Raw genomic sequence first — 53,100 nt, forward strand, 5'->3', positions numbered from 1 at the left:
TCCGCGATCCGCGATCCGCGATCCGCGATCCGCGATCCGCGATCCGCGATCCGCGATCCGCGATCCGCGATCCGCGATCCGCGACGGTGAATCGGGCGTCGGGCACGTAGTTTTCCGGGGTGGCCATGCACACCACCCCGCCTAGCCCGGCCGGCCCGGCCGGCGCCGGCGCCGAAGCCGCCTCCGACCGCTGGGCCACGTTCCACGCCGACCGCACCCTGGTCGTCGCCGCCCGCACGGTCACTTCGACCGTCCGCGTCCTGGAATGCCTGCCCGCCCTCGTCCGCGACGACGGCCGGATCTCCGTGGTGTTCGCCCACGACCCCACCTCCGCCTTCGGCGAAGGGGTCCTCGACCTCCTCCACGACGCCGGCTGCCGTGTGATCCCCTGGGACCGGATCTCCGAAGCCTCCCCCGACCTGATCCTCTCCGCCAGCGAGAACATCGAGGTCCCGGCGGGCGACTGCCCCGTCCTCGTCCTCCCGCACGGCGTCGGCTTCCAGAAGCTGGTCCCCGATTCCCGCGCCGCCCGCGTCCGCCTGTCCGGACTCGTCCCGGACGCGCTCCTCGAAGCCGGCCGGGCCTGGCTCGCCGTCTCCCACCCCGGCCAGGAGGAACAGCTCCTCGCCGCGCATCCCAAGACCGCCGGCCACACCCTGCTCGTCGGCGACCCCTGCTTCGACGAGCTCCTCGCCGCCCTGGCCCACCGCCCCGCCCACCGGCGGGCCCTCGGGGTGCCGGACGACCGCCGGCTCGTCGTGGTCAGCTCCACCTGGGCCCGGTCCTCCCTCATCGGCCAGGACCCGAAGCTGCCCGCGCGGCTGCTCGCCGCCCTGCCGTACGACGAGTACCGGGTCGCCCTGATCCTCCACCCGAACGTCTGGTCCCGGCACGGCGCCTGGCAGCTCCGCACCTCCCAGCTGGCCTCCGCCCTCGCCGCCGGTCTGATCCTGGTCCCGCCCGTCCACGACTGGCGGTCCGCCCTCGTCGCCGCCGACCTGGTGATCGGCGACCACGGCTCCGTGACCCTGTACGGAGCCGCCCTCGGCGCGCCCGTCCTGCTCGGCGCCTTCGGCGAGGAGTCCGTCCCCGGCACCGCCGCCGCCTCGCTCGCCGGGCTCGCGCCCCGGCTGGAGCCCGGCGCGCAGGGTACGGAGCTGGCGGCGCGGGTCGCAGCCGCCGTCGACGGGTACGAGCCCGGGCGCTACGCCCCCGTCGCCCGCGAGGCCTTCGCCGAGCCGGGGCGGGCCCATGCCCGGCTGCGCGGCGCCCTGTACCGGCTGCTCCGGCTGGCCGAGCCGGACTCCGCCCCGCCGTACGCGCCGGCCCTCCCGCTCCCCGAGCCACCCCGGGCCACACCCTGCACCGCCTGGTGGGTGACCACCGGGGCGGGCTCCGGTGCCACCGGGCCCGGCACCGGGCCGATCGCGGTACGCCGCTTCCCGGCGGCGGCCGGGGAACCGGCCGCCGGGGACGGCTCCGGGGACGGTTCCGGGGACGGCTTCACCCATCTCGCCTGCGAGGACACCGAGCCGGACCGGCGCCTGACCGAGAGTGCGTCCGTCGTGCTCGGCCGCGCGGCGGGGGACCCGGCGGGGTGGGTCGCGGACACCCTGGCGGCCTGGCCCGGCGCCGTGTTGGCGGCGGTCACGGTGGAGGCGTGCGGGGGCACCGGCACGGGCGGCGGAGCCGCCGGGTCCGGTGTCGTGCTCGTCGGACTGCGCGACGGCCGGACCCTGGCCGTCGAAGGCTCCGGCGACCCGGGGCTCGCCGCGGCCGCCGTGTACGCCTGCCTGCGCTCGGGCCGGCCCCTCGCCGACGCGGAGGTCACCCTGCGGCTGGGGACGGCCCCGGCGCAGGGCTTCGTACGACTGCGCCTACGGCTCCAGGGCGCGCAGCCGCTCCCGTAGCGATTCCGCGAGCGGGCTGCCGCCCGCCTCGTGGATCTCCAGCGCCCGTGCCAGGTCCGCCGCGAGGTCCGCCCGGTCGCCGCCCGGCCGCTCCGCGATGTCCGCGAGGACCAGGCGCGCCTCGGCCTCGTAGTGCGCGGCCCCCTGATCCGCCAGCGCCCGTACCGCCCGGCGCAGGACGGCCACCGCCCGCGAGGTCTCCCCGAGCCGGTCGTGGGCGCGGCCCAGGGCGACGGCCGCCCGGGCCGCCATCCGCCGGTCCGGTTCCGCTCCGGCGAGGAACGCCTCCTGCGCCCGGGTCAGGGTTCCGAGCGCACGGGCCGGATCCCCCGCGGCGTCCTGGGCGCAGCCGAGGAAGAGCAGGGCGATGGCCGCGCCCCGGGCCTCGCCCGCCTCGGTGTTCAGCGCCAGCGAGCGCTCGTACGCCTCGATGGCGCGGGCCGGCTCGACGCGGTCCAGGTACCGGCCGAGGAACTCCATGACGGAGGCCCGCAGCACGGTCCGGCCGGCGACTTCGGCGCAGGCCACGGCCTTGTCCAGCTCGGTGCGGGCCTGCCCGAGCTCGCCCAGGTCCATCAGCGGCCGCGACAGCATGCTGCGCAGCCGCGCCTCGGCGGCCGGTACGAGGTCCCCGGCGGCGGCCGCGGCGCCCAGTTCGAGGGATTCCCGCCAGTCCCCCAGGTGGCGGCGGTACAGGAACAGCGCCGTGAAACCCTCCGCGAGCTGCCACACGGGCGTGCGCAGCCCGAGCCCTGAGGCCTCGCGGAGCAGGGCGAGGACGCCGGCCCGCTCCGCCTCCAGCCACTCCAGCGCCCGCGCCCGGCCCTCCGCCCCGCCGGGGAAGGGGCTCGGCTGCGGCCCGGGGTCGAAGTCCGCGATCCGCAGCCGCTCGGCGCGCACGGCCCGGTCGGCGTGCCCGACGCGGACGACGTAGTGGCGCGCGACCCGCTCCACGAGGTCCCGGTGGCCCCCGGGCCCCTCCTCGGCCGCTGCGCGCTCGCGCGCGTGCAGCCGTACGAGATCGTGCAGGTGGTAGCGGCTCTGCCCGACCGGCCCGTACTCCAGGAGGCGCGCGTCCTGGAGTACGTCGAGCAGTGCCTCGGTCTCCTCCACGCCGAGCTCCGCGGCGGCGGCCGCCGCGGAGGCGTCGAAGGTCCGGCCGGGCAGCAGGCCCAGCAGCCGGTACAGCCGGGCTACCGCGGGGTCCAGTTGGCGGTAGGCGGAATCGAAGACGGCGGAGACGGACACCGTGCGCTCCCCTCGGAGGGACATCGCGGTCAGCCGGCGGGAGTCGTCGGCCAGTTCCCCGGCGAGACCCGCCAGGGTCAGCCGGCGGGTGGTCAGCAGCCGGGCCGCCACGATGTGCAGGGCGACGGGCAGCCCGCCGCACAGCGCGACGAGCCGCTCGGCCGCCTCGGGCTCGGCGGCGATCACCCGCTCCCCGCAGCGGTCGGCGAGGATCAGCAGCGCGCTCCGGGTGTCCAGCGGCTCCAGGTCCAGCGGTACGGCCCCGTCGGCGAACAGCTCCGTGAGCCGGGCGCTGCTGCTCGTGACCAGCAGGGCGCTGCCCGCGCCCTGTGGCATCAGGGCCCTGACCTGCGCGGGGTCGCTGACGTCGTCGAGCATGAGCAGCATCCGGCGGCCTTGGGAGCGCTTCTGGTACAGCCGCGTGCGCTCGGCCAGGGAGTGCGGGAGGTACTCCTCCCCGACCCCCAGGGACCGCAGGCACATCCCGACGGCGGCGGAGACGTCCGCGCCGCCGGAGGGGCCGCGCAGGGCGGCGAAGTCCACGTAGAGCTGCCCGTCCGGGAACCGGGGCCGCGACCGGTGCGCCCAGCGGGTCGCCGTCGCGGTCTTGCCGACGCCGGGCGTGCCGCCGAGCAGGAGCACGCCGACGTGGTCGGCGCCTTCGGGGATCAGCCCGTCGATGGCGGCCAGTTCGCCGGTGCGGTTGTGGAACCGGGTGCGCAGCGCGGGGATCTCGTCGGGCACCTCGGCGGCTTCCGGCGCCGTCACGTGGTAGTTCACGCCGCCGTTGATCACGGCGCCCTGGTACACGCCGTACTGCGCACCGGAGTTGACCACGAGGGCCGGCTGACCGCCCAGTTCGCCGAGCTGGCCGAGTTCGGCGAGGAGTGCGCGCAGTTCGGCTTCGGCGCCGGGCCGTTCCAGGAGTACGCGCAGCAGTCCGTCGCGCCATGCGTCCCGGCCGCCCTCGGCGAGCTCGGTGACGAGGGCGACCTCCGCCGCCCCATCGACCTCCGCCGCCCCATCGGCCTCCGCCGCCCCATCGGCCACCGCTTCGGCGCCCCCGGCTGCCGCGTCCGGCGCCTCCGCGCCCCGCCGGCCGAAGAAGCCCGCCAGCCGTCCCTTGGCCGACTCCCAGCCGTCGGAGACCGCCAGTCCCACGAACTGCGCGGCCGCCGCCGCGGCCAGCGCCGCCAACTCCTCCACAGAGCCCCCCTCACGCGTCGCCATCGGCTGCCCCTACGGTAAGGAGATCGCCCGGCCCCGCCCCTGCATAGCCCACCGCCGGGCGCGCCGCCCCGGTTTCGGGCTCAATTGGCCCGATAGGCCCGCAGGAAGGCGCCCACGCCGCCCGCGATCAGGTGGTCGGTCCGCTCCTTGGGCAGGGGGACCACCCCGTAGTGCGAGAGCTGCGAGATGGAGTGCGAGGTCAGCGCCATGAAGTGGGCGCCCGCCAGCATCGCGTCACCGCGCACGTCGATCAGCCCGGCGGCGTCGAGGCCCGCCAGCGCGTCCGCGAGCGCGCGGGAGACCGGTCCGGGGCCTGCGTTCACCCAGGCCTCCAGCACCTCCGGCGGCACGTGGTCGGCCTCGGCGTGGATGTGGCGGACGAGCGCGAAGTGGTCGGCGTAGTCGGTCATGAGCCCGATGACCCGGTGGGCGAAGTCGACCAGGTCCCGCTCCAGATCCTCGGGGCGGGGCGGGCGTTCAGGGTTGAGGGCGGCTTCGATCTGGGCGATCTGGGCGTCGCGCACCTGTCCCGAGGTCCAGGTGACGACGGCGGCGAAGAGCATCGCCTTGCCGCCCGGGAAGTGGTTGTAGAGCGTGCGGGTCGAGATGCCGGCCGCGGCGGCGAGCCCGTCGACCGTGGCCCGGGCGTAGCCCTCACGGCCGAAGAGCCCGCAGGTCGCGCTCGCGATGGCGGCCTGCTTCTCCAGCTTCCTGGCATGGGCGTTGGCGCCGGTGCTCACTTCGCCTCCGAACAAGAAGTACAACGACCGTTGCACTTTTCACAACGGTCGTTGTAGTTTAGCGGAGGAGCGATCGCAAAGAGCGGTCGCCCCACCGACGAGGGGACCGCCATGACCGCCGCCCACGCTTCCACCCCCGCCTCCGCCCCCGGCGAGGACGCGCCGCTGCGCGTCGCCGTCATCCTCGGCAGCGTCCGCGAGGGCCGTCAGGGCCGCGCCGTCGCCGACTGGTTCCTCGGCGCCGCGACCGCCCTCGGCGGCCTCGACCTCGACCTCATCGACCTCGCCGACGTCGACCTGCCGCTCGTCATGCCCGGCTGGGGCGGCTCCCCGGACCCTCAGACGGCCGCCGCCCTCGCGGAGGTCAGCCCGCGGCTGGCGGCCGCCGAGGCCTTCATCATCGTCACGCCCGAGTACAACCACAGCTTCCCGGCCGTACTGAAGAACCTCATCGACTGGCACGGCGAGGAGTGGCGCGCCAAGCCGGCCGGCTTCGTCTCCTACGGCGGCCTCGGCGGCGGCCTGCGTGCCGTCGAGCAGCTCCGGCTGGTCTTCGCCGAGCTGCACTCCGTGACCGTGCGCGACTCCGTCAGCCTGCACGGGCCCTGGTCCGGGCTCGGCCAGGACGGCGTACCGCGCGACATCGCCGTGGCCGAGGGCGCGGTCAAGGGCATGGTCGGCCAGCTGGCCTGGTGGGGCCGCGCGCTGCGCGACGCCCGCGCGAGCCGCCCGTACCAGGGCTGAGGGCGGCAGGAGGATGCGTACGCCCCGGAACCCCCGAGGCGCGACCCCGCCGGCAACGCCTCCCGCGGACACCATGCCCCTCCCTGTCTCCCCCGGTCCGACCGTCACGACCGGCCGCACGCACTCCGCCGGCCCCGTGGACCCGGCGGACCCGGCGGACCCGGCGGATCCGTCGGGCCTTACGGACCTGACGGACCTGACTGACCCGGCGGGCCTGACAGACCCCACGGACCCGACTGACCCGGCGGACCCCACAGACCCGTCGAACCCGACTGACCCGGCGCACCCCGCGACCCGCGCCGGCCGGGCGGCCGGGCCGGAGCCCGCCTCATCGGCGCGGGGCGGGCCGGACCCCACCCCGTCGGCGCGTCAGCTCCACCGCACCGTCGGAGTCGTCATCGTCGGCTCGGTCATGTCGGTGCTCGACATGACGATCGTCAACGTCGCCCTGCACCGCCTCTCCGAAGCCTTCCAGGCGCCACTCGCGACGATCCAGTGGGCGGCTAGCGCGTACACGCTCGCGCTGGCCGCCGTCATCCCGGCCTCGGCCTGGGCGATGGGCCGCTTCGGCGCCAAACGCACCTACCTCGGCGCCCTCGCCCTGTTCTCGCTCGGATCGCTGCTCGCCGCGTGCGCCTGGAGCGCCGGGAGCCTGATCGCCTTCCGCGCGGTACAGGGCCTGGGCGGTGGGCTGCTCCTGCCCGTCGGCATGGCCATGGTGATGCGCACGGCCGACCCGGCACGGCTCGGGCGGGTGATGGCCCTGCTCGGGCTGCCCATCATCGTCGGGCCGGTGGCCGGGCCGGTGCTGGGCGGCTGGCTGGTCGACTCGGCGTCCTGGCAGTGGATCTTCCTGGTCAACCTGCCGGTCGGGGCGGTGGCGCTGATCCTCGCCGCGAAGCTGCTGCGCTCCGACGCCCCGAGCGCCCCGGCCGCCCCGCCCCGGCTGGACGTACCCGGCCTGCTGATGCTGTCCCCGGGCCTCGCCCTGCTCCTCTACGGCCTGGCCCGCGGCGGGGAAGGCGGCACCTTCACCGCACCCGGCGCCCTGCTCCCCACCCTGGCCGGCGCCACGCTCGTCGTCGCCTTCGCCCGCAGGGCCCTGACCGCCCGCGAGCCCCTCCTCGACCTGAAACTGCTCCGCGACCGCACCTTCCGGGCGGGCATCGCCACGCTCGCCCTCTTCACCTGCGGCTACTTCGGATCCATGCTGCTCGCACCGATGTACTGGCAGCAGGGCCGCGGCATGAGTGCGACGGCGGCCGGGCTGCTGGGCGCGCCGACCGGGCTCACCGTCGGCCTGGTCATGCAGATCGCCTCGCGCCGCGTCGACAAGGTCTCCCCGCGCCGGCTGATCCGAGCCGGCATCGCGGTGGGAGCGCTGGGCATGGCCCTGACCGCCCTCCAGGCCGGCTCGCCGGACGTGGCGCCCTGGCGGTTCGTCACCGCTTCGATGGTCATGGGCATCGGCTCCGGCATGGTCATGATGCCGACGATGACCACCGCGAGCCGGGACCTTCCCGGGCCCCGCCTGACCGCGGCGAGCACCATCATCAGCATCAACGCCCAGATCGGCGCCTCGATCGGCACGGCCCTCCTCTCGGTGACCCTGAGCACGGCGGGCACGACCCCGACGGGCTTCCGCACCACGTACGCGATCGCGGCCCTCCTCCTCGCCCTGGCCCTCCTCCCGTCCTCCCGCCTCCCCAACCACCACCCCTGACCGGCGGGGGGCGTGAGGACGGCGCGACCTGTGCCACCCCGTGATGCGGCTACGCCCGCCGGCCGGTGGAGCCCGAGGGGAGCGGCTCGTAGTACTCGGTGAACAGCTTGCCCACCAGTTCGCCGCGGCTGGACACGCCGAGCTTCTCGAATATCGCCTTGATGTGGTCGCGCACGGTGTGCGGCGACAGGCGGAGTTCCTCGGAGATCCCGCTGGTGGACAGGCCGCGCGCCACGCACTCCGTGACCTCCAGCTCCCGTTCGGACAGCTCGTAGGCCTGCACGATGAGCGGCGTGACGTCGGAGATCGGAGCCCGTTCGATGATCACCGCGGAGACACCCGGCCGTCCGTCGGCTCCCCGCAGGCACGAGGCGTGGCAGAGCAGCCAGCGGCCGGTCCGGCTGCGCATCCTGATCCGTGCGGTGTCGCCCCCGTGGTTCTCCGCGGTCGCTCTGGCCCGCATCGCGGTGCCGTGCACCCACAGCGGTATGCGGATGCCCATGGCGGTGACCGAGGTGGGGCCGTCGGGCATCTCCTCCAGGAAACGCCGCGCGTCGTCGTTGGCCGAGATGAGGGTGCCATGGGTGTCGAAGAGCAGGAGCCCGGTACCGGTCTGACCGCCTGCGGAGGTTTCGGGACGGTGTTTGGCGTACGACCTCAGCTGGCGGGCGATGGGCGTGCCCAGTTCCTCGATGAACCGGCGCTCCACCCTGTTGAAGGGGGGCCTGCCCTTCTCGCGGAACAGGCTGACGTACCCGTGCGGCCGGCCGTCCACCCGCAGGACGGCCCTCAGCTCGTCCACTACCCCGCGCGGCGCCAGGAAGCCCCGGTAGACAGCGCTCCGGTCCGGCTCGCCACCGGTGCTCTCCCACAGGCTCGCCACCGGCACCGGCGCCAACGCGAGGTCGCGGAACACATTGATCTTTTCCGTGAACAGTTCGTACTGCCAGTAAACGGCGCAGCTGTGACCCTCGATGTTCTCGGCGAGGATCGGTGACGTGATCATCCCGGTCTCGGGATCCGTGGCCCGCCAGACGGCTGCGTCGTAGGGGACCACCCTGCGTAACTGTGTTGCGAGCGTGCTGAACATCGTTTGTGGGCTGTCGGCACGGCCGACACGTGAGATGAGTTCTTCGCGGCCGATCACAGTGGGCATGCTCCGGCACTCCGTTCCGGGGTCGTCTGACGACGAGGAAGCGAGCCTTGTCTCCTCACAACAGCCTCCACCGTACGTCACTTGGCGGATCCGGCCCCGTGAAGACCACCACCGTCGGCCGTCACCACACCTCGTCCGGCAGCCACTGCGCGTGCCGCCGCATTCCGACCAGGACGGGCCCGTCCTGGAGGAGGTCCACCACCGGCATTTCCGGTCCGACGTAGTGCGGGTCGGTCCGGACGTCCTCTATCCCCAGCGGCCGGAGCAGCGCCAGGAGAGCGGGCCGGGACAACCGGATCCACCGCTGGCCGGAGCCCAGCGCCGCGTGGAGCCGGTCCTCGCCGGTGAAGGCGAGGCCGACCCGCTCCTGCCCGGCGCCCGACCGGGCCGTGCGGACGGCGGCGAACGCACCGCCGAGGGCGCTGACCCGTACCGGGACGAACAGGAGCGCATCCACTACGTCACGACTCGAGGCAGAACTCGTCGAGCGGGTAGCCCACGTGCCGGTCCTCCGTCGGCAGGAAGCCGAGAACCTTGTCGCCGGGCTTGAGTTCGGTGCTGTTGAGCACCGCGCCGCCCGGGCCGAGCACCCGCACGTGCCAGTCGTCCTGCAGGATCAGGTTGACCTCTCGGCCGTCCTGGGAGACGGCGTTCACCGAGATCAGCGGCCTGGTCTCGATCTTGACCCGGCCGACGGTGACGAGCCGGGTACGGCCCTCGACGTCGGAGGCCACGATCTTGCTGCCCGCCTTCAGCTCGCTGAGGTAGTTGGTGCGCCCGTCCTTGGACAGCGTGTAGGAGTGGATGGCGCCCGCGTTCACCCGGAACGGACGGGTCGGCATGTACGGCAGCGGATGCGTCTCGCTGACGCACAGGATCATGCCCTTGGAGTGCGACCCGACCAGAATGCCCTCGTCCTTGCGGAAGTAGGTGCAGGTGTCGACGCAGGCCCGCTCGCCCATGCCGACGTGTTCGGTGCTGACGACCTCGAGTTCGACCAGAGCCAGGTCCGGGGTATCGGCGTTCACCACGCTCTTCAGTGCCGTCGCGTCGCCGACCGCGCGCGGCGCCATCATGACGCCGTCGGAGCCGTGTTCGAGCACCCCGAAGATGATCTCGGCTTCCTCCACGTCGGCCGCCACCGTGATCAGGCTGCCACGGGACGCGGCGGACGCCGCGATGACGATCTCCAGCGGAATCTTGGTGGGGTCGCGGAACAGCAGCAGGCTCCACCGCTCGGTGCGCGCCGACTGGCAGGCATCCTCGAGCGACTCCGCGTCGATGATCTCCACGAACCGGCCGAACTCCACACCCGGGTGTTCGAGCGCCAGCTCGGCGGGGGTCGTTCCGTGGTGAGCGGGGTCCACGATGACCACGGTGGCCTCGCCGAAGTCCTCCGGGAGGGCCTTGCCGCGGGGGAACAGCACCTTGGTAATGGTCGGGGGCAGGCCCTCGAGCTCTTCCGGGTCCGCGGCGACGATGCCGTCGAGCCGCTGGTGCAGCGCCTCCTGGACGATGGCGTTCCTGGCCCCGGTGAGGTCTCGGATGTCCAGCCAACTGAGCTTCATTGCGTAAGGCTCCTAGAGGTCAATCACTATGGATAAGGTCGGCCAATTTCGAGGCCATGACGCCGGGGTCGGGTGCCTCGAAGACGTTTCGGCCCATGGCCACGCCCGCGACGCCCGCACTCAGCGCTTCGGCGACGTAGGACAGGACTTCGCCCTCGTCGTCGTTGCGCGGACCACCGACGGTGATGATCGGGATGGGCGCGCCGGCGATGATCTCTTTCATCTCCGCGACCGAGCCCACGTACGGGGTCTTGACCAGGTCGGCGCCGAGATCGGCGGCCAGTGTCACCGCGTGCGCCACCAGCGCCGGGTCGCGCGGATCGCGGATCTTGGGACCGCGGGGGTACATCATCGCCAGCAGCGGCACGTTCCACCGGTCGCAGGCGTCGGCGACCGCGGCCAGATCGGAGATCTGCTGCTGTTCGCCGTCCGACCCCAGGTTGACGTGCACGCTCACCGCGTCCGCGCCCAGCCGCAGGCTCTCCTCGACGCCGGCCACGAGGTACTTGGCGTCCGGGTCGGGGGCGTGCACGGTGCTGGCGCTCAGGTGGACGATGAGCGCGGTGCTGCCGAACCAGGCGGGATCGACGTGCCGGAGGCTGCCCTTGTGCAGGACGATCCCGTCTACCCGGTTGCTGGCCAACTGGCCCACGAGCGCGTCGAGTCCTTCGCCGCCGGTGATCGGTCCCATGCTCACCGAATGGTCCAGCGGCACGATCAGTAGCCGTTCGGAATCGTTTCGGTAGAGGCGCCGCAGGCGGAGTTGCCTGCCGAACGCGCCAGTGGAGATCATAGGGATTCCTCTTTCTCCGTGCCGGTCTTGAATCAACCCTGAAGAGGGCGGGTATCTTCGGGATCTCATCCGGATATCACGCACCGCGCGTTCGGATATCGACGGGGAACATCGGCCGTCAAGACTCATGGGCAACCGGGTGAGAAAGGTGTCCACAAGTGACGACCATGAAGATTGACGGGCACGACCTGAGCATTGGTCAGGCCGTTGCTGCCGCGTCCCGCGAAGGTTCGGAATTCTCCATCTCCGAGGACGCATTGCAGGCGATGAACGCTTCACGGAACCTGAAGCTGGAGATCCTGCAGACCGGAAAGCCCATTTACGGAGTGACGACGGGTTTCGGTGACAGCGTCAACCGGCAGATTTCGCCGGAGAAGACCGCGCGACTGCAGAACGAACTGATCCGATACCACCTGAACGGAACCGGCCCGCTGGCCTCCGACGAGGTCGTTCGAGCCACCTTGCTGATCCGCGCCAATTGCCTCGCCCGAGGCAACTCCGGTGTCAGCCTCCCCGTCGTGGAACGGCTTCTCGACTTCCTCCGATACGACGTCCTGCCCACCATCCCCGAGCGTGGTTCGGTCGGCGCCAGCGGAGACCTCGTCCCGCTCTGCTACCTCGCCTACGCACTGACGGGCCAGGGAAAGGTGCGCTACCGCGGAGAGATACGCGAGGCCGCGGACGTGATGTCCGAGCTGGGGCTGGAGCCCGTGATGCTGGAGGCCAAGGACGGGCTCGCCCTGATCAACGGCACCTCCTTCAGCTCCGCGTTCGCCGTCCTGAACACCGAGGCGGCGGCCGAACTCGCCGAGGTGGCCGACATCTGCACCGCGCTGGCCAGTGAGGGCATGCTCGGAAACCGGGGCCACTACGCGCCGTTCATCCACAACGAGAAGCCGCACTCCGGCCAGGGCGCCAGCGCCGCGCTCATCCACGACCTGCTCGAGGGTTCCTCCCTCGCGATGACGTACGACCAGGTCGTCGACCTCAACGGCCCCCTGGACGGCCGGCACTACCAGAAGCTCACGCGCAGCATCCAGGACCGCTACTCGCTGCGCTGCGCCCCGCACGTCACCGGAGTCCTGCGGGACATGCTCGACTGGGTCCGCACGTGGATGACGGTGGAGATCAACTCCTCCAGCGACAACCCGCTCTTCGATCCGTCCACGGGCGCCGTGTACAGCGGTGGCAACTTCTACGGCGGGCACGTCGTCACCGCGATGGACTCGCTGAAGACCGCCGTCGCCGGGATCGCCGACCTGCTCGACCGTCAGCTCGCGCTCCTGGTCGACGAGAAGTTCAACAACGGCCTCACGCCGAATCTGATCGCCCGCGTGGACGACGACGACCTCGAGGCCGGGCTCCAGCACGGTTTCAAGGGGATGCAGATCGCGAGCTCGGCACTCACCGCGGAGGCCCTCAAGCACGCCGGCCCGGCCAGCACCTTCTCCCGCTCGACCGAGGCGCACAACCAGGACAAGGTCAGCATGGCCCCGATCGCGGCGCGCGACGCCCGCAACGTCATCGAGCTGACCCGTGAGGTCGCGGCCATCCACCTCCTCGCCGCCTGCCAGGCCGTCGAACTGCGCGGCATCGACGAGATGAGCCCCCGTACCAAGGCCGTGTACACGCGCATCCGCAAGGAGGTGCCCTTCGCCGCCAAGGACCGGCAGATGGACGGCGACATCACCGCGGTCGTCGAAATGATCACATCGGGCGAGCTCACCGAGGCCGCACGGGCCGGAGGCGGCCTGTGACCGTCTCGCTGAGCACCGAGCCGGCCGACTCCGCGCCGGCCGGCTCGGTGCCGACCGGCAGCGGGCTGCCGGCCATCGGTGACTGGACGACCTTCGACGAACTGCGGGCGCTCCAGAACGAACGGATCGCACCGACGCTCCACCACGCCCGCAACTCGCCCTTCTACGCGAACCGCCCCGAGCCCGGGCAGACCCTGTCCGGACTCAAGACGGTCGGCCTCACCGGGAAGTCGGACCTGCGCGACAGCTACCCCTTCGGCATGCTCGCCGTGCCCAAAGAGCGCCTGGCCAGCTACCACGAGTCCAGCGGCAGCACCGGCAACCCCACCCCCGCCTACTTCACCGAGGCGGAGTGGACCGATCTGGCCGACCGGTTCGTCCGCAAGACCGTCCCGATCGGTCCCCAGGACACCATGCTCGTGCGCATCCCCTACGGGCTGGTGCTCGCCGGGCACATGGCCCACTGGGCCGCCATGCGCAGCGGCGCGACCGTAGTTCCCGGCGACTGCCGCTCACTCGCGGTTCCCTACTCGCGGGTGGTGCGCCTGCTGCGCGATCTCGAGGTGACGCTGACCTGGTCCACGCCGAGCGAGAGCCTGCTCTGGGTCGCGGCGGCCAAGGCCGCCGGCTACCCCGCCGGCTCCTTTCCCGCGCTGCGGGCGCTGTACGTGGCGGGCGAGCCGATCAGCAGCGCGCGCCGCCGCCGCATCGAGGAGATCTGGGGCGCCCCGGTCATCGAGGAGTACGGCTGCACCGAGGTCGGACCGCTGGGCAGCGACTGCCCGTACGGCCGGATGCACTTCTGGGCCGACCGGGTGCTCCCCGAGATCTACGACCCGCAGACCGGCGCCATCACCGCCGAGGGCACCGGGCAACTGGTCATCACCCCGCTGTACCGCGAGGCGATGCCGCTGCTGCGCTACAACCTCGAGGATCTGGTGGACCTGCGGTACGAGGACTGCGCGTGCGGCTGGAACCTTCCGACCGTGCGGGTCCTGGGCCGGCTCGGCCAGGGGTACACGGTCGGCGGGAAACGCCTCGGGCAGATCCAGGTGGAGGAGCTCGTGTACCGGCTTCCGGCGATGTGGGGCGTGCTGTTCTGGCGGGCCAGGGCCGAGCAGGACCGACTGGTCGTCGAGATCGAGGTGCCCGGCCGGGACGGCGGGGACGCCGCCGCGTTGCTCGCCACGTCCATCGAGGCGGAACTGGGGGTGCGCTGCGCGGTGAGCGCGGTCCCCGAAGGCACGCTCGTGCCGAGCGCGCTGCTGGCGCAGCAGCTGGACGCCATGAAGCCGCGCAAGCTCTTCGGCCCCGACGAAGACTGGGGGCAGGCCATTGTCCGGGGGTGAAGCATGGTGATCGTGATGTCGCCGCAGGCTACGGCGTCGGACCTCGCCGGCGTCGTCGCGCTGGTCGAGACGGCAGGCGGCGAGGCGTTCGTCAGCCGCGGCATGAGCCGTACCGTCGTCGGGCTGGTCGGCGATCTCGACCAGTTCGACACGCTGAACCTCGGCGCCATGCGCGGGGTCGCCCAGGTGGTGCGCATCTCGGTGCCGTACAAGCTGATCAGCAAGCAGGGCCACCTGGACCGCTCGACCGTCCGGGTGGGCGGGGCGTCCATCGGCCCCGGCACCACGACGCTGATCGCGGGGCCTTGTGCGGTGGAGACACCGGATCAGACGCTGCGGGCGGCACAGATGGCCCTGGCGGCGGGCGCGACCCTCCTGCGGGGAGGCGCCTACAAACCCAGGACCTCTCCTTACGCCTTCCAGGGCTTGGGAGAGGCGGGGCTGAAGATCCTCGCCGACGTGCGCAGCGAGACCGGGCTCCCCATCGTCACCGAGGTGGTCGACGCCCACGACGTCGAACTGGTCGCCTCCTACGCCGACATGTTGCAGATCGGCACCCGCAACGCGCAGAACTTCGCGCTGCTGCAGGCCGTCGGAGACGTGGGCAAGCCCGTCATGCTCAAGCGGGGGATGTCCGGGACGATCGAGGAGTGGCTCATGGCCGCCGAATACGTCGCGCAGCGCGGCAACCTCGACATCGTGCTGTGCGAACGCGGGATCAGGACGTTCGAGACCGCCACGCGCAACACCCTGGACATCGCCGCCGTGCCCATCGTCCAAGGGCTGTCGCACCTGCCCGTCATCGTCGACCCGTCCCACTCGGGCGGGCGGCGCGACCTCGTACTGCCCCTGACCCGGGCAGCGCTGGCCGTCGGTGCCGACGGGGTGATCATCGACGTGCATCCCGACCCGAGGACGGCTCTGTGCGACGGCCCCCAGGCGCTCGTCCACGAGGACATGGCAGAACTCGAGGCGGTGATGCGCGACAACTCGGTGCGGCGGAGACGGATCCTCGACGGCTTCGTCCCCTCTTCCTGACGGAGCCCACCGCGAAAGCAGTCTCTTGCGCGGCCGCGTACGCGGCCGACCGGAACGCCGGCGTGCACCCCCGAGCCGCGGCGTCCGGTGACCGCCCGGCAGGGCCCGGCGGGGCAGGCGTGGAGCACCAGTGCCCACGGCCGGCCCCGCCGGGCCCTGACCGCACCCGCTACGCGGTCTTCCGACCCCCCGCCCGGAGGCGTGCGTGCGGGGTCCCCCCATGCCCCATGTGCGCCCCGAGCCCGTCCGCCCGGTCGCGACATCCGCCTCAAACGGGGGATGTGCTGCGGCGCCGGCCGTTGGCAGAGTCCCTCACATCCCGACAAACAACCGGGTCCGGGAGGACTGAAGATGACGACAGGCAAGAGCATCGCGAGGATGGCCGCGGCCGAACTCTCCGACCGGTTCCAAGGACGGATCCTGCGACCGGGAGACGAGGACTTCAACCTGGAGCTGGAGGGGTTCAATCCGATCACCGAACACGACCCGGATCTGATCGCGGTCGTGACCGGAGCCGCGGACGTGCGCGAGGCCGTCGCCTTCGCTGCCGGCAGGCAGCTGCCGATCTCGATCCAGGCCACCGGCCACGGCCCGTCCACCGCCGCGGACGGCGGGTTGCTGATCAGCACCCGCCGGCTGCGGGGTGTGAGCATCGACCCCGTCACGAGGATCGCCAGGGTCGAGGGCGGCACCCAGTGGTACGAGGTGATCCAGGCGGCCGCGGCGTACGGCCTCGCCCCGCTCAGCGGATCCTCCCCGCTCACCGGGGTGATCGGATACACCCTCGGGGGCGGGCTCGGGCTGATGGCTCGCAAGTACGGCTACGCCGCGGACCGGGTCACCGCTCTGGAGATCGTCACGGCCGACGGGCAGTCTCACCGGGCCACCGCGGACCACGACACCGACCTGTTCTGGGCCGCGCGCGGCGGCAAGGGCAACTTCGGCGTCGTCACCGCCGTCGAGTTCGAGCTGGTACCGGTGTCGTGGCTCTACGGGGGCGGGCTGTTCTTCGCGGGCGAGGCGTCCGCGGACGTGCTGCACGCCTGGCGCGAGTGGACCGCGTCCGTGCCGGAGGAACTGACCTCCTCTCTGGCGCTGCTGCGGATGCCGGACATCGAGGCGATCCCCCCCTTCCTGCGCGGCCGGCTGACCGTGCACATCCGGATCGCCTACCTGGGCTCCGTCGAGGACGGGGAGCGGCTGGTCGCGCCGCTGCGCGCGGCGGGCCCGCTGGTCGTCGACACCCTGGCCGAGATCCCGTACACGAGGTCCGGGGAGATCCACAACGACCCGACCGAGCCGATTCCGTACAGCGAGCGATCGATGATGCTCCGCGTGCTGGACGAGGCGGCGGTGGACGGGCTGCTCAAGCTGGCCGGCCCCGGGGCCGACTGCATCGATCTGGCCGTCGAGCTGCGGCAGCTGGGCGGCGCGGTCGGCCGGCCGCCGAAGGTGCCCAACTCCGTCGACCACCGGGACGCGGCGTTCGCGCTGTCGAGCCTTTCGCTCCCCGACGACCGCCCCCCGCTGGTGGTGGACGGCATGGCGCAGTGGGGCACGGGGCGCCGCTACCTCAACTTCCTGGCCAGCCCCGACACCGCGGATCTCGCCGAGAGCGGCTACGAGCCGGCCACCTTCGCCCGGCTGGCCGAGATCAAGGCCCGGGTCGACCCGGACAACCTCTTCCGGTTCAACCACAACATCGTGCCGCGGCCGCCGCGGGCCTGACGTCGGGAGAGCCGCGAGCCGCGAGCCGCGGCCGCGGGAACGGGCAGAGGCGGGCAGCCGCACCGCCCCCTCGCGATATCCCGCCGATAGGCCGCGTTGAAAGGCTTGGCGGGAGTTTGACTGATCAATGGGTTGCCAACCAGGAGGAAGTCAGTGAAACGACGTGACGTGATGAAAGGCATAGCGGGTGCCGCCGCCGTCGTGGCGGTGCCGGCCGCTGTCATACAGGCGGGCAACAGCGCGGGCTCCACGCACGACTCGGCCCACGGCCACGCGGCCGAAGGGTCGCAGGATCTGTACACCGAGACGTACAAGGGCCGGACGATCACCGTGTCCAAGGCCGACGGAACGGTGCACATAGACGACAAGCCGTTGCACCTCATGAAGTTGGGCGACGACGCCTACCTCAGCGCGATGTGTCACTACCGGATCGAGCCCACCCCGCTGGCCGCCGGCCGCCAGGCCGTCGACGAGCTGCGCGGGGCGAACCTGCTCCCGTCCGGCACCCACCACGCCTGATCCAGCCCCGAGAGACCCCAGAAGGAGGAGACCTCATGGTTCCCGTCCGGAAGAACCATCTCAACATGACCGCCTCGGAGAAGAGTCGTTTCATCCGCGCGGTGCGCAGGGTGAAGCAACTCGGCATCTACGACGAGCTGGTCCGGATCCACATCCAGATCAACTCGGGCGACTACCTGGACAAGGACGGGGGCGTCGGCAAGCGCTGGGGTCATATGAGCCCGGGCCTGTTCCCGTGGCACCGCCAGTACCTGCTCGTCCTCGAAAGGGCGCTCCAGCAGGTCGACCCCAGCGTCACGATTCCTTACTGGGACTGGACCAAGGACCAGAGCCTGGACTCGCCGCTGTGGGCGGACGACTTCATGGGCGGGAACGGCCGGCCCGGTGACCGGAAGGTCATGACCGGCCCCTTCGCCCGCTGCAACGGATGGAAGCTCAATGTCAGCGTGGTGCCGGTCGGCGACGAGCATCCGGCGTTCAACGGCAACTACACGGCGGACGACCGGGACTACCTCGTCCGTGACATAGGCACCGTGAACCCCGCCCTGCCGACGGTCAAGGAGCTGGAGGACACGCTCGCGATCACGACCTACGACACTCCGCCTTACAACTACACCTCCGGCTACGGAACCGAGACGCAGTCCCTGCGCAATCACCTGGAGGGGTACGCGAAGTTCCCCTGGGAGGCGAACCTCGGCAAGCTGCACGGCGCCGGCCACACCTGGATGGGCGGCCACATGCTGTACATCGGGTCGCCGAACGACCCCATCTTCTTCATGCACCACTGCTTCATCGACAAGCTCTGGTCGATCTGGCAGAAGACGCATCCGGACGTCCCGCACTACCTCCCGCTGACCGAACACCCGGATGTCCCGTCGCTGCATACGAAGCTCGCGCCCTGGTACTCGATGGCACCCGCCGATCTGCTGGATCACTCGAAGTTCTACAGATACGAATAGGTGCCCTGCAGAACCGGAAGATAATCGCTGACCAGCGACCGCTTTATGGCATCAATATGGCTGCCATCGACATTTCCATCATGTCGATGACAGCCATATTGATTCTTCGAGATCAACGGGGGTGCGGAAGTGATGATGTGACCTGCCGGCAACGCCGACCAGGGGCACTGACGATACCGAGATCAACGCGGCGGCGACACGACTGCCGGGCTGGACGGGGCGAAGGCCGCAACGCCGAGAGCGTCGCCGCCCGACTGAACACCCATCCCGCCGCGTGGCCGTCCGCCACCTCAGATTATCATGATCGCAGACTTCCTTTCGCATCGGGAAACGCACCCAGCGCCACGTCGCCGACCTGCGACGGCGCCTCACCCGGAAACAGATCTGCGACGCGATCCGCACCCGCCACAAGCCACAAGCCCCGTGCCGCACCAAGGAAGACCTCAGTCCCGCGCAGCGGTCTCAGCCGCCCGCCGCCGACCACGATCACGCGTACGTGACCACGGGAATCATCGATTCCACCTCGGAGGGCAAAAGAATCCTCACATGTTAGCTCCTACGTCATTTCCGCACATCATTACGGGGGTATCGATATGCGCTATGAACACGTTTTCAGAATACTGGGTCCGCTGCAAGTGATGCGCGGCGACGAACAAATTGAAATAAGCGGGATCCGCAGGCAGAAATTACTGGCGGCGCTGCTCCTCCAGGCGAACCAGGTGGTCAGCCTCGGGCGACTGGTCGACGCGATGTGGGACGACAAGCCGCCCGCGTCCGCCCATGGACAGATCCGCATCTGCGTCTCCGGCCTTCGCCGCCTGCTCCGGGGGAGAGAGCAGGACAGCGTGATCGAGACGCACCCCTCCTGTTACCGCATCAGGGTGCGTGACAACGAGTCACTGGACCTCTTCAAGTTCGAGACGCTGGTCGCCCAGGGGCGGGCCATGGTCCGCGACAAGCAGTTGGAGCGCGCCGAAGGGCTGCTGAAGTCGGCGCTCGCCCTGTGGCGCGGCCCGGTCGCGGCCGGCCTCGACAGCAGGGCGCTGGCCTCTCTCGTCGTCGGGCTCAACGAGGACCGGCTGACGGTGAAAGAGGAGTACTTCGACGTGACGCTGAAACTGGGCCGCTATCAGCAGATCATCGGCGATCTGACCGCCTTCGTCGCCGAGAACCCCTTCCGGGAGCGCGCCTGCGCCCAGCTGATGCTGGCGCTGTACCACTCGGGCCGCCAGGCCGATGCCCTGGAGACCTTCCGCACCACCAGAATGCGGTTCTCCGAGGATCTCGGCATCGAACCGGCGCAGGATCTGCACGTCCTGCACCAGTCGATCCTGGACGGGCGACTCTCCTTAGCCGAGTCCCTCCCCAGGGACGTCCTCGCGCCGCCGCCCCCTCGTTCACACGGTCAGCAGGGCCGCCCGGCCGGCGTCGCACTGCTGCCACGGACCTCGCCGAACGCCGTCACATCCGACCCACTGGAACAACTGCGCCTGGAGAACGACCAGCTCCGCGTCGAACGCGACGGGCTTCGGAACATCCTGTCGTTGTGGCTGAACTCGAAGGAGTGCAATCCGGGAGCCTGAGCCTCCCCGTCAACCCACCGGTGGATGGCGGCGAAGTCCGCCGTTCACGGCGCCGGGCATCGTGTGCGTGATCACCGGGTATGGCGCCTGCTCGACCATCGGACACACGGCGTGCGCGCTGTCGTCGTGGTTCGCCGGTCGAGCAGGCGCCATTCGGCGTTCCACCCCCGGCGTCACCGTCCGGCGTCACCGGCGGATCGACCAGCCGCGCTCTCGCAGGGTGGCGCTCAGGGCGTCGGCCGCCGCGGGTCCCACCATGAGCTGCACAAGACCCGCCTGCTGCCCGGTCGCGTGGTCGATCCGCACGTCCTCGATGTTGACCCCGGCATGTCCGGCGTCCGCGAAGATCCGTGCCAGTTCGCCCGGCTCGTCGCTGATGAGGACCGCCACCGTCTCGTACGCGGCGGGGGCCGCGCCGTGCTTGCCGGGCACCCGCGACCGGCCCGCGTTGCCCCGGCTCAGTACGTTCGCGATGCCCGCGGCTCCGCCGCGCCGCTTGGCCTCGTCGGCGGACTGGAGGGCGCGCAGCGACTCGACGGTCTCCTCGAGGTCGGCGGCCACGTCCGCGAGCACGTCGGCGACGGGGCCCGGGTTGGCCGACAGGATCTCGATCCACATCCGGGGGTCGGAGGCCGCGATCCGGGTGACGTCGTGGATGCCCTGGCCGCAGAGCCGTACGAACGTCTCGTCCGCGCCTTCCAGCCGTGCTGCGACCATCGAGGAAATGAGCTGGGGGGTGTGCGAGACGAGGGCGACGGCCCGGTCGTGGGCGGCGGCGTCCATGACCACCGGCACCGCGCCGCAGAGCGCGACCAGTTCGAGGGCGAGGTTCAGTACCTCGGTGTCGGTGTCCGACACCGGGGTGAGCACCCAGGGGCGGCCCTCGAAGAGATCGGCGGTCGCCGCGAGCGGGCCGGACGTCTCCTTGCCCGCCATCGGGTGCGTACCGATGTACGCGCTGAGATCGATGTCCAGGTCCTCCAGCTCGCGCCGGGGACCGCTCTTGACACTGGCGACGTCGATATAGCCGCGCGCGACCCCCGTACGCATCGCCTCGGCGAGCACGGCGGCGGTGTGCGCGGGCGGTACGGCGACGATCGCGAGGTCCACACGGCCGGGCGGCGGCTCGTCACTGCCGGCGCCGAGGGCCGCCGCCGTCCGGGCCCTGTCCGGGTCGTGGTCGACCAGGTGGACGGCGACGCCGCGTCCGGCGAGGGTCAGGGCTGCCGATGTGCCGATCAGACCGGTTCCTATGACGAGGGCGGTCTTCACCGGGCGATGTCCTCGGACAGGGCCCTCACGGCGCTTGCGCGGGGGAGGCCGTCGGGCCCCTCGTGCTGCTGGTCAGTGTTCACGTGCTCCGTCCAGGTTCGCGGAAGGCGGGCCCGGCGTCTGCGTGATGCTCGCGCCGCGGCCCGCCCTGGTCCAGGTGTCGCGTCAGTCGTCCCAGTGATCGAGGACCTGCCGGCGGATCCGCTCCGGGTACGCCTCGGCGAAGGAGCTGTGGGGGAGGCGGCTCCCTCCCGGGGCGGGCAGAAGCCCGTCGTGGAACACGATGGGGCCGGACTGGGCGGCGCGTTCCTCGCGGGTGTAGCAGTTCAGCAGGGGGTGGACGAAGCCGTACCACGCCTCCGCACGGTCGAGGGGGTGGATCCGGGTGGCCAGCGCCCACAGCAGGTCGGTGTCGTCGGCCGGGTCGATGTCGTCGTCCAGGACGAAGGTGGCCGCCGTGGCACGACCCGAGTGGGATTCGGAGAGCACTTTGCCGATCCGGTGGGTGAACTCGGCCGAGTCGACTCCGGGCAGTCGGTCGCGCCAGTCCTGCGGGACGGTGACCACCATCCAGTGCGATGCGGCGCGCAGCGGCGACCAGGCGGTGGTGACCGGCAGACCGGCAGACCGCAGCTCCGCCAGCACCTCGGCCGCCTGGCCGACACCGGTGACGGTGTGGAACTCGTCCACCGGTCGGCCCTCGGCCACCAGCGGCCAGATCGGGTCGTCCCGGTGGGTGATCGCTTCGACCGTGTACACCGGCTGCATCGAGGTCTCGGTGGAGGCGTAGCCCGCGAACTCGCCGAACGGTCCCTCCCGCGCGTCGCGGCCGATGGACAGGTGCCCCTCTATGACGATCTCCGCGCCCGCGGGTACCTCCAGGTCCACCGTCTCGCATCGCACGACGTCGACCGCCTCGCCGTACAGCGCCCCGATGTACCCGGCCTCGTCGACTCCCGGTTCCAGCGGGATGCCTCCGACGAACGGGATCGCCGGGTCCCCGCCCTGCACCAGCGCGTACGGCATGGGCTCGCCGATCTCGACCCACTCCTGCCAGATCATGCCGATGTGCTGCGCCGGTATCACCAGGCCGGTCATGTGCTTGCCGTCGATCAGCATGATGCGGGCGATGGACCAGTTGGTCCACCGGCCGTCCGGAGTCCTGGCGACGATGATCCCCCAGGTGTTGGCGTAGCGTCCGCCATCGAACTCGTGGACCTGGGGCACCGGGAAGAGGTCGAGGGTGGCGTCGTCGCCCAGCAGGACGTTCTGCTTGCAGGGGGCGTCCTCACGGGCGACGATCCGGGGCGGTATGGGCGCCGCGTGGCGGGTTCGGGCCAGGTGCTCGACCAACTCGGCCGCGGTGGCCTCGGCGGGCAGCCCGACGGACAGGGCGACCCGGGCCAGCGGCTTGCCGGCAGCGGCACTGAGCGCGGCGGGTGCGCCGAACAGGCGGAAGCCCGGCGCGACGCCCGCCACGTTCTCGAACAGCGGGGCGGGTGACTGGCGTTCGCAGGAGAGGCGGCTGATGGCGGCGGCCTCCAGGTCGGAGCTCACCGTCCGCTTGACGCGCTTGAGGTCGCCGAGGGCTTCCAGCGCGTCGATGTAACTGCGAAGGTCCCTGAACCGGGTCACGGGGCTGGTCTCGGGGGAGGTCTCGGGGGAGGTCATGAACGGGAGCTCCTCTGCTTCGTGCCGTTGTGGCGTACCGGAGTAATGCCGGCCGCGGGGCCCAACCGGCCGGCCCTGGACCGCGGAAAGCCGTCCCAGCGCCGGGCTCCGGGGACCTCGATCCCGAACTGGTCGAGAACGCGGGCGACGATGTGGTCGACGATGTCGTCGACCGTGCCGGGCCGGTTGTAGAAGGCGGGCATGGGCGGCACGATCGAGGCGCCCATGCGGGCCAGCGCCAGCATGTTCTCGAGATGGATCTCGTTGAGCGGGGTCTCCCGCGGCACCATGACCAACCGGCGCCGCTCCTTGAGCGTGACGTCGGCGGCGCGGGCTATCAGCCCTTCGGCGTACCCGGCCCGGATGCCGGCCAGGGTCTTCATGCTGCACGGGATGACCACCATGCCGTCGACGGGGAAGGACCCGGAGGAGATCGCCGCTCCCTGATCGTCGGGCGAGTAGGTGACATCCGCCAGCGCGGCCACCTCGTGCCCACTGAGCCCGGTCTCCAGCTCCACCGTGGCGCGCGCCCAGCGGCTGAGCACCAGGTGCGTCTCCACCTGCGGGTTCCTGCGCAGCTCGGTGAGCAGTCGAACGCCCAGCACCGCGCCTGTGGCGCCGGTCATTCCCACGATCAGCCGCATCGCGCCCCACCGTAACCTTCCGTGTACGGAATATCCTTGTACTGAATATACTGATCGGCATGACGAACACAAGCCCCCCTCCACGGCCACAACTGGAAGAGGCGCTGCCACATCAGCTGCGCCGCGCCGGGCAGGCGTGGACGGCGCTGTGGCAGCAGCGCCTGCCCGACCTGACCAGTCCTCAGTTCGCGGTGCTGCTCACCCTGGACGACCACGGCAGCATGGATCAGTCCGCGCTGGGAGCCCTGGCCGCGGTCGACCGTTCCACGCTCACGGTGCTACTCGACCGCCTGAATGCGCGGGGCCTGGTGACCAAGGAGATGGACCCGGCGAATCGCAAGCGGCGCATCGTCGCACTCACCGATACCGGCCACCGGCATCTGACCGAGGCGGTCAAGGAGGCCGGTCAGCTGCACGCGCAGGTGGAGGAACTGCTGGGCGAGCGCCGACTGAGGCAACTGGTCGACATGCTCCGCGTCCTGGGCGACATGCAGGCACAGCCCTCCCCCGGCGGGTCCGGCCCCGGCCGACCGGAATCGGGGAGCCCGAACCGCTGAATCCCACCTCCCCCCAATAGAGGGATGGGCGCCCAAGGCCGCAGCTGGAACTGTGATCAGCGACCCGAGTGGGTCCCGCCTTGGAGGGCTGACGCATGTACATATCCGCAACGGTCCAGGGGCTCTCCGGACGCCTCTCCGGCCCGGCACTGGGGCCCGAGGACGCTGGCTACGCGGCCGAAGTCGCGGGGTTCAACCAGATCGTGCAGCACCGGCCCGCGATGGTCGTCGCTGCCCAGGACGCCGCGGAGGTACGCAAAGCCGTCCTCTTCGCGGCTGAGACAGGAATGCCGACGGCGGTCCAGGCGACCGGCCACGGACCCTCGCGTGCCGCCGAGGGGGCCGGGCTGCTCATCAACACCCGCCGGATGAACAGGGTGACGATAGACCCCGTCGCCAGGGTCGCCCGGGCAGAGGCCGGCGCGCAGTGGCACCAGGTCGTCGAGGCGGCCGCCGTCCACGGCCTCGCCCCGCTCAACGGCTCCTCGCCGCTGGTGGGGGTGGTCGGCTACACCCTGGGCGGCGGGCTGGCGCTGCTGTCCCGCGCGTACGGCTTCGCCGCCGACCACGTCTCCTCGGTGGACGTCGTCACCCCCGACGGATGGCCCCGGACCGCCACCGCGCAGCGGAACACGGACCTCTTCTGGGCGCTGCGCGGTGGCAAGGGCAACTTCGGAGTGGTGACCTCCATCGAGTTCGGGCTCTTTCCGGTGCCCCGGTTCTACGGTGGCGGACTGTTCTTCCCCGGTGAAACGGCCGCCGAGGTCCTGCACGCCTGGCGGTTGTGGACCGAGTCCGTTCCGCAGGAGACGGCCTCCTCACTGGCCCTGCTGCGGATGCCGGACCTGGAGCCGATCCCGGCCTTTCTGCGGGGCAAGCTCGTGGTGCACATCCGCATCGCCCACCTGGGGCCGGGCGACGAAGGGGACCGGCTGGTCAAGCCGCTGCGGAAGATCGCGCCGGCGCTCGTGGACACGCTCGCGGAGATGCCCTACAAGCGCTTCGCGGAGATCCACAACGACCCGACCTTCCCGATCCCTTACGACGAACGCTCCACCATGCTGCGCGAGCTGGGTCAGGGCGCCGCCGATGACCTGCTCTCCCTCGCGGGCCCCGACAGCGACTGCACGGACATCATGGTCGAGCTGCGGCACATGGGCGGCGCGCTGAGTCAGCCGCCTTCGGTGGCGAACGCGGTCGACCACCGGGACGCCGCGTTCTGCCTGTCCACTCTCGGGCTGCCCGGCGGACGCCCGGCGCACGTCGTGGACGGGATGGCGCACTGGGGGACGGGCCGCAGCTACCTCAACTTCCTCGCAGGTCCGCAGACGGCCCAGCTGGCCGAGCGGGGCTACGGCCCCGCCACCTGGGCGCGGCTGGGCGAGATCAAGGCCCGGTACGACCCCGACAACATTTTCCGGTTCAACCACAACATTCCGCCGCGCCCGAAGCGCTTCTGACCACCCGAAGAAGCAGATCCGGCGCACACCAGATTTTGGAAGGAAAAGCCTCGATGACGACCAACAGTGCGGTCCAAGCCCCGCCGCAGACCGCACCCAGTGCGGGTTTGACCGGGCTCAGGCTCGGAGCGCTCTTCGGCCCCGTGATCTTCGGAGTGACGGCCGCGGGCGTGGCGTTGCCCGATGTCGCCCAGGCGATGGAGGTCCGCCCGGCCGTCGCGGGCTGGGTACTGACGGCGCACGCCCTGGCGCTCGGCGTCGGCACCGCGTTCTTCGGGCGACTCTCGGAGAAGTGGGGTGTGCGCAACACGCTCCTGGTGGGGTCGGTGTTCCTGGCCGTCGGCGCGGTGCTGGTCCTGATCGCCCCCAACTTCGGCACCCTGATCGCGGGCCGGTTCGTCCAGGCAGCGGGCTCCGGCGCCATGACCTCCAGCGCACTCACGCTCGCCTCCGCGGCGGCCGCCTCACAACGCACCAAGATCCTCGGGATCTTCGGGGCGGCCATGGCGCTCTTCTCCTCCACCGCCACCCTCATGGGAGGGATGGTCACGGACTGGATGCACTGGCGGCTCACCCTCGTACTGCCGGCGCTCTCGCTGCTGCTGGTGCCCTTCTGCCTGGACCTCGCGGCCACCCGCCCCGGCTTCGGCAAGGCCGTCGATCTGGTCGGCGGGATCCTGCTGGGCACGGGCGCGACCTCGCTGCTCCTGCTCATCCAGGCATCCTCACTGGACCTGGCCACCCCGCTGGTGATCGCACTGGCCGCGCTTCTGGTGCTGTCGGCAGTTGGCCTCGTGATGCACATCGGCAAGCGGCCGGACGGGTTCGTACCGCGCCAACTGGCCACCGACCGCACCTTCCTGACTGCGGCTCTGGCCGGACTGGGCGGTTACGCCGGGCTGTTCGCCGCCATGTACGCGGTGCCGCAGATCCTCACCTTCAAGTACGGCTGGGATGTGTTCGCCATCGGTGCCTGGCTCCTGCCGGGTGCGATCGTCGGCGCGGTGGCCGCGCGGGTGGCCAGCAAACTCACCGCCGGCAAGGGCGGCAGCCTGCTGCTGACCGGGGCGGCCGTGAGTTCCGCGGTCTTCCTCGGGCTGGTCGGCGTCGTCGAGGGCGGCATCGTCATCATGCTGATCGGCACGTCCATGGGCATGGCAACGTTCGCGGCCACTCAGGTGCTCACCACCGCCGTGCTCTCCAGCCGCCTCGAACCCGCACAGCGCGGCGGTGCCATGGGTGTCCTCAACCTTCTCTTCTTCGTCGGTGGCGGCATCGGCTCCGCCGCCACCGGAACGCTCTCCGAGCACATGGCCCTCACCAGCGCGCTCGCGGTCGTCGCGGTGCTCCCGCTGCTCGCGGGTCTGACCGCCCTGCTCCTCCCGCCCGCCGTGGCACAACAGGAAGCCTGACCCAGGCTCCAACGGGTCCGATCGGCACCGATACGCCCCGCTGAAGCCTTTCCGACCTGGCCGGGGTGCCGAACCGTTGGACGTCGGCACTGCACAGAACGACGAAGCTCCTGGCAGACGGGTTCTCGACCGAGACCACCCGCTCCGCCAGGAGCTTCGCGCGCGCATCCACCCGAAGTCCCGACCACGCACCACACGCGCAGGAAACCGGCATCCGAGGGTGGCGGTTACGACACACTCCGCCTGAAGGGACACCGATGGGCAAGCTCTTGGCAGCCCGGATCATCGCCGCTCCCGCCACGACGGTCGGGCTGGCCGTCTTACCCCCCGCCGAGGCGCACGCCGGCGCCATCGGCTCGACACCCGTCACCGGCTTCGACTACCAAGTCGGCGCGTGAGATCCATCCCATGCGCGACAACGCACCCCAGACGCTGCCCCGTTACGGCAAGGCGTGCGCGCACCTCAACATCAACGGCGTGCGCCGGGTCAGCCAGTGCCACCACATCACGAAGTGAGCCGCACATGACCACCCAGTCCTCGCCCGACGACTCCGCCTGGGAAGCCAAACGCCGCCGCGCCGGCGTCGCCGCCTTCCTCGCCGCCACCGCCGCGTCCTTCGCCTTCTTCGCCTTCTTCGCCTTCTTCCCCGGCCTCCCCCACGTCATCGACTGGGGCGCCGTCATCACCTCCCTCGCCGTCGGCGCCCTGGCCCGCTGGGCCCGCCAGTCCCACATGACGAGGAAGCACACCGCCTCCAGGTAGGACCCCTATAGGAGCCCCTTGATGGCGCTCGCAGCAGAGCGGGAGAAGCGGGCACAGTCAGAGCAGTCCCGCTCTCACCAGTCGAGCCGGACACCGTCATTGCAGGAGAACCGCGCGGAGTGGCAGGCATCGCAGTGTGTGTACCAGGGGGCGCAGGGTTCGCCACAGGAGGCACAGCTGCCGTGCGTGGCCAGTGGCCGGGAAGCAGCAACCAGTTGGTTGATCCGTTCGGCGGCCGCCTGCTCGCCAACCGCCACTTCCTCGGCACTCAGCCCGCCACATTCACGGCCGAAGGCCAGGACGGCCGTACGCAGGTCCCGCATGGTCGCGGCGTACTCCTCGGCGTGGGACAAGGACATCCGCTCGATGATTGTGCGTGGACGGATCAGGTGGTGCAGGGCGGCACCATTCAGGACCGCCCGGCAAACGGCCGGGTAGGCCGGGCGGTCGGCGTCGATGGGCAGGGTGATCAGGCTCCAGACGGTGTGGCCGTCGCGGGGCCAGCGACCGCTGACATCCGGCGGAGCCCCGACGGCCTGGCGTGCCGCCAGTAGCTTGGTGTGAATCTCGTCCACGGGCATCGGCCGCAGCCATGAGCGCTCCTGCGCGGCCGTACGAGCTGCAGCGGTCCAGCCGGCCAGAGCGTGCGGGATCTCTCCGGGCTGCTTCGGTTGTCCGAGGTCGGTCCAGGTGGGGCGCAGCTGAGCCGTCGTGACGCGCAGGCTGCCGGGCCGCGCTCCATTGGCTGCCTGAACGGCCTGGTCCAGGAGGCGGGCCCTCGGAGTGAGGCCGGGAAGTCGACTGCGATAGCCGCCCACGAGCCCTTCCCCTGCGTCGTGGCCCCGACGCCCGGCCCGTCCCGCGATCTGGCCGGCCTCCCAGATCAGCAACTCCCGGCGGGACCTGCCGTCGTACTTGCCCGTTTCCGCGAATGCCACAGCACTCAGTGGAAGGTTGACACCGTGCCCGATCACATCCGTGGTGACGATCACTTCGACCTCGCCCTCGGACAGGCGCCGGATCTGCTCGCGGCGGGCCGCGGGCGGCATCGCGCCGTAGAGGACCGTCGCCGACCGGCCCGCCTCGAGCAGTTCGCGGTGCAGAGCGAGAACGGCTTTGCGGGAGAAGGCCACCACCGCGCTTGCCTGCGGAAGGGTCGCAGCACGGAACTCCCCCGTCCGGCTCAGCGTGCCGTGCCGGGTGTGGCGAACCACCGTGATGTCAGCGCCGGGGGCGAAAAGCTTGCGCAGCAGGTCTTCGGCCTCCGGTGCGGCACAGACGTGCACGTCTGTGTGGGATCCACTCAGCAGCCGGGGGTGCCCCCTGCTCCGAAGGAGCTTGGGGGAGGGTCCAGGCGTGGCCGCGGTCTTCGTCAGCCAGCCAGTGCGCTTCGTCAACGACCAGGAAGTCGCCCACCGTGGGCGCCGCTTCAGCCGTGCAGCACAGAACCGGCGCGTCCGGTTTGACGTACTCCTCGCCCGTGCGCAGACCAACCCGCTCCGCACCGAGCCGGGTACGCAGCCGTTCGTAGACCTCGAAGGCAAGCATGCGCAGTGGCGCTGCGTACACGCCGGTCCCTCCGGCCTCGGCACGGGCGACCAGCAGATCGATGGCATCGTGTGTTTTACCGGAGTTGGTGGGGCCCAGGTGGAGGGTCACTCTTGGGTCGGCTGTCCTCTCCGGGATATGGGCGCGCGCACGCGCGGCGGCTGCGCTCTCGCGCTGCTCGCGCCGCAGCTTCGCGGCCTGTTCAGCCTTCCGGGCCGCCTCCCGCTCGTCCTTCCGGTGCTGCGCAGCCCGGTGTTCACGCCCCGCCACGACTCCCGTGGGGGTGGGCACCGTGGTCGAGCCATCGGCCACGCTCTTCTCGAGTAGATCCGCGGGGACGCCGCGGTCGCGGTACTCGTCCGGGATCTGCTCCACAGCGCACCCCAGCCGTGCCGCCGCGTCGGAGGGGGCGACCAGCTCGGGCGCCGGGCGGCTGCGCCGGGCCCTGCGCAGCGCGGCCGTGAACTCGCGGGCAGCTTCTCCGTGTTCCTCGAGGGTGACAGGGTCCGTGTGCGCGCCCAGCACGTCCGTCAGTCTCTCCTCCGCAGCGCGCCTCGCCAGATGGGCGGCCTCGGCCTGACTGATCTTCATCCGGCCGGCGAACGGCTGTGCGGAACGCGACCAGTGCGACCACGCGGCAGCTCTCGTCCAAGGGTCACGCAGTTTGAGCAACGACTGGGCACGCAGACGAGAGCGGTAGCTCTCAGCCCGGCGGTCGACGCCGGAGGCCAGTCCGGCCAGGAAAGGGCCGGGCATCCGGGTACCGAGCAGCTCGGGACAGCGCTCAGGCAACTGGCGGGCGTCGGCGGCCGAGTACTGCCAGACCTCGGCGTGATAGCGGTTGGTGTACGACCGGACCGGGCGGATGACCCCGGCGCGCGCCAGCTGGTCGAAGCGGTGCCTGCTGACGCCCGCGAGCTCAGCGGCCTCGGCGGCGTGCACCATGCGCGTGAACTCGGCGAGTTCACCGGGGCTCGCGCGCCACCGGGCCACCTCGCCCGCTCTGACGTACAGCTCATCTCCGCTCCAGCATGTACGGATCAGGCCGTGTTCGATCCCCAGAGTGAACTCGTCTCTCCGCAGGTCAAGTTCCCGGCGTGCCGCTTCGAGCGTGAGGTGTTTTGCCGTCGTACCGGCCATGATGCGCCTCCCCTGTCTTCACCATCCTTCACACGGTGACACGGGGATCTGACAATCGGTGATCGCGCCCTTATCAAGGGCAACCACCGGGTGCTCACGCATCTGCCGAACCTCACCGGAACACGGGGCCAGAACCCGGATCCGCCGAAGCGCCGCCCCATGCGCCGACCGACCGTGGAAATAGCAAAAGCCCCAGGTCACGACGAGTGAGTCCTGAGGCTTCCACAGAGCCGCCTTCGGGATTCGAACCCGAGACCTACGCATGACGAGGCCTCACAAGATCATCCCGAACCTGCCGAGCCGTTCTGCTGAATCCCATATCCCTAGGTCGGCACGTTGCGTCCACGACCCCGCGTGTCACCCCATCCACCTCATGCCAACCAGTCCGCTCACGCATCGCTCACGCAAGCACGGCGGCACCCAGCATGAGGTCAGATCTGGCCGAGGTCGAACTCCACCGGGAAAGGAGCCGAGACCTTAACGACACCGGTGAACACGTCCCCGTCTCGGTAGGCCCTGGTCGCAGGGTCGAGAACATAGGTGTACACCAAGGGGACACCGGTCGCGGCCTGCTCGACCCGCCAGTAGAAGGCGATACCGGACTTGGCGTACTGGTCCGTCTTCACGATCCGATCGGTGGTCTCCGACCCCGGTGAGACAACCTCCACGACCAGCAGCACGTGCTCGGGACGGGTAGGCGTGATGTCGATCGTGTCCGCGCGGTACACAACGACATCCGGACGACGATTGGTGAGGGGGACATCCTGAAGTCTGACGTCAAAGTCGGTATCGGCATTCCAGTCCGGCCCGGCGGCTGCCTCCAAGACGTTCGCCAAGATCCGAGCGAGCCGATTGTGCCGCTTGGACGCGCTGGGACTCACCACGACCATCCCGTCCACGATCTCGATCCCCGCACACTGCTCCTCGGACCAGGAGTCGTACTGCTCGGCCGTGATCTGCTCGTGCATCCACGCAGGGGCTGCCATCTCGGCAGTCATGACCCACCTCCCGGACGCCATGCGAGCGGGCCCGATCCCGCTGAGTTCAGCGTACTGTCTCGGCTCGTCCAGCACTCTGGACGCCAGAACAGCCGACAGCGAGCGACTCGGCTGGAGCAGCGGGCCGGAAGCCGGCTCCCACTGGCATGAGCCTCCAGGAGAGGACCACCATCCGAGGGCGGCGGTTACGGGTGGCCAGCATGCCAATCTGTTGATCACTCTTCGTAGTGGACTGCCCCTCGGGGCAGAACTTCGAGTCGACGGCAAGCGTTCCCTCCAGGCAGACACACTCCGCCTGAAGGGACACCGATGGGCAAGCTCTTGGCAGCCCGGATCTCGCCACTCCCGCCACGACGGTCGGGCTGGCCGTCTTACCTCACGCCGAGGCGCACGCCGGCGCCATCGGCTCGACACCCGTCACCGGCTTCGACTACCAAGTCGGCGGTGTCACCATGAAGGTTCCGACGGGCTGCATGTTCACTCACGCCGTCCGCGGCGAAGGCAAGAAGATCACGTACCAGAACGCCTGCGTCGACTGTGGTTTCGTAGGGGCCCTGAATTCAGGCTTCTGCAACTGGCGTATCGACTTCACCTACGCGGACACCGACAACAAGACCTACCGCACGTCCCGGGGCAAGACGCACACCGAGTGCGAGATCCACCCGATGCGCGACAACTCACCCCAGACACTGCCTCGTTACGGCAAGGCGTGCGCTCACATCAGCGTCAACAGTGTGCGCCGGGTCAGTCAGTGCCACCACATCACGAAGTGAGCCGCACATGACCACCCAGCCCTCGCCCGACGACTCCGCATGGGAATCCAAGCGCCGCCGCGCCGGCCTGGCCGCCTTCGTGGTCGCCACGGCACTGTCCTTCGCGTTCTTCGCCTTCTTCCCGGGCCTCCCCCACGTCATCGACTGGGGCGCGATCGTCACCTCGCTCGCCGTAGGCGGCCTGGCCCGCTGGGCATGGCAGTCCCACCTCTCAAGAAGACGCGCCGCGCACCCGCAGAGCTGATCCCACGCCACGCCCCTGAAGCATCGCCAGTTCGGACCGCGCGCCGGTCGACGGTCTCTGGAACTCGGCGATGGCGCGATGCTCACGTGGCCGACGAAGCCGCACCAGCGCCCGCTCCCGCACGGTTCACGGGCATGAAAAAGCCCCAGGTCACGGCGAGTGAGTCCTGGGGCTAATCCGAGCCGCCTTCGGGATTCGAACCCGAGACCTACGCATTACGAGTGCGTTGCTCTGGCCAGCTGAGCTAAGGCGGCACCGCTGGGAAGACAAGAATTTCCCTGGTGGGAGCCTCTCATCAGCAGCGGCGCCAAGTCTACAGGGTTAAACGGGGTGCCCCGAACAGGGTGCCGGGGCGGCTCCGCCGGTGGGGGTCAGCACTTCTTTCCGTCCTTCGGAGCGGTGCCTTCCAGGAGGTACTGGTTGATCGCCGAGTCGATGCAGTCGCTGCCCCGGCCGTACGCCGTGTGGCCGTCGCCGTCGTAGGTCAGCAGGACACCCGAGTCGAGCTGGCCCGCCAGGGCCTCGGCCCACTTGTACGGGGTCGCGGGGTCGCGGGTGGTGCCGACCACCACGATCGGCGGGGCGCCCTTCGCGTGCAGCGCCTTGGCCGTGCCGGTGGCCTTCGCCAGCCAGTACGCGCAGTTCAGCGAGGCCCAGGCCAGGCCCGCGCCGAAGACCGGAGAGGCCTTCTCGAAGGAGGGCAGCGCCTTCTCGACCGCCTCGGGCCCGTTGAAGGCCGGGGGCTGGTCGAGGCAGTTGACGGCGGCGTTCGCCGACATGAGGTTGGCGTACTTGCCGTCCTGCTCGCGCTCGTAGTAGCTGTCGGCGAGGGCCAGCAGCCCGTTGCCGTCGTCGCCGTCGATCGCGGCTCCGAGCGCCTCGCGCAGCTGCGGCCAGGCGTTCTCGTCGTACAGGGCGGCGATCACCCCGGTCGTCGCCAGCGACTCGCCGAGCGCGGGGCGCGACCGGTCGGTCGTGGGGACCGGCTGGGCGTCGGCCTTGCGGAAGAACTCCTTCAGGCGTTCCGCGATCTGATCCGGGCTCCCCTGGCCTAGCGGGCAGTCGGTCTGCTTCGCGCAGTCCGCGGCGAAGGCCCGGAAGGCGGTCTCGAAGCCCTCCGTCTGGTCCCGGTTCAGTTCGACCGCGGGCCGGGAGGGGTCCATCGCCCCGTCCAGGACCAGCCGGCCGGTCCGGCCCGGGAAGAGGTCGGCGTACGTCGCCCCGAGGAAGGTGCCGTACGAGGCGCCGACGTAGTTCAGCTTCTCGTCGCCCAGCGCCGCACGCAGGACGTCCATGTCCCGGGCGGCGTCGACCGTGGACACGTGCGGCAGGATCCGCTGCGAGTGCGTCCGGCAGGCGGCCGCGAACTCCTTGAAGGCGGCCACCAGCAGGGCCCGCTCCGCCGGCGTGTCGGGCGTCTGGTCCACCTGGGTGTACTTGTCCATGGCCGGGCCGTTCAGGCATTCCACGGGGGTGCTGCGGTCCACGCCGCGCGGGTCGAAGGAGACCATGTCGTACGCGGCGCGGACCGGGGCCGGGTATCCGATGCCCGCGTACGCCTGGAGGTACCCGATGCCGGAGCCTCCCGGGCCGCCCGGGTTCACCACCAGCGAGCCGAGCCGCTCGGAGGGGTCGGTGGCCTTGCGGCGGGCCACCGCGATGTCGATGTCCCCGCCCCCGGGGTTCCCGTAGTCCAGCGGGACCTTCATGGTGGTGCAGTCGAAGCCGGGCACACCGCACTCGCGCCAGCTCAGCTTCTGGTCGTAGTACGGGCGCAGAGCGGCCGGGACGGCGGACGGCTCGGCAGACGGTGCCTCGGAGGCCCCGCCGGACGACGCGGCGGCGCGGGGTGTGCCCGAACCGCCCGAGGTGCACCCGGAGAGCAGTAGCCCCGCAGCGGCGATCACGGTCCCGGTGGTGCGCAGCAGGCGACTGGTGTCCATTCCAGGAGCCTACGGCCTGCGGGCACGCCCGGGGCGGTGGTGCCCGCGCCGGGCGGCGGGCGGCCGCCCGGGCGCGGAGCGCCGCCCCGTACGGACCGGCGGCGTCTGCGGCCCGCCACGCGGACCCCTCGAACGGGTGAGGCGGTCAACCGGAGTCGCGGGCCCGGGAAGAGTCGCGCGTGTCAGCCCGCGCGCAGCGACATCGTCATCGCCTCGACGGCGAGCAGCGGGGAGACGTTGCGGTCGAGCGCCTGCCGGCACGCGATGATCGCCTCGATGCGCCGCAACGTGCGCTCGGGGCCCGACTCCCGGGCGATCCGGTCCAGGTCTGGGCGTATCTCCTCGTTCGCGATGGCCAGCGAGGATCCGAGCTGGAGGGCCAGCACGTCCCGGTAGAAGCCGGTGAGGTCGGTGAGCGCCAGGTCGAGGCTGTCGCGCTGCGTGCGCGTACGCCGGCGCTTCTGCCGGTCCTCCAGCTCCTTCATCACGCCCGCCGTGCCGCGCGGCATCCGCCCGCCCGTACCCGCTCCGGCGCCGAGCGCGGCCCGCAGCTCCTCGGTCTCCTTGGTGTCGACCTCTTCCGCGACCTGCTTGGCGTCCTCGGCGGCGGCGTCGACCAGCTCCTGCGCCGCCTTCAGGCAGTCGCCCACGTCGGTCACGCGCATCGGCAGCTTCAGGACGGTGGCGCGCCGTGAGCGGGCCGCCCCGTCGGTGGCGAGCCGGCGGGCCCGGCCGATGTGCCCCTGGGTCGCGCGGGCGGCGGCCTGCGCGACGTCCGGCTCGATGCCGTCGCGCCGCACGAGCACCTCCGCGACGGCGGACACCGGCGGGGTGCGCAGCGAAAGGTGCCGGCAGCGGGAGCGGATGGTGGGCAGCACGTCCTCCAGCGAGGGGGCGCACAGCAGCCACACGGTCCGCGGAGCGGGCTCCTCCACGGCCTTGAGCAGCACGTTGCCTGCGCCCTCCGTCAGCCGGTCGGCGTCCTCCAGGACGATGACCTGCCAGCGTCCGACGGCCGGGGAGAGCTGCGCCCGGCGCACCAGCGCCCGGGTGTCCTTCACGCCGATGGACAGCTGATCGGTACGGACGATCTCCACATCGGCGTGCGTACCGATCACGGTGGTGTGGCAGCCGTCACAGAACCCGCAGCCCGGCTCGCCGCCGAGGGCGCGGTCCGGGCTGGTGCACTGGAGCGCGGCCGCGAAGGCGCGGGCGGCGGTGGACCGCCCGGAGCCGGGCGGTCCGGTGAACAACCAGGCGTGCGTCATCTTGGAGGCGGCAGGCGGCGGGGTCCCCGCCTCGATGGCGGTGACCAGAGCGTCGGCGTCGACCGCGGCGGCGGCCAGCTGCGTCTGGACCCGCTCCTGTCCCACCAGGTCGTCCCATACGGGCATCCCGCCCACCGCCTTCCGCCTCGCGTACCGTCCGTGCCGTCTGCTCACCCAGTGTGGCGGCTCCCACTGACAATCCCCGCCAGCCGGTCCCCACGACGACCACAGCCGCCACCGCCACCACCACGCCGTCAGCGGCGGCGCGGCCCCCGGCCCTGCTCGTCCTCGTCGTCCCCGCGCGGTCCCAGCAGTTCGTCCGCCAGGGTCGGCAGGTCGTCCAGCGGAGTCTCCTCCGCCCAGTCCGAGCGGGGCCGACGCGGCCGGCCGTCCTCGGCGAGGAGCGGCAGTTCACGGGTCGCGTCGTTGCCCGAGTCACGGAAGATGCCCGGCGGGACCCGGTCGACCGGGTTCTCCTCGGGGCGCTGGGCCGTCGGCCGCGACGCCGAGTACGAGGCCCTGGGCGCCGCCGGCCGCGCCGCCGCCTCGCCCGAGCCGGTGGGGCGTACGGGCGGCAGGACCGCCGTCTCGTCCGCCGGACCCGTCGCGCGCACGGGCGGCAGAACCGCCGTCTCGTCCGCCGGGCCCGCCGCCGGATGGGCCTTCGGGACCGGGACCGTCTGGGTGACGTCGTCCGGCCGCGCGACCCGCTTGACGACCGGAGTCTCGACCGTCACGGCCTCGTCGTGGCGCGGATCCTTGCGCAGATCGGCCTTGGGCGCGGGAGCGGCGGGAGCCGCCGGGGCCACAGGGGCAGCCGCCGCCACGGACGCCGAAGCAGCCGCGACCGAGGCTGCGGCCGCCGCAGCGGACTTCGCCGCGGCCTCCGCCGCCGAGACCTCGGCCAGCCGCCGCGCCTCCTCGGCCTTCAGCAGGGCCTCCTCGGCCCGCCGCTGCTTCTCCAGCCGGCGCTCCTCGGCCTCGGCGTGCAGCCGGGCCTCTTCCTCCGCCTGCTTGCGCAGCCGCTCGGCCTCCACGGCGCGGGCCTTCTCCTCGGCCTCCAGCCGCTGCCGCTCGGCCTCGGCCCGCTCGCGGGCCTCCTCCTCGGCGCGCAGCCGCTCCTCGCGCTCCTTGCGGGCGGCCTCGGCCTCGGCCGCGAGCCGGGCCTCCTCCGCCTCCCGGGCCTTGCGGGCCTCTTCCTCGGCCAGCAGCCGGGCCTCCTCGGCCTTGCGGGCCGCCTCTTCCTCGGCCTTGCGCTCGGCCTCCTCGATGGCGAGCCGGCGGGCCTCCGCCTGCGCGGCCACCTCGGCCTCGGACAGCGGGAGCATCCGGTCCAGGCGGTGGCGCACGACGGTGCTGACCGACTCCGGGTCCTGGCCCGCGTCGACCACCAGGTAGCGCCCGGGGTCGGCCGCGGCCAGGGTCAGGAATCCGGCCCGCACCCGCTGGTGGAACTCCGCCGGCTCCGATTCCAGCCGGTCCGGCGCCTCCGTGAACCGCTCCCGGGCCGTCTCCGGCGACACGTCGAGCAGCACGGTCAGATTCGGTACGAGGCCGCTCGTGGCCCAGCGTGAGATACGGGCGATCTCGGTCGGGGACAGGTCCCGGCCGGCGCCCTGGTAGGCCACCGAGGAGTCGATGTAGCGGTCGGTGATGACCACCGCGCCGCGCTCCAGAGCGGGCCGTACGACGGTGTCCACGTGCTCGGCGCGGTCGGCCGCGTACAGCAGGGCCTCGGCGCGGTTCGACAGGCCGGCGGAGGACACGTCGAGCAGGATCGAACGCAGCCGCTTGCCGACCGGGGTGGCCCCGGGCTCGCGCGTGACGACGACCTCGTGGCCCTTCGCCCGTATCCAGTCGGCCATCGCCTCCACCTGGGTGGACTTGCCGGCGCCGTCGCCGCCCTCCAGGGCGATGAAGAACCCGGCGTCGGACGCGGCCTGCACCGGCTCCCCGCCGCGCAGCGCCTCGCGCAGGTCGCGGCGCAGCGGTACGCCGCTGCGGTCGTCGGCCTTGGCCAGGACGATGGCGGCGACCGGCAGCAGCAGGGCGCCGACCAGCATCAGCGTGAAGGCCGCGCCGCCGTGCGCGAAGGCGACCTCGCCGGCGGCCACCCGGTGCGGTCCGATCAGGGCGGCCAGCAGCGGGGCGGCCACGGCCCCGACGGCCACGGAGACCCGGACGACGGCCTGCAGGTGCTCGGTGACCCGGGCCCTGCGGAACTCTTCGGTCTCCTGGTCGAGCAGCGTGTGCCCGGTGTTCGCGGCGACGCCCGCGGCGCTGCCGGCGAGCAGCGAGAGGAACACCACCGTCGAGGTGTCCGGAACCAGCCCGGTCAGCAGCAGCGCCAGCCCGGCCACCCCGACGGACAGCGCCAGCAGGCGCCGCCGGGACAGGGCGGGGAGGACCTTGCCGGCCTGGGTGGCGCGGATCCCGAGGGCGGTGCCGCCGAGCAGGGCCAGTACGAACAGCGAGAACGCGGCCGCTCCGCCCCCCAGGTCGGTGGCGTGCAGGACGGCCACGGCGGCGGCGGAGGCGACGGCTCCGGCGACGGCGGCGCAGACGAGGACGAGCAGCGGGATGGCCCCCGTACGCCCCTTCTCCGGCCGGTCCCCCGCCTTGGGGGCGCGCAGGCCCTCCAGCGGGGAGCGCGGACGCGGGGTCTTCGCGGCGGGCAGCACCAGCGGGAGCAGCAGCGATACGGACGCCGCGAAGAGGCCGGAGGCCACGTACGAGCCGAGGGCCGCCTGGTTCTCGGCGAACCAGCCGATGCCGAGGCCGAGGGCCTTGCCGATCAGGGTCGCGGCGAGCAGCGCGGCAGCGGCGATCGGCAGGGCCGCGAAGGCGGTGCGCAGGTTCAGCCGGCGCAGTGCGTCGAGGTGGTCGGGCAGCGGCCGTACGGTCGCCCCCTCCGGCGGTGGCGTCGGCAGCAGGCCGGGCGCGGCGCTGTCCTTGGCCAGCCCCCAGAGCCGCTCGGCGGCGCCGGAGACGAAGACGGTGGCGAGCAGGGCGGTCAGCGCGTGCGGGCCGATCCAGTCGAGCCACAGCGGGGCCACGACGAACAGGCCGAGCCGGAACCCGTCGGCGCCGATCATCGTCCAGCGGCGGTCCAGCTTGCCGCCGGGGGCGGCGAGCTTGGCCAGGGGTCCGAGGAGGACCGCGCCGAAGAGGACGGTGGACACCACGCGGACGCCGAAGACGGCGGCGACGGCGAGGGCCCAGCCGGTGTAGCCGCCACCGAAGGAGTCCTGCTCCACGGCCGTCTGGAAGACCAGCAGCACCAGGACCAGCAGGGCGAGGGCATCACCGATGCCGCTCACCAACTGCGCGCTCCACAGCCGCCGCAGCCCGGGGGTGCGCAGCAGGGCGCGCACCGCCCGCTCGCGGGAGTCCGCGGCGAGGGCTTCGTCGTAGGCGGGGGCGGTGTCGGTGGTGGCGGTCACGACCGTTGGCTGCTCGGCTCGCGTCATCCGCCCAGCCTATCCGCTGCGCTGTGCGGGTGCGGAGGGCTGTGGACAAGGTCCGGTGTGACCCCCGACCCACCCGTCCGGGGCGTGCCGCCGGCCGTGTCGCCGCTGCGCGGGGCCGGGTCCCCTACTCGCCCTTCCACCGTTCCCAGGGCTCCGCCCTGACCCGGTTGCCCCGGGCTGCGCCCGAAGCTCCTGGGGCTCCGCCCCAAACCCCGGTCCTCAAACCCCGGTCCTCAAACCCCGGACGGCTGGAAGAGCAGACCCCGGTCCGCAATCAGCGGACCGGGGTCTGGCGACTACTCGTCCGCCGGGACGGCGGCCGTCTTCTTCGCTGCCGCCTTCTTGGCCGTCGTCTTCTTGGCCACCGTCGTCTTCTTGGCGGCAGCCGTCTTCGTCGCCGTCGCCTTCTTCGCCGGGGCCTTCTTCGCGGGCGCCTTCTTCGCGGGCGCCTTCTTGGCCGTCTTCTTGACCGGGCCCTTGGCGCGCTTCTCCGCGAGCAGCTCGTAGCCGCGCTCCGGCGTGATCGTCTCGACGTCGTCGTCCCGCCGCAGCGTCGCGTTCGTCTCGCCGTCCGTCACGTACGGACCGAACCGGCCGTCCTTGACGACCACCGGCTTCTCGCTCACCGGGTCGGTCCCCAGCTCCTTCAGCGGCGGCTTCGCGGCCGCGCGCCCCCGCTGCTTCGGCTGCGCGTAGATCGCGAGCGCCTGCTCCAGGGTGATGGCGAAGAGCTGGTCCTCGGTCTCCAGCGACCGCGAGTCCGTGCCCTTCTTCAGGTACGGGCCGTAGCGGCCGTTCTGCGCGGTGATCTCCGCACCCTCCGCGTCCACGCCGACGACCCGGGGAAGGGACATCAGACGCAGGGCGTCTTCGAGCGTGACCGTGTCCAGGCTCATCGACTGGAACAGCGAGGCCGTCCGCGGCTTGACCGCGTTCTTGCCCGTCTTCGGCGTGCCCTCGGGGAGGATCTCCGTCACGTACGGCCCGTAGCGACCGTCCTTCGCGACGATTTCGTTCCCGCTGATCGGGTCCTTGCCCAGTTCGAACTCGCCGCTCGGCTTCGCGAAGAGCTCCTCCGCGTACTCGACCGTCAGCTCGTCGGGGGCCAGCTCCTCGGGGACGTCCGCCCGCTGGTGGCCCTCGGCGTCCTTCTCACCGCGCTCCACGTACGGCCCGTAGCGGCCGACGCGCAGCACGATGCCCTCGCCGACGGGGAAGGAGGAGATCTCCCGGGCGTCGATCGCGCCCAGGTCGGTCACCAGCTCCTTGAGACCGCCGAGCGCGTCACCGTCGGCCGGCACGACCTCGGTCGCGTCCTCCGCGCCGAAGTAGAACCGCTTCAGCCACGGCACGGACTGGGCCTCGCCCCGCGCGATGCGGTCGAGGTCGTCCTCCATCTTGGCGGTGAAGTCGTAGTCGACGAGCCGCCCGAAGTGCGTCTCCAGCAGGTTGACCACGGCGAACGACAGGAAGGACGGCACGAGCGCCGTGCCCTTCTTGAAGACGTACCCGCGGTCCAGGATCGTGCCGATGATCGACGCGTACGTCGACGGGCGGCCGATCTCCCGCTCTTCCAGCTCCTTGACCAGCGAGGCCTCGGTGTAGCGGGCCGGCGGCTTGGTCGAGTGGCCGTCGACCGTGATCTCCTCGGCCGACAGCGCGTCGCCCTCGGTGACCTGCGGGAGGCGCTTCTCACGGTCGTCGAGCTCGGCGTTCGGGTCGTCCGCGCCCTCGACGTAGGCCTTCATGAACCCGTGGAAGGTGATCGTCTTGCCGGAGGCAGAGAACTCGGCGTCGCGGCCGTCCGCCGACCGGCCGCCGATCTTCACGGTCACCGAGTTGCCGACCGCGTCCTTCATCTGGGAGGCGACGGTGCGCTTCCAGATGAGCTCGTACAGGCGGAACTGGTCGCCGGACAGACCGGTCTCGGCCGGGGTGCGGAAACGATCACCCGAAGGGCGGATCGCCTCGTGCGCCTCCTGCGCGTTCTTGACCTTGCCCGCGTAGACGCGCGGCTTCTCCGGCAGGTACTCCGCCCCGTAGAGCTGCGTGACCTGCGCCCGCGCCGCCGACACCGCGGTGTCGGAGAGCGTCGTGGAGTCGGTACGCATGTAGGTGATGAAGCCGTTCTCGTACAGCTTCTGCGCCACCTGCATCGTCGCCTTCGCCCCGAAGCCGAGCTTGCGCGAGGCCTCCTGCTGGAGCGTCGTCGTACGGAACGGGGCGTACGGGGAGCGGCGGTACGGCTTGGACTCGACCGACCTGACGGCGAACGAGGTCTCGGCCAGCGCGGCGGCCAGCGCCCGCGCGTTCGCCTCGTCGAGGTGCAGCACCTCGCTCTTGAGCTTCCCGGTCGAGCCGAAGTCGCGGCCCTGCGCGACGCGCTTGCCGTCCACCGTGTTCAGGCGGGCGACCAGCGTGGACGGGTCGGAGGCGTCACCGGTGCGGCCGGTGGCGAAGGTGCCGGTCAGGTCCCAGTACTCGGCCGAGCGGAAGGCGATGCGCTCGCGCTCCTTCTCGACGACCATGCGGGTGGCCACCGACTGGACGCGGCCCGCCGACAGCTTCGGCATGACCTTCTTCCACAGGACCGGCGAGACCTCGTAGCCGTAGAGGCGGTCGAGGATGCGGCGGGTCTCCTGGGCGTCGACCATGCGCTGGTTGAGCTCGCGCGGGTTGGCGACGGCGTCGCGGATCGCGTCCTTGGTGATCTCGTGGAAGACCATCCGGTGGACGGGGACCTTGGGCTTGAGGACTTCCTGCAGGTGCCACGCGATGGCTTCGCCCTCGCGGTCCTCATCGGTGGCGAGGAAGAGTTCGTCGGACTCGGCCAGCAGCTCCTTGAGCTTCCTGACCTGGGCCTTCTTGTCGGCGTTGACGACGTAGATCGGCGCGAAGTCGTGCTCGACGTCCACACCGAGACGGCGGACCTCACCGGTGTACTTGTCGGGAACCTCGGCCGCGCCGCTGGGGAGGTCGCGGATGTGCCCGACGCTCGCCTCGACGACGTATCCGGGGCCGAGGTAGCCCTTGATCGTCTTCGCCTTGGCAGGGGACTCGACGATGACGAGTCGGCGGCCGCCCTTTGCGGTCTCGCTAGTCGGGGACAACTTGGCTCTTCTCTCCGGTCGGCACTCGGTCGCAGTACGGCGACGCTGCGGAGTGTGACGGTACAACCCGCCCCCGTGTCAAACGGCAGAAGCCCGCAACGGCCACTCGAACGGTAACCCGACAAGTGCCATTTCTGCCGCCCGGATGCCGCGGCGGGCCCTGCGCACTCACCGGGCAGAGTGGCCGAAGGGCCGTCTGGCCCCGCCCCGGGACCCCGCTTCACGTCGTTCTTTACGATCCTGCGCGCATTCCGGACGAGCGGAGGAAACTCGGCGCGCCGCCGGACGTGAGCGACATCCGGCCGATTCCCCGGCCGCGAACCCCGACCCCACCCCCGCCGGACCGAAGCACCCCTCACCACCAGGGGCGACACCGCCCCGGGCCGCCCCGGGGCCCGCATGCCGCAGGGCCCGAAGGCCGGGCAGCCGGGATGCCGCGGAGCCCCCGGCACCGTGAGCTTCGCCTCAGCGGGCCCCCGCCCTCACAGCCGGCCGAGGCACCAGACCCCGAGGGCCAGCGACACCCCGCCCGCGAGCAGTGCCACCGGTACGGCCACGACGGGGCGCACGCCCTCGGCCACCGGCGCGCCGGTCAGGGCGCGCGCCCCCGTCCAAGCCAGCAGAGCGGCCCCGAACAGCAGGAACACGGCCGCCGCGAAGATCGCCGGACCGTGCTCCATGCCGTTCACCTCATCCCCCGGGCCGCTCCCGGGATCCCCCCGGATCCCGCTGAACGGAGGATTTCAGCCGAGGGGAGACGGCAGACGAACCTGGGGTTACATCCCGGCTCCGACTGCCCGGGGCCCACCGGGGTCCGAGGCCCGCCGGGGCTCCGGGCTCCGGGCTCCGGGCTCCGGGCTCCGGCGCACGCCGACGCACGGGCGGCCGCCGGCCCTACTCCCCCGCGGCTCCCGTTCCGGCTTCCGCTCCCGCCTCCGCCCCGGTCAACGGCTCCAGGAACCCCTGCTCCACCAGCATCCGGATCGCCTCGGGCGTCCGGTCCCGCAGGACCACCGGGTCCTCCTCCACCAACTGGGCGATGGCGTCCAGAATCCGCCCCGCGCTCAGTGATCCGTCACACACCCCGGCGAAGCCGGCCCCGACCGTGTCGACCTTGGTCGCGCGCCGCATGCCCCGGTTCTGCCGGAGCACGACGTGTTCCGGATCCTCCGCGCCGGGCGCGCCGACCTGCTCCTGAACGACCTCCTCGGTCAGCCGGAAGTAGCCCGCGAGCAGGGCCGCGTCATCGTGGTCGCGCAGGTAGTCCTGGCGCGCGAAGTGGTCGAGGACGGCCTCCCCGAGCGGCTGTTCCACCGAGTGCGGCCACTCCTCGACCACGATCGACGGCTCGGCCGCGTCGCTGCGCCGCAGCGTGATCCAGCCGAAGCCGACCTCCTTGGTCTTGCGGGCTTCGAACTCGTCCAGCCAGTCCTCGTACCGCTGTTCGTACTCGGCGGGGTCGGTGCGGTGGTCGCCCGCGTCACGCAGCCACAACTCCGCGTACTGCGTCACGTCCTGCACGTCACGCTGCACGATCCAGGCATCGCAGCCGCGCGGCACCCAGGCCCGTACCCGGTCGTGCCAGTCCTCGCCGTCCACGTGCTGCCAGTTGCCCAGGAACTGTGCGAACCCGCCCGGGTTGAGCCGAGCTCCGGCCTCCTGGACCAGGGTCCGGCACAGGTCGTCGCCGCCCATCCCGCCGTCCCGGTACGTCAGCCGGGCTCTCGGGGAGATCACGAAGGGCGGATTCGAGACGATCAGGTCGTACGTGGCCCCGCCGACCGGCTCGAACAGCGACCCGGCGAGCAGTTCCGCCTCGGGTGCCCCCGACAGCGCCAGCGTCAACCGGGTGAATTCCAGGGCCCGCGGGTTGACATCGGTCGCCGTGACCCGGGTCGCGTGCTGGGCGGCGTGCAGCGCCTGGATCCCGGATCCGGTGCCGACGTCGAGGGCCGAGCCGACCGGCGTGCGGATGGTGATCCCGGCCAGCGTCGTGGAGGCGCCGCCGACCCCGAGGACCACGCCCTCCTCGCGGCTGCCGATCCCGCCGGCCCCGCCCACGGCGCAGCCGAGGTCGGAGACGATGAACCAGTCCTCGCCGTCCGGACCGCCGTACGGGCGTACGTCCACGGTGGCGTGCACCTCATCGCCCTCGCGCCGCAGCCAGCCGTCGGCCAGCGCCGCGTCGACGGGCAGGGCGGCCGCGGCGTGCACGTACGGCACCGGCTCCCGCAGCAGGAACAGCCGGGTCAGGCTCGCGAGCGGCCCGTCGCCGCGGCTCCGCGTGGCACGCAGGGCGGGGACCGTCTCGCTGCGGGCCAGCGCGGCGTACGCCGGGGCACCGAGCAGGTCGAGCAGCCCGTCGGCGGTGAAGCCCGCGGCGAGCAACGCGGCGCGCAGCTCGGCCGCGCGGGCCGACGAGGGGAGGCGGGCGGGCAGACCGGGGGGAAGGCTGGTGGTACTCACCCGCCCATTGTGGCTGCTGCCGCCGCCGTTGCCCGCGCCACGCCACACGGCCTTCGGTGCGGGCGCCCGTCGCCCCCCGCGAGCTGCCGCCCGGGGGCGTCGGCCCGGGACGGGCCCCGACCGGGCGCAGCTCCGTACGGCCGGGGCCGTCCGCGGACCTGCCCGCGGCCTGTCTCCCGACGTGCGCCCGGACATCGCCGGGACATGCGCCGGGACATGCGCCGGGGGCGGCCGGGATCCCGAAGGATCCCGGCCGCCCCCGGTGGGTGCGGCGCCGCCGGCAGGGCGGCTGTCCGCGCGTCAGGCCCTAGGACTGCGCGACGGGCCTTAGGACTGCGCCGGCGACGGAGTCGTCACCTGGCAGCCACTCTGACTGTTCATCGCCTTGTCCAGCCCGCCCGCCTTGAGCTGGTCGAGGGCTTCCTTGCCGCCCTTGGTCGCTTCCTCCAGGCCGCCCGCCACCTCCTTGAGGCCCTCGGCGAACTTGCCCTGGTCCTTGGCGTCGAGGGCGTCCATCTTCGTCTTCAGGGCGGTGTAGCCCGCCGACGTCGACTCGAAGCCCATGACCGCGGCGGCCTGGGTCTTCTCCCCGTCCTTGACGGGCGGAACTCCCGCGTCCGTGAGGGCCGTACCCATCGCCTTATACGACTCGGACATGGTCCCGAAGGCCGCCGAGTCGGTCGACTGGACCTCCTCGGGCTTGCTGCTCTCGGTCGCCACCCGCTTGATGTCGGCGTTCGCCTGCTCGATCTTCTTGAGCTCGGGCTGCCAGCTGTCGCAGACCTTCTTGGCCCAGGCGTCGGTCTTCTTGTCGCCGTCGTCCCCGCCGCAGCCGGACAGGACGAGCATCAGCACCGCAGCGCCCGATACCGCGGCCGCAAGCTTCTTGTTCACCGGATTGGTCCCTTCGAAGGCTCTCGGCCCGGAAGATACACGCCCACCATCCGGTAAACGCAAAGGCGGACGGACGGCGCGTCAGTCCGCGCCTCCCGTCCGCCATTCGGGCGTACGGCCCGAGTCGCACCGAGCCGAGCCGAGCCGGCCGAGCCGGGCGGGCCGGTTCAGGCCCGCGACGGCCCTCTCAGCCGTCTCAGCCGTCTCAGCCGTCTCAGGAAGAAACCACCGCCGCCGGGTCGGCCTGCTGGCCCACCCGTTCGGCGGTCGAGCCCTCGCCCGTCCCCTCGTCGCCCACGGCGATGCCGCGGCGCTTGGAGACGTACACCGCGCCGACGATGACGCCGATCGCGAGGACCGCGACGATCGCCCGCACGATCGGGCTGGCGTCGTCGCCGTAGCTGAACTGCACGATCGCGGGGGCGATCAGCAGCGCCACCAGGTTCATGACCTTGAGCAGCGGGTTGATGGCGGGACCGGCGGTGTCCTTGAAGGGGTCGCCGACGGTGTCGCCGATGACGACGGCCTCGTGGGCCGCGCTGCCCTTGCCGCCGTGGTGCCCGTCCTCGACGAGCTTCTTCGCGTTGTCCCACGCACCACCGGAGTTGGCGAGGAAGACCGCCATCAGGGTGCCCGTGCCGATCGCGCCGGCGAGGAAGGAACCGAGGGCTCCGACGCCGAGCGTGAACCCGACGGCGATCGGGGTGAGGACGGCGAGCAGCCCGGGCGTGGCGAGTTCGCGCAGCGCGTCCTTGGTGCAGATGTCCACGACGCGCCCGTACTCGGGCTTCTCGGTGTAGTCCATGATCCCGGGGTGCTCCCGGAACTGGCGGCGCACCTCGTAGACCACCGCGCCCGCCGAGCGGGACACGGCGTTGATGGCGAGGCCGGAGAACAGGAACACGACGGCCGCGCCCAGGATCAGCCCGACCAGGTTGTTGGGCTGCGCGATGTCCAGGCTGAGGTTCATCTCCCCCGCGGTCTTGGCGCCGACCTCCTTGACCGCGTTCGCGATGGCGTCGTTGTACGAGCCGAAGAGCGCGGCCGCGGCGAGCACGGCCGTGGCGATGGCGATGCCCTTGGTGATGGCCTTGGTGGTGTTGCCCACCGCGTCCAGGTCGGTCAGCACCTGCGCGCCGGCGCCCTCGACGTCCCCGGACATCTCGGCGATGCCCTGGGCGTTGTCGGAGACCGGGCCGAAGGTGTCCATGGCGACGATGACGCCGACGGTGGTGAGCAGGCCTGTGCCGGCCAGTGCCACGGCGAAGAGCGCCAGCATGATGGAGGTGCCGCCGAGCAGGAACGCCCCGTACACGCCGAGGCCGATGAGCAGCGCCGTGTAGACGGCGGACTCCAGGCCGACCGAGATGCCGGCGAGCACGACCGTGGCGGCGCCCGTCAGGGAGGACTTGCCGATGTCCCGGACGGGACGGCGGTTGGTCTCGGTGAAGTAGCCGGTGAGCTGCTGGATCAGGGCCGCGAGCACGATGCCGATGGCGACGGCGACCAGCGCCAGGATCCGCGGGTCGCCGGAGTGACCGGAGATCGCGGCGTCGTCGACGCCGACGAGCTCCTTGTACGTGCCCGGCAGGTACGCGTAGACGGCGATCGCGACGAGGACCAGCGAGATGGCGGCGGAGATGAAGAAGCCGCGGTTGATGGCGGTCATTCCGCTGCGGTCCGTACGCCGCGGGGAGACCGCGAAGATGCCGATCATCGCGGTGACGACCCCGATGGCGGGGACGATCAGCGGGAAGGCCAGACCCAGGTCGCCGAAGGCGGCCTTGCCGAGGATGAGTGCCGCCACGAGGGTGACGGCGTACGACTCGAAGAGGTCGGCGGCCATTCCCGCGCAGTCTCCGACGTTGTCGCCCACGTTGTCGGCGATGGTCGCGGCATTGCGCGGGTCGTCCTCCGGAATGCCCTGCTCGACCTTGCCGACCAGGTCGGCGCCGACGTCGGCGGCCTTGGTGAAGATGCCGCCTCCGACACGCATGAACATCGCGATGAGCGCGGCACCGAGGCCGAAGCCCTCCAGGACCTTGGGCGCGTCGGCGGCGTAGACGAGCACGACGCAGGACGCGCCGAGCAGGCCGAGGCCGACGGTGAACATGCCCACCACGCCGCCGGTGCGGAACGCGATCCGCATGGCCTTGTGGGAGACCTCGGTCAGGTCCTTGGCGGGCTCGCCCTCGGCGGGGGTGGCCTCGCGCGCGGCGGCGGCGACGCGGACGTTGGCACGCACCGCGAGGCGCATGCCGATGTATCCGGTGGCGGCCGAGAAGACGGCGCCGACGAGGAAGAAGGCGGAACGTCCCGCCCGTTGCGTCCAGTCGTCGGCGGGAAGCAGGAACAGCAGGAAGAACACGACGACGGCGAAGACGCCGAGCGTGCGGAGCTGCCGGCCGAGATAGGCGTTGGCGCCTTCCTGGACGGCGGCGGCGATCTCCTTCATGGAGTCGGTTCCCTCGTCGGCGGCGAGGACCTGGCGGACCAGGATCTGCGCGACGACGAGCGCGGCGACGGCCACGGCCGCAATGACGATCACGATGAGCCGATTGTCATCCGTGAGTACTGCGGATGCCAGGTCAGTGGTGCGACCGGGCGCGATAGGGGTGAAGAGCCCCGTCATTCGTCCTCCTTGACGTGATGAGCTCAAGATGTGGACGGATTGTAGGGAGCGCGACCCGATCAAAACAGTACGCAGGAAACCGAATTGGCCCGCACTTGCTCCTCACCAATAGATCTGGTCACTCCATTACCCTCGAAAGCGGTAACGGGGCAAAAGCATTGACGCTTGATCACGGATCCGGAAAACCACCGGAGAACGATCACGGAATGGATCTACGGGCATACGAAAGGCCCTGCTCGGCAGGGCCTTGAATAAGATCAGAAGATACGTCGGCACGCGCGGCGGAACATCATCGGTGCCCACGCATCCGGTGCTTCCGACGCCTTACCGGCACCCGCCCGGTCCCCGTCGCCGGACGGCCCGGCTCCGAGAACCGACCGCGGCGAAGGCCGGCCGGGACAAGAAACCGGCCAGGAACCACGAAACCCCCCGGTCGGGACGAGAACCCGCCGCGCACCACGAGAACCCGCCAGCCGGCACGAAGCCCGTCGGGAGCCACGGGAGCCACCGGGCCGCGCGGGAGCCGTCGGGCGGCGCAGGAGCTGCAGGGAGGTACGGGAGCCGTCGGGCCGCACGGGAGCCGCACGGAGGCACGGGAGCCATCCGGCGGCACAGGAGCCATCCGGAGTCGCAAGAGCCGCACAGCGGCGCGGGAGCCGTCCGCCGGGCAGGACGAAGCCCCGGAGCGCGACGCAGCCCCCCGGGCAGCACGAAAACACGCCGGGCGCCACGAGGGCCATCCGGCGGGCACGAAGCGGTGGGGCGGCCGAGCCGAGGTCGAGCCGTGTCCGAGCCGAGGTCGAGCCGAAGCCCAGCCGGGGCCGGCTACGGCAGTTCGGAGGTCCCCGAGACGGGCCAGCTCATCCGGATGGTGCCGCCGGCCTCCCCGCTGATGACGTCGACGTCGTCGACCAGGCCGCTGATCACGGCAAGGCCCATCTCGTCCTCGCCGTCGATGTCGGGGTCCAGGACTGCGTCGATTCCGGGTACGGCTGCAGACGGGCCGCCGGCCGGTCCGGGTACTTCGTCGCTGACCTCGATGGAGAACACCTTCTCCTCCTCGGTCAGCACCACCCGGACGGGCGCGGTCAGCCCGTTGGTGCGATGCAGTCCGACGGCACGCGAACAGGCCTCGCCCACGGCGAGGCGGACCTCGTCGAGGACGGCTTCCTCCACACCGGCCCGCCGCGCCACGGCGGCCGCGACCAGGCGGGCCGTCCGGACGTGTTCGGGCTGGGCGCTGAAGCGCAGTTCAACGGTGGCCATGCGCGTCCCCCTCGGACTACGGGCGTGCCTTACAGGGGCCCGGACCGCTTGTGGCCCGGTACCCCCCGCTCCATCTTCGGCCGTTTCGCCGCCGAGCGCCGTCAGTCGGTGGCGTTGACGGCGTCTTCCACCGAGTTGTGGATCGGAAACACCTTGGTCAGACCGGTGATTCGGAAGATCTTCAGGATGCGCTCCTGGTTGCACACCAGACGCAGCGAGCCCTCGTGCGCGCGGACGCGCTTGAGGCCTCCCACGAGCACACCAAGCCCGGTGGAGTCGAGGAAGTCCACTCGCTCCATGTCGACAACCAAGTGGTAGCTGCCGTCGTTCACCAACTCGACCAACTGCTCGCGCAGCTTGGGCGCGGTATACACATCAATCTCGCCACCGACCTCCACGACCGTACGGTCGCCGACAGTGCGAGTCGACAGGGACAGGTCCACGGATCCTCCAGCACCTTGCTATCGAGCGGCGCCCCCCAGGGGCCTCCCCACCCGAAGGTAGGCGAGGGATTGGCTGCCGCGATGGCATTCAATCACTTACCGGCAGGCGCGCACGACGCCTTCGGACCATTGTCCCGCACGCCGGTGACACACTCGGTTCCAATGGCCAACACTCACCGTCCCGGTCCGCCCACGGCACCCGAGGACGTCAGACCCACCCCCGGCACGGTCCTGGACCGGCTGTCACGGGGGCCTTCCCGGGCTGCGCGCATCACCCATACGGAGCACTTGCCCCCTCGGGAGGGTCGTCATGCGGTCTGGCCCGATCGCATCCGAACTGATGTCGTAGCCGCGATTGCGGCCGCCGGGATCGACCATCCGTGGGAACACCAGGCCGCGGTCGCCGAGCACGCCCTCGACGGGGAGTCCGTGATCGTCGCCACGGGCACCGCCTCGGGCAAGTCGCTGGCCTACCTCGCGCCCGTGCTCTCGGCCCTCGCCGACGGGGCCCAGGCGCCCAACGGCAGGGGCGCGACCGCCCTGTACCTGGCCCCGACCAAGGCCCTGGCCGCCGACCAGCGCCGCGCCGTACGGGAACTGACCGGCCCCCTCGGCAACGCCGTCCGGCCCGCCGTGTACGACGGGGACACCCCGGTCGAGGAGCGCGAGTGGGTGCGCCAGTACGCCAATTACGTCCTCACCAACCCCGACATGCTGCACCGCGGGATCCTCCCGGCCCACCCGCGCTGGTCCTCCTTCCTGCGGGCCCTGCGCTACGTGGTCATCGACGAGTGCCACACCTACCGGGGCGTCTTCGGCTCCCACGTCGCCCAGGTCCTGCGGCGGCTGCGCCGGCTGTGCGCCCGCTACGGGTCCGATCCCGTGTTCCTGCTGGCCTCCGCCACCGCGAGCGACCCGGCGGCCGCGGCGACCCGGCTGACCGGCCTGCCGGTGGTGGAGGTCTCCGACGACGCCTCCCCGCGCGGCGAGGTCGTCTTCGCCCTGTGGGAGCCGCCCCTGACCGACCTCAAGGGCGAGCGGGGCGCACCCGTACGGCGTACGGCCACGGCCGAGACCGCCGATCTCCTCACCGACCTGGTCGTCCAGGGCGTCCGTACGGTCGCCTTCGTCCGCTCCCGGCGCGGCGCCGAGCTGATCTCGGTGATCGCGCAGGAGCGGCTCGCCGCCGTGGACCGCTCGCTGCCCCGGCGGGTCGCGGCCTACCGCGGCGGCTACCTGCCCGAGGAGCGCCGGGCCCTGGAGCGTGCCCTGCACTCCGGGGACCTGCTCGGCCTGGCCGCGACGACCGCCCTGGAGCTGGGCGTGGACGTCTCCGGCCTCGATGCCGTCCTGATCACCGGCTACCCCGGCACCCGCGCCTCCCTGTGGCAGCAGGCCGGCCGGGCCGGGCGCTCGGGCCAGGGCGCGCTGGCCGTCCTGATCGCCCGCGACGACCCGCTGGACACCTACCTGGTCCACCACCCCGAGGCCCTCTTCCGGCAGCCGGTGGAGGCCACGGTCCTGGACCCCGACAACCCGTACGTCCTGGCCCCGCACCTGTGCGCGGCCGCGGCCGAGCTACCGCTCACGGAGCCCGACCTCGACCTCTTCGGCCCGGCGGCACGCGACCTCCTGCCCCAGCTCGAAGCGGCGAAACTGCTGCGCCGCCGGGCCACGGCCTGGCACTGGACCCGCCGGGAACGGGCCTCGGACCTCACAGACATCCGCGGCGGCGGCGGACGCCCGGTCCAGATCGTCGAAGCCGCCACGGGCCGGCTGCTGGGCACGGTCGACGAGGAGGCCTCCCACACCGCCGTCCACGACGGGGCGGTCCACCTCCACCAGGGCCGCACGTACCTCGTGAAGCGCCTGGACCTGGAGGACTCCGTCGCGCTGGTCGAGGAGGCCGACCCGCCGTTCTCCACCACGGCCCGCGATACGACGGCCATCTCCGTCCTGGAGACCGACACGGAGATCGCCTGGGGCCGGGGCAGGCTCTGCTTCGGCTCCGTGGAGGTCACCAACCAGGTCGTCTCCTACCTACGCCGCAAACTGATCACCGGCGAGGTGCTCGGCGAGGCCAAACTCGACCTGCCGCCCCGCACCCTGCGCACCCGGGCCGTGTGGTGGACGGTCACCGAGGACCAGCTCGACGAGGCCCGGATCAACCCGGAGATCCTCGGCGGCGCCCTGCACGCCGCCGAGCACGCCTCCATCGGCCTGCTCCCGCTCTTCGCCACCTGCGACCGCTGGGACATCGGCGGGGTCTCCGTCCCGCTGCACCCCGACACCCTCCTCCCGACGGTCTTCGTCTACGACGGCCACCCCGGCGGAGCGGGCTTCGCCGAGCGGGGCTTCCACACGGCCCGCGCCTGGCTGACCGCGACCCGTGACGCGATCGCCGCCTGCGAGTGCGAGGCCGGCTGCCCGTCCTGCATCCAGTCCCCCAAATGCGGCAACGGCAACGACCCCCTGCACAAGCGCGGCGCCGTCCGCCTCCTCACCCACCTCCTCTCGGAATCCCCGGACCCCACACAACCAACGACCCCCTGAGCCCCTCCGAACCACCCGGACCGGCCCGGTGCCGCCGGGCGGCAGCTCGAGCCTCACGGGCCCGCCGGCGATTGGCTTGATATCGCCCCCTGACACCCCCAGACCACGTCAGCCGACCCGACCCCCGCCCACACACCCACCCCCTCCTGAACGGGCCGCACAGCCACCCCCAGACCCTCCCGGAGGGGCCGCCCAACCCCGCCCACACACCCACGCCCTCCCGAACGGGCCGCACAGCCCACCCCCGGACCCCTCCCGGACCGGCCGCCCAGCCCCGCCCGGACGGGGCGCCCAGGCCGACGTCCAGGCACCCCTACCCGTCCCGCGTCGGCCGCCCAGGCACCCCGACCCGTACCGCGTCGGCCGCCCAGGCACCCACAGCCCTCCTAGGTCGGTCGGCCCAGGCACCGGCGGGGCCCTTCTAGGCCGGCCGCCCAGCCACCCGCAGACCTCCTAGATGAATGAGTCCAAGGGGTGTCGTTGCGGTCAGTGATCGTAGGCGGTTAGTGACCGCTTGACTGGTTGATC

The 53,100-nt window shown here is 71.5% G+C and carries 40 protein-coding genes and 1 tRNA gene; 18 read left to right on the forward strand and 23 right to left on the reverse strand.

Going from position 1 to position 53,100, the window contains the following annotated elements; translation table 11 throughout:
* Positions 1 to 125 precede the first annotated feature (125 nt).
* The gene (locus tag MTF69_RS32620; RefSeq protein WP_243339913.1) at positions 126 to 1,910 is read left to right on the forward strand and encodes a hypothetical protein; all 1,785 of its coding nucleotides are present in this window, start codon (positions 126 to 128) and stop codon (positions 1,908 to 1,910) included.
* Here MTF69_RS32620 and MTF69_RS32625 read toward each other — a convergent pair.
* Both MTF69_RS32625 and MTF69_RS32630 read right to left on the reverse strand, forming a co-directional pair.
* Positions 1,878 to 4,388, reverse strand: a complete 2,511-nt coding sequence (locus MTF69_RS32625) for an NB-ARC domain-containing protein (RefSeq protein ID WP_243339834.1) — start codon at positions 4,386 to 4,388, stop codon at positions 1,878 to 1,880. The genes MTF69_RS32620 and MTF69_RS32625 overlap by 33 nt on opposite strands.
* Before the next feature lie 80 nt (positions 4,389 to 4,468).
* Positions 4,469 to 5,128: a TetR/AcrR family transcriptional regulator gene (locus tag MTF69_RS32630; protein WP_243339835.1), complete on the reverse strand. Its 660-nt coding sequence runs from the start codon at positions 5,126 to 5,128 to the stop codon at positions 4,469 to 4,471.
* Positions 5,129 to 5,239: 111 nt separating this feature from the next.
* Between MTF69_RS32630 and MTF69_RS32635 the strand changes: the two genes are divergently transcribed.
* Together MTF69_RS32635 and MTF69_RS32640 are read left to right on the forward strand one after the other, a co-directional pair.
* Positions 5,240 to 5,872, forward strand: a complete 633-nt coding sequence (locus MTF69_RS32635; protein WP_243339836.1) for an NADPH-dependent FMN reductase — start codon at positions 5,240 to 5,242, stop codon at positions 5,870 to 5,872.
* Positions 5,873 to 5,945: 73 nt separating this feature from the next.
* Positions 5,946 to 7,595 carry a DHA2 family efflux MFS transporter permease subunit gene (locus tag MTF69_RS32640; protein ID WP_243339837.1) on the forward strand — a complete coding sequence of 550 codons (1,650 nt, stop codon included), beginning with the start codon at positions 5,946 to 5,948 and terminating at the stop codon, positions 7,593 to 7,595.
* A gap of 49 nt (positions 7,596 to 7,644) precedes the next feature.
* On the opposite strand, the gene bagY is transcribed toward MTF69_RS32640, so the two are convergent.
* The 4 genes from bagY to bagB form a co-directional block, all read right to left on the reverse strand.
* The gene (gene bagY / locus MTF69_RS32645) at positions 7,645 to 8,751 is read right to left on the reverse strand and encodes a LuxR family transcriptional regulator BagY/FevT (RefSeq protein ID WP_243339838.1); all 1,107 of its coding nucleotides are present in this window, start codon (positions 8,749 to 8,751) and stop codon (positions 7,645 to 7,647) included.
* A gap of 121 nt (positions 8,752 to 8,872) precedes the next feature.
* Complete coding sequence (locus tag MTF69_RS32650; RefSeq protein WP_243339839.1) at positions 8,873 to 9,208, reverse strand: SAV_915 family protein; 336 nt, start codon at positions 9,206 to 9,208, stop codon at positions 8,873 to 8,875.
* A 4-nt stretch (positions 9,209 to 9,212) separates the two neighbouring features.
* Positions 9,213 to 10,319, reverse strand: coding sequence for a bagremycin/ferroverdin biosynthesis 3,4-AHBA synthase BagC/FevH (bagC, locus tag MTF69_RS32655; RefSeq protein WP_243339840.1), 1,107 nt, complete (start codon positions 10,317 to 10,319; stop codon positions 9,213 to 9,215).
* Positions 10,320 to 10,338: 19 nt separating this feature from the next.
* On the reverse strand, positions 10,339 to 11,112 hold the full coding sequence (gene bagB, locus MTF69_RS32660; RefSeq protein ID WP_243339841.1) for a bagremycin/ferroverdin biosynthesis DhnA-type aldolase BagB/FevI: 774 nt from the start codon (positions 11,110 to 11,112) through the stop codon (positions 10,339 to 10,341).
* A gap of 167 nt (positions 11,113 to 11,279) precedes the next feature.
* On the opposite strand from bagB, the gene bagA reads away from it, so the two are divergent.
* The 7 genes from bagA to bagI all read left to right on the forward strand — a co-directional run bounded on the left by bagA (position 11,280) and on the right by bagI (position 20,045).
* Positions 11,280 to 12,869 (forward strand): bagremycin/ferroverdin biosynthesis tyrosine ammonia-lyase BagA/FevW, encoded by a 1,590-nt coding sequence (bagA, locus tag MTF69_RS32665; RefSeq protein WP_243339914.1) that lies wholly within the window; start codon positions 11,280 to 11,282, stop codon positions 12,867 to 12,869.
* A complete protein-coding gene (bagE, locus tag MTF69_RS32670; RefSeq protein ID WP_243339842.1) occupies positions 12,866 to 14,218 on the forward strand; it encodes a bagremycin/ferroverdin synthetase BagE/FevW in 1,353 nt (450 codons plus the stop codon). Before bagA ends, bagE begins: the two co-directional genes overlap by 4 nt.
* Before the next feature lie 15 nt (positions 14,219 to 14,233).
* Positions 14,234 to 15,256, forward strand: coding sequence for a phospho-2-dehydro-3-deoxyheptonate aldolase BagF/FevY (bagF, locus tag MTF69_RS32675; RefSeq protein WP_243339843.1), 1,023 nt, complete (start codon positions 14,234 to 14,236; stop codon positions 15,254 to 15,256).
* A 351-nt stretch (positions 15,257 to 15,607) separates the two neighbouring features.
* Complete coding sequence (bagG, locus tag MTF69_RS32680; RefSeq protein WP_243339844.1) at positions 15,608 to 16,984, forward strand: bagremycin/ferroverdin biosynthesis FAD-dependent oxygenase BagG/FevA2; 1,377 nt, start codon at positions 15,608 to 15,610, stop codon at positions 16,982 to 16,984.
* Positions 16,985 to 17,137: 153 nt separating this feature from the next.
* A complete protein-coding gene (gene bagZ, locus MTF69_RS32685; RefSeq protein WP_243339845.1) occupies positions 17,138 to 17,503 on the forward strand; it encodes a bagremycin/ferroverdin biosynthesis copper chaperon BagZ/FevE in 366 nt (121 codons plus the stop codon).
* A 35-nt stretch (positions 17,504 to 17,538) separates the two neighbouring features.
* A complete protein-coding gene (bagH, locus tag MTF69_RS32690; protein WP_243339846.1) occupies positions 17,539 to 18,462 on the forward strand; it encodes a bagremycin/ferroverdin biosynthesis o-aminophenol oxidase BagH/FevF in 924 nt (307 codons plus the stop codon).
* 593 nt (positions 18,463 to 19,055) lie between these two features.
* Positions 19,056 to 20,045, forward strand: coding sequence for an AfsR/SARP family transcriptional regulator BagI/FevR (gene bagI / locus MTF69_RS32695; RefSeq protein ID WP_243339847.1), 990 nt, complete (start codon positions 19,056 to 19,058; stop codon positions 20,043 to 20,045).
* A 186-nt stretch (positions 20,046 to 20,231) separates the two neighbouring features.
* Here bagI and MTF69_RS32700 read toward each other — a convergent pair whose 3' ends face one another.
* The 3 genes from MTF69_RS32700 to bagM all read right to left on the reverse strand — a co-directional run bounded on the left by MTF69_RS32700 (position 20,232) and on the right by bagM (position 23,632).
* Positions 20,232 to 21,317 (reverse strand): prephenate dehydrogenase, encoded by a 1,086-nt coding sequence (locus tag MTF69_RS32700; RefSeq protein WP_243339848.1) that lies wholly within the window; start codon positions 21,315 to 21,317, stop codon positions 20,232 to 20,234.
* Positions 21,318 to 21,482: 165 nt separating this feature from the next.
* Entirely contained in the window at positions 21,483 to 22,988 is a 1,506-nt protein-coding gene (bagN, locus tag MTF69_RS32705; RefSeq protein WP_243339849.1) for a bagremycin/ferroverdin biosynthesis UbiD family decarboxylase BagN/FevL, read from the reverse strand.
* Complete coding sequence (gene bagM, locus MTF69_RS32710; protein WP_243339851.1) at positions 22,985 to 23,632, reverse strand: bagremycin/ferroverdin biosynthesis UbiX family decarboxylase BagM/FevK; 648 nt, start codon at positions 23,630 to 23,632, stop codon at positions 22,985 to 22,987. Before bagM ends, bagN begins: the two co-directional genes overlap by 4 nt.
* A 59-nt stretch (positions 23,633 to 23,691) precedes the next feature.
* Between bagM and bagL the strand changes: the two genes are divergently transcribed.
* The 5 genes from bagL (at position 23,692) to MTF69_RS32735 (ending at position 27,824) form a co-directional block, all read left to right on the forward strand.
* Complete coding sequence (gene bagL, locus MTF69_RS32715) at positions 23,692 to 24,189, forward strand: MarR family transcriptional regulator BagL/FevM (RefSeq protein ID WP_243339853.1); 498 nt, start codon at positions 23,692 to 23,694, stop codon at positions 24,187 to 24,189.
* Positions 24,190 to 24,284: 95 nt separating this feature from the next.
* Entirely contained in the window at positions 24,285 to 25,649 is a 1,365-nt protein-coding gene (gene bagK / locus MTF69_RS32720) for a bagremycin/ferroverdin biosynthesis FAD-dependent oxygenase BagK/FevA1 (RefSeq protein ID WP_243339854.1), read from the forward strand.
* Between the two features lie 53 nt (positions 25,650 to 25,702).
* Positions 25,703 to 27,061 carry a bagremycin/ferroverdin transporter BagJ/FevB gene (gene bagJ, locus MTF69_RS32725; protein ID WP_243339855.1) on the forward strand — a complete coding sequence of 453 codons (1,359 nt, stop codon included), beginning with the start codon at positions 25,703 to 25,705 and terminating at the stop codon, positions 27,059 to 27,061.
* Between the two features lie 257 nt (positions 27,062 to 27,318).
* On the forward strand, positions 27,319 to 27,459 hold the full coding sequence (locus MTF69_RS32730; protein WP_243339857.1) for a hypothetical protein: 141 nt from the start codon (positions 27,319 to 27,321) through the stop codon (positions 27,457 to 27,459).
* A gap of 125 nt (positions 27,460 to 27,584) precedes the next feature.
* A complete protein-coding gene (locus MTF69_RS32735) occupies positions 27,585 to 27,824 on the forward strand; it encodes a hypothetical protein (protein ID WP_243339858.1) in 240 nt (79 codons plus the stop codon).
* A gap of 74 nt (positions 27,825 to 27,898) precedes the next feature.
* Here the strand turns inward: MTF69_RS32735 and MTF69_RS32740 are convergent, their stop codons facing one another.
* The 3 genes from MTF69_RS32740 to MTF69_RS32750 form a co-directional block, all read right to left on the reverse strand.
* Positions 27,899 to 29,110 carry a helicase-related protein gene (locus MTF69_RS32740; protein WP_243339859.1) on the reverse strand — a complete coding sequence of 404 codons (1,212 nt, stop codon included), beginning with the start codon at positions 29,108 to 29,110 and terminating at the stop codon, positions 27,899 to 27,901.
* Complete coding sequence (locus MTF69_RS32745; protein ID WP_243339860.1) at positions 29,046 to 30,512, reverse strand: DUF6397 family protein; 1,467 nt, start codon at positions 30,510 to 30,512, stop codon at positions 29,046 to 29,048. The genes MTF69_RS32740 and MTF69_RS32745 overlap by 65 nt, the downstream gene beginning before the upstream one ends.
* A gap of 431 nt (positions 30,513 to 30,943) precedes the next feature.
* The gene (locus MTF69_RS32750; RefSeq protein WP_243339862.1) at positions 30,944 to 31,510 is read right to left on the reverse strand and encodes a Uma2 family endonuclease; all 567 of its coding nucleotides are present in this window, start codon (positions 31,508 to 31,510) and stop codon (positions 30,944 to 30,946) included.
* A gap of 473 nt (positions 31,511 to 31,983) precedes the next feature.
* Here MTF69_RS32750 and MTF69_RS32755 point away from each other — a divergent pair, with 473 nt between their 5' ends.
* Positions 31,984 to 32,283, forward strand: coding sequence for a hypothetical protein (locus MTF69_RS32755; protein ID WP_243339864.1), 300 nt, complete (start codon positions 31,984 to 31,986; stop codon positions 32,281 to 32,283).
* Positions 32,284 to 32,290: 7 nt separating this feature from the next.
* Entirely contained in the window at positions 32,291 to 32,527 is a 237-nt protein-coding gene (locus tag MTF69_RS32760) for a hypothetical protein (RefSeq protein ID WP_243339865.1), read from the forward strand.
* Positions 32,528 to 32,707: 180 nt separating this feature from the next.
* On the opposite strand, the gene MTF69_RS32765 is transcribed toward MTF69_RS32760, so the two are convergent.
* The 11 genes from MTF69_RS32765 to bldG all read right to left on the reverse strand — a co-directional run bounded on the left by MTF69_RS32765 (position 32,708) and on the right by bldG (position 50,019).
* Positions 32,708 to 32,781 (reverse strand) — tRNA-Thr (locus tag MTF69_RS32765).
* Between the two features lie 117 nt (positions 32,782 to 32,898).
* Entirely contained in the window at positions 32,899 to 34,470 is a 1,572-nt protein-coding gene (locus MTF69_RS32770; RefSeq protein ID WP_243339866.1) for an alpha/beta hydrolase, read from the reverse strand.
* A gap of 182 nt (positions 34,471 to 34,652) precedes the next feature.
* The gene (locus tag MTF69_RS32775; RefSeq protein ID WP_243339867.1) at positions 34,653 to 35,864 is read right to left on the reverse strand and encodes a DNA polymerase III subunit delta'; all 1,212 of its coding nucleotides are present in this window, start codon (positions 35,862 to 35,864) and stop codon (positions 34,653 to 34,655) included.
* Between the two features lie 128 nt (positions 35,865 to 35,992).
* Positions 35,993 to 39,208 carry a dTMP kinase gene (gene tmk / locus MTF69_RS32780; protein ID WP_243339869.1) on the reverse strand — a complete coding sequence of 1,072 codons (3,216 nt, stop codon included), beginning with the start codon at positions 39,206 to 39,208 and terminating at the stop codon, positions 35,993 to 35,995.
* A gap of 296 nt (positions 39,209 to 39,504) precedes the next feature.
* Positions 39,505 to 42,318 carry a type I DNA topoisomerase gene (gene topA / locus MTF69_RS32785; RefSeq protein WP_243339882.1) on the reverse strand — a complete coding sequence of 938 codons (2,814 nt, stop codon included), beginning with the start codon at positions 42,316 to 42,318 and terminating at the stop codon, positions 39,505 to 39,507.
* Between the two features lie 482 nt (positions 42,319 to 42,800).
* Positions 42,801 to 42,998 (reverse strand): hypothetical protein, encoded by a 198-nt coding sequence (locus MTF69_RS32790; RefSeq protein WP_243339884.1) that lies wholly within the window; start codon positions 42,996 to 42,998, stop codon positions 42,801 to 42,803.
* Positions 42,999 to 43,212: 214 nt separating this feature from the next.
* The gene (locus MTF69_RS32795; RefSeq protein WP_243339886.1) at positions 43,213 to 44,784 is read right to left on the reverse strand and encodes a class I SAM-dependent methyltransferase; all 1,572 of its coding nucleotides are present in this window, start codon (positions 44,782 to 44,784) and stop codon (positions 43,213 to 43,215) included.
* Positions 44,785 to 45,111: 327 nt separating this feature from the next.
* A complete protein-coding gene (locus MTF69_RS32800; protein WP_243339887.1) occupies positions 45,112 to 45,678 on the reverse strand; it encodes a small secreted protein in 567 nt (188 codons plus the stop codon).
* A gap of 214 nt (positions 45,679 to 45,892) precedes the next feature.
* A complete protein-coding gene (locus tag MTF69_RS32805; protein WP_243339889.1) occupies positions 45,893 to 48,310 on the reverse strand; it encodes a sodium-translocating pyrophosphatase in 2,418 nt (805 codons plus the stop codon).
* An 825-nt stretch (positions 48,311 to 49,135) separates the two neighbouring features.
* Entirely contained in the window at positions 49,136 to 49,576 is a 441-nt protein-coding gene (locus tag MTF69_RS32810) for an ATP-binding protein (RefSeq protein ID WP_243339891.1), read from the reverse strand.
* A 101-nt stretch (positions 49,577 to 49,677) separates the two neighbouring features.
* Positions 49,678 to 50,019, reverse strand: a complete 342-nt coding sequence (bldG, locus tag MTF69_RS32815; RefSeq protein WP_243339893.1) for an anti-sigma factor antagonist BldG — start codon at positions 50,017 to 50,019, stop codon at positions 49,678 to 49,680.
* 81 nt (positions 50,020 to 50,100) lie between these two features.
* Between bldG and MTF69_RS32820 the strand changes: the two genes are divergently transcribed.
* Positions 50,101 to 52,572 carry a DEAD/DEAH box helicase gene (locus MTF69_RS32820; protein WP_243339894.1) on the forward strand — a complete coding sequence of 824 codons (2,472 nt, stop codon included), beginning with the start codon at positions 50,101 to 50,103 and terminating at the stop codon, positions 52,570 to 52,572.
* Positions 52,573 to 53,100: the final 528 nt, after the last annotated feature.

Source organism: Streptomyces sp. AP-93 (assembly GCF_022808175.1).
GTDB lineage: Bacteria > Actinomycetota > Actinomycetes > Streptomycetales > Streptomycetaceae > Streptomyces.

Excerpts from the sequence above, each read along its gene's own strand:
- MTF69_RS32620 (WP_243339913.1), top strand. The coding sequence starts at position 126 with ATGCACACCACCCCGCCTAGCCCGGCCGGCCCGGCCGGCGCCGGCGCC.
- MTF69_RS32625 (WP_243339834.1), bottom strand. The coding sequence starts at position 4,388 with ATGGCGACGCGTGAGGGGGGCTCTGTGGAGGAGTTGGCGGCGCTGGCC.
- MTF69_RS32635 (WP_243339836.1), top strand. The coding sequence starts at position 5,240 with ATGACCGCCGCCCACGCTTCCACCCCCGCCTCCGCCCCCGGCGAGGAC.
- MTF69_RS32640 (WP_243339837.1), top strand. The coding sequence starts at position 5,946 with ATGCCCCTCCCTGTCTCCCCCGGTCCGACCGTCACGACCGGCCGCACG.
- bagY (WP_243339838.1), bottom strand. The coding sequence starts at position 8,751 with ATGCCCACTGTGATCGGCCGCGAAGAACTCATCTCACGTGTCGGCCGT.
- bagC (WP_243339840.1), bottom strand. The coding sequence starts at position 10,319 with ATGAAGCTCAGTTGGCTGGACATCCGAGACCTCACCGGGGCCAGGAAC.
- bagB (WP_243339841.1), bottom strand. The coding sequence starts at position 11,112 with ATGATCTCCACTGGCGCGTTCGGCAGGCAACTCCGCCTGCGGCGCCTC.
- bagA (WP_243339914.1), top strand. The coding sequence starts at position 11,280 with ATGAAGATTGACGGGCACGACCTGAGCATTGGTCAGGCCGTTGCTGCC.
- bagF (WP_243339843.1), top strand. The coding sequence starts at position 14,234 with ATGTCGCCGCAGGCTACGGCGTCGGACCTCGCCGGCGTCGTCGCGCTG.
- bagG (WP_243339844.1), top strand. The coding sequence starts at position 15,608 with ATGACGACAGGCAAGAGCATCGCGAGGATGGCCGCGGCCGAACTCTCC.
- bagH (WP_243339846.1), top strand. The coding sequence starts at position 17,539 with ATGGTTCCCGTCCGGAAGAACCATCTCAACATGACCGCCTCGGAGAAG.
- bagI (WP_243339847.1), top strand. The coding sequence starts at position 19,056 with ATGCGCTATGAACACGTTTTCAGAATACTGGGTCCGCTGCAAGTGATG.
- bagN (WP_243339849.1), bottom strand. The coding sequence starts at position 22,988 with ATGACCTCCCCCGAGACCTCCCCCGAGACCAGCCCCGTGACCCGGTTC.
- bagM (WP_243339851.1), bottom strand. The coding sequence starts at position 23,632 with ATGCGGCTGATCGTGGGAATGACCGGCGCCACAGGCGCGGTGCTGGGC.
- bagL (WP_243339853.1), top strand. The coding sequence starts at position 23,692 with ATGACGAACACAAGCCCCCCTCCACGGCCACAACTGGAAGAGGCGCTG.
- bagK (WP_243339854.1), top strand. The coding sequence starts at position 24,285 with ATGTACATATCCGCAACGGTCCAGGGGCTCTCCGGACGCCTCTCCGGC.
- bagJ (WP_243339855.1), top strand. The coding sequence starts at position 25,703 with ATGACGACCAACAGTGCGGTCCAAGCCCCGCCGCAGACCGCACCCAGT.
- MTF69_RS32730 (WP_243339857.1), top strand. The coding sequence starts at position 27,319 with ATGGGCAAGCTCTTGGCAGCCCGGATCATCGCCGCTCCCGCCACGACG.
- MTF69_RS32735 (WP_243339858.1), top strand. The coding sequence starts at position 27,585 with ATGACCACCCAGTCCTCGCCCGACGACTCCGCCTGGGAAGCCAAACGC.
- MTF69_RS32745 (WP_243339860.1), bottom strand. The coding sequence starts at position 30,512 with ATGGCCGGTACGACGGCAAAACACCTCACGCTCGAAGCGGCACGCCGG.
- MTF69_RS32750 (WP_243339862.1), bottom strand. The coding sequence starts at position 31,510 with ATGACTGCCGAGATGGCAGCCCCTGCGTGGATGCACGAGCAGATCACG.
- MTF69_RS32755 (WP_243339864.1), top strand. The coding sequence starts at position 31,984 with ATGTTCACTCACGCCGTCCGCGGCGAAGGCAAGAAGATCACGTACCAG.
- MTF69_RS32760 (WP_243339865.1), top strand. The coding sequence starts at position 32,291 with ATGACCACCCAGCCCTCGCCCGACGACTCCGCATGGGAATCCAAGCGC.
- MTF69_RS32770 (WP_243339866.1), bottom strand. The coding sequence starts at position 34,470 with ATGGACACCAGTCGCCTGCTGCGCACCACCGGGACCGTGATCGCCGCT.
- MTF69_RS32775 (WP_243339867.1), bottom strand. The coding sequence starts at position 35,864 with ATGCCCGTATGGGACGACCTGGTGGGACAGGAGCGGGTCCAGACGCAG.
- tmk (WP_243339869.1), bottom strand. The coding sequence starts at position 39,208 with ATGACGCGAGCCGAGCAGCCAACGGTCGTGACCGCCACCACCGACACC.
- MTF69_RS32790 (WP_243339884.1), bottom strand. The coding sequence starts at position 42,998 with ATGGAGCACGGTCCGGCGATCTTCGCGGCGGCCGTGTTCCTGCTGTTC.
- MTF69_RS32805 (WP_243339889.1), bottom strand. The coding sequence starts at position 48,310 with ATGACGGGGCTCTTCACCCCTATCGCGCCCGGTCGCACCACTGACCTG.
- MTF69_RS32810 (WP_243339891.1), bottom strand. The coding sequence starts at position 49,576 with ATGGCCACCGTTGAACTGCGCTTCAGCGCCCAGCCCGAACACGTCCGG.
- MTF69_RS32820 (WP_243339894.1), top strand. The coding sequence starts at position 50,101 with ATGGCATTCAATCACTTACCGGCAGGCGCGCACGACGCCTTCGGACCA.